At 63.9% G+C, this 56,198-nt stretch carries 61 protein-coding genes and 1 tRNA gene (2 of these 62 running past the window's edge); 36 read left to right on the top strand and 26 right to left on the bottom strand.

Features of this window, described 5'->3' with window-relative positions:
- The 3 genes in view from CH271_RS05125 to CH271_RS05115 are tightly spaced (at most 11 nt apart) and all read right to left on the bottom strand, a layout consistent with a single transcriptional unit that may run on beyond the window.
- Positions 1–312, bottom strand: the beginning of a protein-coding gene (locus CH271_RS05125) for an enoyl-CoA hydratase/isomerase family protein (RefSeq protein ID WP_094632897.1). 447 nt of this gene lie to the left of the window's left edge; only the first 312 of its 759 coding nucleotides appear in the window; its start codon is at positions 310–312; its stop codon lies beyond the left edge, outside the window.
- Positions 309–1,049, bottom strand: coding sequence for a 3-oxoacyl-ACP reductase FabG (fabG, locus tag CH271_RS05120; protein ID WP_094632896.1), 741 nt, complete (start codon positions 1,047–1,049; stop codon positions 309–311). The genes CH271_RS05125 and fabG overlap by 4 nt, the downstream gene beginning before the upstream one ends.
- Before the next feature lie 11 nt (positions 1,050–1,060).
- On the bottom strand, positions 1,061–1,513 hold the full coding sequence (locus tag CH271_RS05115) for a MaoC family dehydratase (RefSeq protein WP_094632895.1): 453 nt from the start codon (positions 1,511–1,513) through the stop codon (positions 1,061–1,063).
- Positions 1,514–1,605: 92 nt separating this feature from the next.
- Between CH271_RS05115 and CH271_RS05110 the strand changes: the two genes are divergently transcribed.
- The 8 genes from CH271_RS05110 (at position 1,606) to CH271_RS05075 (ending at position 10,147) form a co-directional block, all read left to right on the top strand.
- Positions 1,606–2,403 carry an SDR family NAD(P)-dependent oxidoreductase gene (locus CH271_RS05110; protein ID WP_094632894.1) on the top strand — a complete coding sequence of 266 codons (798 nt, stop codon included), beginning with the start codon at positions 1,606–1,608 and terminating at the stop codon, positions 2,401–2,403.
- A 7-nt stretch (positions 2,404–2,410) separates the two neighbouring features.
- Positions 2,411–3,085, top strand: coding sequence for a TetR/AcrR family transcriptional regulator (locus CH271_RS05105; protein WP_094632893.1), 675 nt, complete (start codon positions 2,411–2,413; stop codon positions 3,083–3,085).
- Between the two features lie 26 nt (positions 3,086–3,111).
- Positions 3,112–4,263 (top strand): acetyl-CoA C-acetyltransferase, encoded by a 1,152-nt coding sequence (locus tag CH271_RS05100; protein WP_094632892.1) that lies wholly within the window; start codon positions 3,112–3,114, stop codon positions 4,261–4,263.
- A gap of 1 nt (position 4,264) precedes the next feature.
- Entirely contained in the window at positions 4,265–5,413 is a 1,149-nt protein-coding gene (locus CH271_RS05095; protein WP_037194325.1) for an acyl-CoA dehydrogenase family protein, read from the top strand.
- A 104-nt stretch (positions 5,414–5,517) separates the two neighbouring features.
- Complete coding sequence (locus CH271_RS05090; protein WP_094633169.1) at positions 5,518–6,366, top strand: HpcH/HpaI aldolase/citrate lyase family protein; 849 nt, start codon at positions 5,518–5,520, stop codon at positions 6,364–6,366.
- The gene (locus CH271_RS05085; RefSeq protein WP_094632891.1) at positions 6,363–7,379 is read left to right on the top strand and encodes an acyl dehydratase; all 1,017 of its coding nucleotides are present in this window, start codon (positions 6,363–6,365) and stop codon (positions 7,377–7,379) included. The genes CH271_RS05090 and CH271_RS05085 overlap by 4 nt, the downstream gene beginning before the upstream one ends.
- A gap of 48 nt (positions 7,380–7,427) precedes the next feature.
- A complete protein-coding gene (locus CH271_RS05080; RefSeq protein ID WP_037194322.1) occupies positions 7,428–8,585 on the top strand; it encodes an acyl-CoA dehydrogenase family protein in 1,158 nt (385 codons plus the stop codon).
- A complete protein-coding gene (locus tag CH271_RS05075) occupies positions 8,585–10,147 on the top strand; it encodes an acyl-CoA carboxylase subunit beta (RefSeq protein ID WP_094632890.1) in 1,563 nt (520 codons plus the stop codon). The genes CH271_RS05080 and CH271_RS05075 overlap by 1 nt, the downstream gene beginning before the upstream one ends.
- 84 nt (positions 10,148–10,231) lie before the next feature.
- Here the strand turns inward: CH271_RS05075 and CH271_RS05070 are convergent, their stop codons facing one another.
- The 3 genes from CH271_RS05070 to CH271_RS05060 form a co-directional block, all read right to left on the bottom strand.
- Positions 10,232–11,554, bottom strand: coding sequence for a phytoene desaturase family protein (locus tag CH271_RS05070; RefSeq protein WP_037194320.1), 1,323 nt, complete (start codon positions 11,552–11,554; stop codon positions 10,232–10,234).
- Between the two features lie 70 nt (positions 11,555–11,624).
- Positions 11,625–12,785: an acyl-CoA dehydrogenase family protein gene (locus tag CH271_RS05065; RefSeq protein ID WP_032367203.1), complete on the bottom strand. Its 1,161-nt coding sequence runs from the start codon at positions 12,783–12,785 to the stop codon at positions 11,625–11,627.
- A gap of 122 nt (positions 12,786–12,907) precedes the next feature.
- The gene (locus CH271_RS05060; RefSeq protein WP_170945752.1) at positions 12,908–14,560 is read right to left on the bottom strand and encodes a class I adenylate-forming enzyme family protein; all 1,653 of its coding nucleotides are present in this window, start codon (positions 14,558–14,560) and stop codon (positions 12,908–12,910) included.
- Between the two features lie 130 nt (positions 14,561–14,690).
- On the opposite strand from CH271_RS05060, the gene CH271_RS05055 reads away from it, so the two are divergent.
- Complete coding sequence (locus tag CH271_RS05055) at positions 14,691–15,731, top strand: LLM class F420-dependent oxidoreductase (protein WP_094632889.1); 1,041 nt, start codon at positions 14,691–14,693, stop codon at positions 15,729–15,731.
- A gap of 78 nt (positions 15,732–15,809) precedes the next feature.
- On the opposite strand, the gene CH271_RS05050 is transcribed toward CH271_RS05055, so the two are convergent.
- Positions 15,810–16,244 carry an ester cyclase gene (locus CH271_RS05050; RefSeq protein WP_094632888.1) on the bottom strand — a complete coding sequence of 145 codons (435 nt, stop codon included), beginning with the start codon at positions 16,242–16,244 and terminating at the stop codon, positions 15,810–15,812.
- A gap of 94 nt (positions 16,245–16,338) precedes the next feature.
- Between CH271_RS05050 and CH271_RS05045 the strand changes: the two genes are divergently transcribed.
- A complete protein-coding gene (locus CH271_RS05045; protein ID WP_094632887.1) occupies positions 16,339–17,313 on the top strand; it encodes an NADPH:quinone oxidoreductase family protein in 975 nt (324 codons plus the stop codon).
- Positions 17,310–18,041 (top strand): nitroreductase, encoded by a 732-nt coding sequence (locus CH271_RS05040; protein ID WP_256986279.1) that lies wholly within the window; start codon positions 17,310–17,312, stop codon positions 18,039–18,041. Before CH271_RS05045 ends, CH271_RS05040 begins: the two co-directional genes overlap by 4 nt.
- A 13-nt stretch (positions 18,042–18,054) precedes the next feature.
- Here the strand turns inward: CH271_RS05040 and CH271_RS05035 are convergent, their stop codons facing one another.
- The 6 genes from CH271_RS05035 to CH271_RS29085 all read right to left on the bottom strand — a co-directional run bounded on the left by CH271_RS05035 (position 18,055) and on the right by CH271_RS29085 (position 21,453).
- Positions 18,055–18,336, bottom strand: coding sequence for a cytochrome C oxidase subunit IV family protein (locus CH271_RS05035; protein ID WP_094632886.1), 282 nt, complete (start codon positions 18,334–18,336; stop codon positions 18,055–18,057).
- On the bottom strand, positions 18,333–18,983 hold the full coding sequence (locus tag CH271_RS05030; protein WP_094632885.1) for a cytochrome c oxidase subunit 3: 651 nt from the start codon (positions 18,981–18,983) through the stop codon (positions 18,333–18,335). Before CH271_RS05030 ends, CH271_RS05035 begins: the two co-directional genes overlap by 4 nt.
- 16 nt (positions 18,984–18,999) lie before the next feature.
- A complete protein-coding gene (locus CH271_RS05025; RefSeq protein ID WP_256986278.1) occupies positions 19,000–19,728 on the bottom strand; it encodes a hypothetical protein in 729 nt (242 codons plus the stop codon).
- 95 nt (positions 19,729–19,823) lie between these two features.
- Entirely contained in the window at positions 19,824–20,102 is a 279-nt protein-coding gene (locus CH271_RS05020; protein ID WP_256986277.1) for a cytochrome C oxidase subunit IV family protein, read from the bottom strand.
- Entirely contained in the window at positions 20,099–20,680 is a 582-nt protein-coding gene (locus CH271_RS05015; protein ID WP_218828535.1) for a cytochrome c oxidase subunit 3, read from the bottom strand. The genes CH271_RS05020 and CH271_RS05015 overlap by 4 nt, the downstream gene beginning before the upstream one ends.
- Positions 20,677–21,453: a hypothetical protein gene (locus CH271_RS29085; RefSeq protein WP_218828536.1), complete on the bottom strand. Its 777-nt coding sequence runs from the start codon at positions 21,451–21,453 to the stop codon at positions 20,677–20,679. The genes CH271_RS05015 and CH271_RS29085 overlap by 4 nt, the downstream gene beginning before the upstream one ends.
- Positions 21,454–21,704: 251 nt before the next feature.
- On the opposite strand from CH271_RS29085, the gene CH271_RS05010 reads away from it, so the two are divergent.
- Entirely contained in the window at positions 21,705–22,553 is an 849-nt protein-coding gene (locus CH271_RS05010) for a PaaI family thioesterase (RefSeq protein ID WP_094632883.1), read from the top strand.
- A 20-nt stretch (positions 22,554–22,573) separates the two neighbouring features.
- Here CH271_RS05010 and CH271_RS05005 read toward each other — a convergent pair whose 3' ends face one another.
- Complete coding sequence (locus CH271_RS05005; RefSeq protein ID WP_256986276.1) at positions 22,574–24,391, bottom strand: AMP-dependent synthetase/ligase; 1,818 nt, start codon at positions 24,389–24,391, stop codon at positions 22,574–22,576.
- Complete coding sequence (locus tag CH271_RS05000) at positions 24,388–25,308, bottom strand: oxygenase MpaB family protein (RefSeq protein WP_179274813.1); 921 nt, start codon at positions 25,306–25,308, stop codon at positions 24,388–24,390. Before CH271_RS05000 ends, CH271_RS05005 begins: the two co-directional genes overlap by 4 nt.
- A 133-nt stretch (positions 25,309–25,441) precedes the next feature.
- Here CH271_RS05000 and CH271_RS04995 point away from each other — a divergent pair, with 133 nt between their 5' ends.
- Positions 25,442–25,681, top strand: coding sequence for a hypothetical protein (locus CH271_RS04995; protein ID WP_094632881.1), 240 nt, complete (start codon positions 25,442–25,444; stop codon positions 25,679–25,681).
- Positions 25,682–25,741: 60 nt separating this feature from the next.
- Here the strand turns inward: CH271_RS04995 and CH271_RS04990 are convergent, their stop codons facing one another.
- Complete coding sequence (locus CH271_RS04990) at positions 25,742–26,335, bottom strand: TetR/AcrR family transcriptional regulator (RefSeq protein WP_052047980.1); 594 nt, start codon at positions 26,333–26,335, stop codon at positions 25,742–25,744.
- A 229-nt stretch (positions 26,336–26,564) separates the two neighbouring features.
- On the opposite strand from CH271_RS04990, the gene CH271_RS04985 reads away from it, so the two are divergent.
- Positions 26,565–27,398 carry an SDR family oxidoreductase gene (locus CH271_RS04985; protein ID WP_094632880.1) on the top strand — a complete coding sequence of 278 codons (834 nt, stop codon included), beginning with the start codon at positions 26,565–26,567 and terminating at the stop codon, positions 27,396–27,398.
- 94 nt (positions 27,399–27,492) lie between these two features.
- Positions 27,493–28,338 carry an SGNH/GDSL hydrolase family protein gene (locus CH271_RS04980; RefSeq protein ID WP_143546009.1) on the top strand — a complete coding sequence of 282 codons (846 nt, stop codon included), beginning with the start codon at positions 27,493–27,495 and terminating at the stop codon, positions 28,336–28,338.
- A gap of 55 nt (positions 28,339–28,393) precedes the next feature.
- On the opposite strand, the gene cynS is transcribed toward CH271_RS04980, so the two are convergent.
- Positions 28,394–28,843 carry a cyanase gene (cynS, locus tag CH271_RS04975; protein ID WP_094632878.1) on the bottom strand — a complete coding sequence of 150 codons (450 nt, stop codon included), beginning with the start codon at positions 28,841–28,843 and terminating at the stop codon, positions 28,394–28,396.
- 237 nt (positions 28,844–29,080) lie between these two features.
- Between cynS and CH271_RS04970 the strand changes: the two genes are divergently transcribed.
- Positions 29,081–29,995 (top strand): aldo/keto reductase, encoded by a 915-nt coding sequence (locus CH271_RS04970; RefSeq protein WP_094632877.1) that lies wholly within the window; start codon positions 29,081–29,083, stop codon positions 29,993–29,995.
- A 58-nt stretch (positions 29,996–30,053) separates the two neighbouring features.
- Here CH271_RS04970 and CH271_RS04965 read toward each other — a convergent pair whose 3' ends face one another.
- Positions 30,054–30,917 carry a class I SAM-dependent methyltransferase gene (locus CH271_RS04965; RefSeq protein WP_179274814.1) on the bottom strand — a complete coding sequence of 288 codons (864 nt, stop codon included), beginning with the start codon at positions 30,915–30,917 and terminating at the stop codon, positions 30,054–30,056.
- Between the two features lie 60 nt (positions 30,918–30,977).
- Here CH271_RS04965 and CH271_RS04960 point away from each other — a divergent pair, with 60 nt between their 5' ends.
- On the top strand, positions 30,978–31,790 hold the full coding sequence (locus CH271_RS04960; RefSeq protein ID WP_179274815.1) for a class I SAM-dependent methyltransferase: 813 nt from the start codon (positions 30,978–30,980) through the stop codon (positions 31,788–31,790).
- Positions 31,781–32,755, top strand: a complete 975-nt coding sequence (locus tag CH271_RS04955) for a phytanoyl-CoA dioxygenase family protein (protein ID WP_094632875.1) — start codon at positions 31,781–31,783, stop codon at positions 32,753–32,755. Before CH271_RS04960 ends, CH271_RS04955 begins: the two co-directional genes overlap by 10 nt.
- Positions 32,756–32,760: 5 nt before the next feature.
- Here CH271_RS04955 and CH271_RS28695 read toward each other — a convergent pair whose 3' ends face one another.
- Positions 32,761–33,051 (bottom strand): hypothetical protein, encoded by a 291-nt coding sequence (locus tag CH271_RS28695; protein ID WP_170945757.1) that lies wholly within the window; start codon positions 33,049–33,051, stop codon positions 32,761–32,763.
- A 109-nt stretch (positions 33,052–33,160) separates the two neighbouring features.
- Here CH271_RS28695 and CH271_RS04950 point away from each other — a divergent pair, with 109 nt between their 5' ends.
- The 7 genes from CH271_RS04950 to CH271_RS04920 all read left to right on the top strand — a co-directional run bounded on the left by CH271_RS04950 (position 33,161) and on the right by CH271_RS04920 (position 39,025).
- Positions 33,161–34,459, top strand: coding sequence for an esterase/lipase family protein (locus CH271_RS04950; protein WP_170945758.1), 1,299 nt, complete (start codon positions 33,161–33,163; stop codon positions 34,457–34,459).
- A gap of 106 nt (positions 34,460–34,565) precedes the next feature.
- Positions 34,566–35,165, top strand: coding sequence for a TetR/AcrR family transcriptional regulator (locus CH271_RS04945; protein ID WP_094632873.1), 600 nt, complete (start codon positions 34,566–34,568; stop codon positions 35,163–35,165).
- A 154-nt stretch (positions 35,166–35,319) separates the two neighbouring features.
- A complete protein-coding gene (locus CH271_RS04940) occupies positions 35,320–36,486 on the top strand; it encodes a cytochrome P450 (protein WP_252341913.1) in 1,167 nt (388 codons plus the stop codon).
- Between the two features lie 82 nt (positions 36,487–36,568).
- A complete protein-coding gene (locus tag CH271_RS04935) occupies positions 36,569–36,994 on the top strand; it encodes a hypothetical protein (RefSeq protein WP_143546008.1) in 426 nt (141 codons plus the stop codon).
- Entirely contained in the window at positions 36,991–37,962 is a 972-nt protein-coding gene (locus tag CH271_RS04930; protein ID WP_094632871.1) for a fumarylacetoacetate hydrolase family protein, read from the top strand. The genes CH271_RS04935 and CH271_RS04930 overlap by 4 nt, the downstream gene beginning before the upstream one ends.
- A gap of 142 nt (positions 37,963–38,104) precedes the next feature.
- Entirely contained in the window at positions 38,105–38,530 is a 426-nt protein-coding gene (locus CH271_RS04925; protein WP_094633162.1) for a nuclear transport factor 2 family protein, read from the top strand.
- Positions 38,531–38,620: 90 nt separating this feature from the next.
- A complete protein-coding gene (locus tag CH271_RS04920; RefSeq protein WP_094632870.1) occupies positions 38,621–39,025 on the top strand; it encodes a nuclear transport factor 2 family protein in 405 nt (134 codons plus the stop codon).
- Between the two features lie 81 nt (positions 39,026–39,106).
- Here the strand turns inward: CH271_RS04920 and CH271_RS04915 are convergent, their stop codons facing one another.
- Together CH271_RS04915 and CH271_RS04910 are read right to left on the bottom strand one after the other, a co-directional pair.
- A complete protein-coding gene (locus tag CH271_RS04915; protein ID WP_252341914.1) occupies positions 39,107–39,301 on the bottom strand; it encodes a hypothetical protein in 195 nt (64 codons plus the stop codon).
- Positions 39,302–39,565: 264 nt separating this feature from the next.
- Entirely contained in the window at positions 39,566–40,255 is a 690-nt protein-coding gene (locus tag CH271_RS04910; RefSeq protein ID WP_094632869.1) for an SDR family NAD(P)-dependent oxidoreductase, read from the bottom strand.
- A 142-nt stretch (positions 40,256–40,397) separates the two neighbouring features.
- Here CH271_RS04910 and CH271_RS04905 point away from each other — a divergent pair, with 142 nt between their 5' ends.
- The 8 genes from CH271_RS04905 to CH271_RS04870 all read left to right on the top strand — a co-directional run bounded on the left by CH271_RS04905 (position 40,398) and on the right by CH271_RS04870 (position 50,162).
- The gene (locus CH271_RS04905) at positions 40,398–41,297 is read left to right on the top strand and encodes a LysR family transcriptional regulator (RefSeq protein WP_094632868.1); all 900 of its coding nucleotides are present in this window, start codon (positions 40,398–40,400) and stop codon (positions 41,295–41,297) included.
- Between the two features lie 164 nt (positions 41,298–41,461).
- Positions 41,462–42,829 carry an MFS transporter gene (locus CH271_RS04900; protein ID WP_094632867.1) on the top strand — a complete coding sequence of 456 codons (1,368 nt, stop codon included), beginning with the start codon at positions 41,462–41,464 and terminating at the stop codon, positions 42,827–42,829.
- A 52-nt stretch (positions 42,830–42,881) separates the two neighbouring features.
- Positions 42,882–43,751 carry a shikimate dehydrogenase gene (locus tag CH271_RS04895; protein ID WP_094632866.1) on the top strand — a complete coding sequence of 290 codons (870 nt, stop codon included), beginning with the start codon at positions 42,882–42,884 and terminating at the stop codon, positions 43,749–43,751.
- 11 nt (positions 43,752–43,762) lie between these two features.
- Positions 43,763–45,721, top strand: coding sequence for an oxidoreductase (locus CH271_RS04890; protein WP_094632865.1), 1,959 nt, complete (start codon positions 43,763–43,765; stop codon positions 45,719–45,721).
- Positions 45,718–46,551 carry an aldo/keto reductase gene (locus CH271_RS04885; protein WP_094632864.1) on the top strand — a complete coding sequence of 278 codons (834 nt, stop codon included), beginning with the start codon at positions 45,718–45,720 and terminating at the stop codon, positions 46,549–46,551. Before CH271_RS04890 ends, CH271_RS04885 begins: the two co-directional genes overlap by 4 nt.
- Complete coding sequence (locus tag CH271_RS04880) at positions 46,551–47,636, top strand: Gfo/Idh/MocA family protein (RefSeq protein ID WP_094632863.1); 1,086 nt, start codon at positions 46,551–46,553, stop codon at positions 47,634–47,636. Before CH271_RS04885 ends, CH271_RS04880 begins: the two co-directional genes overlap by 1 nt.
- A 1-nt stretch (position 47,637) precedes the next feature.
- Complete coding sequence (locus CH271_RS04875; RefSeq protein ID WP_094632862.1) at positions 47,638–49,356, top strand: FAD-dependent oxidoreductase; 1,719 nt, start codon at positions 47,638–47,640, stop codon at positions 49,354–49,356.
- Complete coding sequence (locus CH271_RS04870; RefSeq protein WP_094632861.1) at positions 49,353–50,162, top strand: sugar phosphate isomerase/epimerase family protein; 810 nt, start codon at positions 49,353–49,355, stop codon at positions 50,160–50,162. Before CH271_RS04875 ends, CH271_RS04870 begins: the two co-directional genes overlap by 4 nt.
- 188 nt (positions 50,163–50,350) lie before the next feature.
- Here the strand turns inward: CH271_RS04870 and CH271_RS04865 are convergent, their stop codons facing one another.
- Complete coding sequence (locus tag CH271_RS04865) at positions 50,351–51,169, bottom strand: hypothetical protein (protein ID WP_141216956.1); 819 nt, start codon at positions 51,167–51,169, stop codon at positions 50,351–50,353.
- Positions 51,170–51,236: 67 nt separating this feature from the next.
- Positions 51,237–51,518, bottom strand: coding sequence for a hypothetical protein (locus tag CH271_RS04860; protein WP_141216957.1), 282 nt, complete (start codon positions 51,516–51,518; stop codon positions 51,237–51,239).
- 627 nt (positions 51,519–52,145) lie between these two features.
- Between CH271_RS04860 and CH271_RS04855 the strand changes: the two genes are divergently transcribed.
- Positions 52,146–53,144 (top strand): DUF368 domain-containing protein, encoded by a 999-nt coding sequence (locus CH271_RS04855; protein ID WP_094632858.1) that lies wholly within the window; start codon positions 52,146–52,148, stop codon positions 53,142–53,144.
- A gap of 159 nt (positions 53,145–53,303) precedes the next feature.
- Here the strand turns inward: CH271_RS04855 and CH271_RS04850 are convergent.
- Positions 53,304–53,378: transfer RNA gene (locus CH271_RS04850), tRNA-Thr, on the bottom strand.
- 92 nt (positions 53,379–53,470) lie between these two features.
- On the opposite strand from CH271_RS04850, the gene CH271_RS04845 reads away from it, so the two are divergent.
- The gene (locus tag CH271_RS04845; protein WP_037194100.1) at positions 53,471–54,934 is read left to right on the top strand and encodes a threonine/serine ThrE exporter family protein; all 1,464 of its coding nucleotides are present in this window, start codon (positions 53,471–53,473) and stop codon (positions 54,932–54,934) included.
- A 10-nt stretch (positions 54,935–54,944) separates the two neighbouring features.
- On the opposite strand, the gene CH271_RS04840 is transcribed toward CH271_RS04845, so the two are convergent.
- Both CH271_RS04840 and CH271_RS04835 read right to left on the bottom strand, forming a co-directional pair.
- Positions 54,945–55,205 (bottom strand): MbtH family protein, encoded by a 261-nt coding sequence (locus tag CH271_RS04840; protein WP_008710007.1) that lies wholly within the window; start codon positions 55,203–55,205, stop codon positions 54,945–54,947.
- 90 nt (positions 55,206–55,295) lie between these two features.
- Positions 55,296–56,105, bottom strand: a complete 810-nt coding sequence (locus CH271_RS04835; protein ID WP_037194098.1) for an alpha/beta fold hydrolase — start codon at positions 56,103–56,105, stop codon at positions 55,296–55,298.
- Positions 56,106–56,196: 91 nt separating this feature from the next.
- Here CH271_RS04835 and CH271_RS04830 point away from each other — a divergent pair, with 91 nt between their 5' ends.
- A protein-coding gene (locus CH271_RS04830; protein ID WP_037194096.1) for a hypothetical protein crosses the window boundary here: on the top strand, positions 56,197–56,198 show a 2-nt sliver of it. 526 nt of this gene lie beyond the right edge of the window; only 2 of the gene's 528 nt are visible here; the start codon is cut by the window's right edge — 2 of its three bases fall inside, at positions 56,197–56,198; its stop codon lies beyond the right edge, outside the window.

Here is a 56,198-nt window from a genome sequence, read left to right as displayed (position 1 = left end):
GACGACGGCGACGACCGGCACCTCGACCTCCGAAATCGCGGCGCAGGCCGCGCCGAAGTTGTCGAACAAGGGTTGCAATGCCGCCGGGCCCGACTCCCGCAATCTCTCGACCTCGCCGAAGTCGCCACCGACGCAGAAGTTTCCGCCCCGGCCGCGAACAACGACGACGCAGACATCCGGCCGAGTTCCCAGGGTCCGGATCGCATCCTCCAACCGACGACCAAGCTCGATCGTGATGGCATTCATCTGTTCGGGCCGATTCAGAAAGACTCGGCCGACGCGGCCGTCCACGACGGTGTCGACGACGCTCACATCAATCGACCTCCGCCGACCTCGAGGACGCCGCCGGTCATGTAGCTCGACAACTCACTGGCGAGGAAGAGCACTGCATTGGCCACTTCCCGAGGCTCTCCCGCGCGCTTCATCGGGATCGCGGCCTCGCGCTCGGCGAACACCTCGGGCGGCATCGCCTCGGTCATCGCCGTTCGGATCAGCCCGGGCTGTACCGAATTCACCCGCACGTTGTGGTGTGCCAACTCCTTGGCCGCTGCCTTCGTCAGGCCGACGATGCCGGCCTTGGCGGCGCTGTAGTTCGTCTGGCCGGGATTGCCCGACTTCCCGGACAGGGACGAGATGTTGATGATCGACCCGGACTTCTGCTCGCGCATCACGGCCGACGCTGCCCGAACACCGAGCCAGGTACCACGCAGATGCACAGTGATCACAGCATCGAAATTGTCGACCGTCATCTTCTTCAGGGACGCGTCCCGCGTGATTCCTGCGTTGTTCACCATGATGTCGAGGCTGCCGAAATGCTCGACGGCCCTCGCCACCAGGGAGTCGACCGCGGCCTCGTCCGTGACGTCCGCACCGACTCCGATTGCACGGTCACCGAGGGCCACTGCAGCTGCAGTGGCCGCTGCGGCGTCGAGATCCGCCAGGACGACCGACGCACCACCTGCGTGCAGCACCCGAGCGATCTCGAGGCCTATCCCCTGGGCTGCACCGGTGACGATCGCCGTCCTACCCTGCACCAGGGCCACGTCCACTACGTGCCCGCTCATCCGATGTACCGCACGACGGACTCGATGACGCTCGCCGGCTTGGTGGCACCCTCGACGTTCATCGTCGTCACGAACACCGCCTGCACCGCACCCTCCAGGCTCTGCACACTGTCGATCCGGGCGGAGGCCGAGAGCCGGGCACCGACACGAACCGGGCTGGGAAAACGCACCTTGTTCATTCCGTAGTTCACAGCCATCGAAATGTTGTCGACCCGGTAGAGCTGGTTCAGGAACAGCGGCAGCAGCGACAGCGTGAGCAGGCCGTGGGCGATGGCGCCTCCGAACGGCCCGGACGCAGCTCGCTCGGGATCGACATGGATCCACTGGTGATCGCCGGTTGCATCGGCAAACAGATCGACCCGCTCCTGGTCGACGACCAGCCAGTCGGTGGTTCCGAGATCGCATCCGGCTGCGTCCTTCAGCTCGTGCAACCCCTCGAAGATCTTCATACAGCGCCCCATCTCGTAGGTATAGTATTTGAATTGAATCTAAATTAAAGTAAGCGTCCAGTCAATCGTCGGACGGCAGCGAAGGGGCAAGAATGGATCTCGGATTGGTCGGCGCGCGGGTGCTGGTGACCGGAGGCGCGTCCAACATCGGACGGGGCATCGTCCACGCCTTTGCGGAGGAAGGCTGCCGGATCGTCATCAGCGACATCGACGGCGAGCAGGCGGACAAGGTTGCCGCAGAAGCCCTCGCCCTGGGTGCGGAGTCCGCGCTGGTCTGCCCGGGCGACCTCACCGACCCGGACGCCGCCGACGCAGCCGTCGATACGGTCACGAGCAATTGGGGCGGCATCGATGTCCTGGTCAACAACGCGGGGTGGAGCGTGCCGGGGTTCCTGAGCGAGGACACCGATCGCGCACGCTGGCAACGGACCGTCGAGGTGAATTTCTACACCGCGGTAGCAACCACCCAGGCAGCCCTGAAGCCGATGACCGAGGCGGGGTGCGGCTCGATCGTCTTCATCGCCAGCGACGCGGCGTTCGGACAGATTCGCCAGGGGATCTACGGGGCCACCAAAGCGGCGGTGGTCGCGCTGGCCCGAACGACCGCAAAAGAGCAGGGCAGGCACGGAATTCGATCCAACATCGTCTGCCCCGGCCTGGTCATCCCGGACGGACCGGAGGCGGTGGGCAGCGGAAGCCTGTGGTCGGTCGGCCAGGACGCCGTCTTCGACGACAAGCAGATCGAGTATCTACAGAAGGACACTCCCCTACGCCGGCTGACGACCGCCGACGACGTCGCCAAGTCGGTTCTGTGGCTGTCCTCCGAATCCGCCGCCCGCCAGGTGACCGGTCAGATGTTCTCCGTCAGCGGCGGATACACGATGCCATGAGCACGCCGTGAAGCCGAGCAACACCAGAACCTCGTCGCTCACCCGCGATCGCGGCGATGCCACTCGCCAGCGAATATTGAGCGCTGCGGCCACGGTGTTGAGCACCAAAGGGTATGCAGCCACCCGATTGTCCGATATCGCCGCCGAGGCCGACGTACGAACTCCCGGCGTCTACTACTACTTCGCGTCTCGGGACGAATTGATCGCCGAGGTCATGCGAGTGGGTCAGCGTCGAGTGCGCGAGCACGTCGAGTCCGCCCTGGCCTCGGTTCCCGATGATGCCGGGCCTCGTGAACGAATCCGAGTTGCGGTCGAGGCGCACCTGCGGGTGGAACTCGAGTTGTCGGAGTTCGCCACGGCGGTCACCCGGAACACCAGCCAGCTGACGGAACAGGTCCGCGGCGCCCAGCAGGCGGAGAGCGACAGGTACCACCGGATGTGGCGCACGCTTCTCGAAACCGCACGCAGCGAGGGCCTGCTCCTACCGGACCTCGACCTCGGGATTGCGCGCATGCTCGTCATCGGGGCACTGAACTGGACGCCGGAGTGGTGGCGCACCTCGACCGACTCGATCGACGTGTTGGTCGCCACTGCGCAAAGCATCGTATGCGCCGGGCTTTTCGGGATCCCCGCAGACCCGGGCGACGGTGGTTCCACTTTTGATTCTATGTTAAATTCTTGAAATATCGCCAGCAACCAGGAGGACACATGCCCGAGGCCTATATCGTCGACGCCACCCGTACCGCTGTGGGACGCCGCAAAGGAGGTTTCGCACAGTCACATCCGGCCGACATGGCCGCACACGTCATCAAGACACTCGTCGAGCGCAATTCTTTCGATCCCGCCGCGATCGACGACGTGATCCTCGGTTGCCTGGACAACATCGGCTCGCAGGCAGGCGACATCGCCCGGACCGCAGCCCTCGCCGCCGGTCTGCCGGAAACGGTTCCCGGCGTCACGATCGACCGCCAGTGCGGATCCGCCCAGCAGGCAGTGCATTTCGCTGCGCAGGGCGTCATGAGCGGCACCACCGACCTGATCGTCGCCGGCGGCGTCCAGAAAATGAGCCAGTACCCGATTCTGAGCGCCTTCACCGCCGGCGAGCCCTTCGGCTCCACCGATCCATGGACCGGTTCCGACGGCTGGGCCGCTCGATACGGCAGCGAAGAGATCTCCCAGTTCCGCGGAGCCGAGATGATCGCCGAGCGCTGGAACATCAGCCGACAGGACAGCGAGGCGTTTGCGCTGCGCAGCCACCAACGCGCACTTGCTGCCATCGCCGCCGGGCACTTCGAGCGTGAGATCACCCCGTTCGCAGGGGTCTCGACGGATGAGGGCCCGCGCGCCGACACCTCTCTCGAGAAGATGGCCTCGCTGCAGACCCTCACCCCGGGCGGCACCCTGACTGCCGCTGCCGCAAGCCAGATCTCGGACGGCTCGGCCGCCCTGCTGATCGCCTCGGAGGACGCCGTCGCACAGTACGGCTTCACTCCGCGTGCCCGTATTCACCACATGTCGGTCCTCGGAGCAGACCCCGTGATGATGCTGAGCGCTCCCATTCCGGCAACACAGCACGCCCTCAAGAAGACGGGCATGTCCATCGACGACATCGACGTCGTCGAAATCAACGAGGCATTCGCGCCGGTCGTGCTCGCCTGGTTGGCCGACATCGGTGCCGACCCGGCGAAGGTCAATCCCAACGGCGGCGCGATCGCTCTCGGTCACCCGATCGGCTGCACCGGGGCACGGCTGATGGTCTCGATGCTGCACGAGCTGGAGCGCACCGGCGGACGCTACGGCCTGCAGACCATGTGCGAGGGCGGCGGCCAGGCCAACGTCACCATCATCGAAAGGCTCTGACATGGATCGTCAGCTCTACACCGAGGATCACGAGATCTATCGGGAATCGGTGCGCGACTTCCTCGCTCGCGAGGTCGAGCCGCACAAGGACAAGTGGGACGAGGCCCGGTGGATCGACCGCGAGGTCTTCGCGAAGGCCGCCTCGCAGGGCTTGTACGGAATCCAGATCCCCGAGCAGTACGGCGGTTCCGGCGAGACCGACTATCGATACCGCATGGTCGTGTGCGAAGAAGTCGCCCGCATCAACGCACTGTCGTTCGGCCTCACCGTCGCTCTGCAGGACGACCTGTTCCTGGCGTACCTGCTCGATCTGACGACCGACGATCAGAAGCAGCGGTGGCTGCCCTCGATCGCCTCCGGTGAGAAGATCGGCGCGCTGGCGATGACCGAGCCGGGAACCGGAAGCGATCTGCGTGGCATCAAGACCTCTGCCCGACGCGAGGGCGACGAGTACATCCTCAACGGCCAGAAGACGTTCATCTCCAGCGGAATCATGGCCGATCTGCTCGTCGTCGCTGTGCGTACCAACCCCGAGGGCGGCTCGCGTGGCTTCAGCCTCTTCGTCGTCGAACGGGACACACCGGGTTTCGAGCGGGGCCGCAAGCTCGACAAGATCGGCCTCCCCGGCCAGGACACCGCGGAACTGTTCTTCGAGGATGCGCGTGTTCCGGCGAGCAACCTTCTCGGTGAGGAGGGGCTCGGACTGCAGTATCTGATGGGCCACCTCCCGAGGGAGCGGCTCGGGGTCACCGCCATGGCGCTGGCCACCACCCGGGCGATCTTCGACATCACCGTGGCGTACTGCAAGGACCGCAAGGCATTCGGCAAGCCGATCTCGACCTTCCAGCACATTCAGTTCGAGCTGGCCGAGATGTCGACCGAGATCGACATCGCCGAGGCCTACGTCGATCGCTCTGTGCGCGCGTACAACGACGGCACCCTCAGTGACGTCGATGCAGCCAAGGGCAAGTGGTTCGTGAGCGAACTGCAGAAGCGGGTCATCGATCGGTGCCTGCAGTTGCACGGCGGGTACGGATTCATGAACGAATACGCCGTCGGAAAAGCGTACGTGGACACTCGCATCCAGACGATCTACGGCGGCACCACCGAAATCATGAAGCAGATCATCGGTCGCGACCTGATCGCATGAAAGACAACGGTGACGCTCGAGTGCACAGATCCTCGGGCGTCACCGTTCTCGACCACCTCGTCGGGTATCGAGCCGACGAGACCACGGACCTCGGACGGAGTGGAATGTCCCTCAGCGGCCATCGAAGGCGATCGGTGCTCATCGCACCGGCATCCGACGAACGCAAAGCGCTCAAAGCCCTGCACTCGGACGCCGACGAGGTCGTTCTCGATCTAGAGGATGCCGTGGTGCCGGCGCAGAAGCAGATGGCTCGCGATACGGCAGTGCGTCTGGCCGACGAGCATGCGGCCGGGCGCACCGTGTCGGTACGCATCAATGCGCCCGACTCTCCCTGGTACGCGGACGACGTGGCTGCTGTGTCGCAGTGTGCTCACCTCACCGGCATCGTCCTTCCGAAGGTCCACTCGCGCAGGGACATCGAGGATGTCGACCGGGCTCTCGAGCACAACTCAGGACTGCGGATTCAAGCCCTGTTGGAGACACCCGAGGGGATTCTGAACGCGCGCGAGATCTGCGGCGCTTCGGAGCGACTGAGTGCGGTGATCATCGGTTACGCGGACCTCGGCGCAGCGATCGGACGATCCCCCGCGGACATCCGACAGTGGATCTCCATCCAAGATCGGGTTCTGCTCGCGGCCCGCGCGGCAGGGGTGGCTGCCATCGACGGCCCGGCCCTCGGGATCGCCGACGACGAGAAGTTCCGGAGTGCGGTGACGTGGTCGGCCCAGCTGGGCTTCGACGGCAAATGGGTCATCCATCCGGCACAGATCGCCACGGTGACAACGGCGTTCACACCCACTGCCGAACAGGTGGAGCACGCTCGGCGCGTCGTCGAATCACTCGCGGTTGCCGAGGACGCGGGTGCGGGCGCGGCGTTGCTGGACGGACAGATGCTGGACGAGGCCGTTGCTGTCGCAGCCCGTCGCGTACTGGCGCAGGCCGGTCGGCGATGAGCGAGAACACCGTACGGTCCCCCGTCCTGGTCGGTGGCCCGTACTTCGACGAACTGTCGGTCGGCCACGTGTTCGACACGGCCCCGACGGTGACCTTCACCGACGGAATGGCCGCAGTTCATCAATCGATACTCGGGATTCGGCTCCGCCTACCACTCGATGCCGGTCTGTCTCGACGCGTCGCCGGCCACGGCGGAACCCTGGTGAACCCGGCGCTGGTCTGCGATGTCGCCATCGGCCAATCCACCACGGCCACACATCATGTGAAGGCAAACCTCTTCTATCGGGGTCTGCGCTTCCACACGCTCCCACGAATCGGCGATTCGCTCACCACGGTCACCACCGTCACCGGCCTACGCGAGAACTCACCGAAGCCAGGACGTCGATCGACCGGGCTGGCAGCGCTGCACATGAAGTCCACCGATCAGCGCGGGCGTACCGTCTTGGATTTCCATCGATGCGCCATGCTGCCGATCGGCGACGACCCCGACGAAGGACGAGTGCGTCACGACGACACTCTCGAGCCCACCGCACCTGCCGTTACCAAGGAGGGCGACGCCATCGTCGGCGGGCTCGACCTCCCGACGTTCCGGACAGGAGCGAAGGGACCGCACTTCTCGCCGGAGCTCGCGGGCGTGACATTCGAATGCAGCGCCGACGTCGTCACCAGCGCACCGGAACTGGCGCGTTTGAGTCTCAATATCGCAGCAACACACCATGATCAGCGCTCGGGCCCGCTCGGACGGCTGGTGTACGGAGGTCACACCATCGGCCTCGCGCTGGCTCAGGCCACGCGGGCACTGCCGAACATCGTCACCGTTCTGGGCTGGGAATCGTGCGATCACCTCGCACCCGTCCGCGAGAACGACACCCTGACCAGCACCGTATTCGTCGAACGCGCCGAACCGCTGAGCGAGGGCGGGATCCTGCACCTTCGCTCGGTCGTGCACTCGGTCGGCGACGGGGACTCCACCGACGTACTCGACTGGCGCTTCTCCGCCCTGATGGCCTGATCGCCCGCATTCCTGCCTTGCCTACCTGACAACGATCGAGAGGAAACCATGAGCGCCCTATCTCAAGACGAGGCAATGATCGTCGATGCCGTTCGAGCGTGGGTGGACAAAGAGGTGCTTCCTGTCGTCCACGTGCTCGAGCACTCGAACACGTACCCCGAAGCGCTCATCGAGCAGATGAAGGAAATGGGGATCTACGGACTCGCGATTCCCGAACCGTACGGTGAAGCGCCCGTCAGCATGCCCTGTTATGCCAGGGTCACCGAGGAACTGTCCCGAGGCTGGATGAGCCTCGCCGGCGCAATGGGCGGACACACCGTGGTCGCCAAACTGATCCTCGCGTTCGGGACCGAAGAACAGAAGAATCACTACCTGCCTCGGATGGCCACCGGCGAGATCAGAGCCACCATGGCGCTGACCGAACCGGGCGGTGGCTCCGACCTCCAGGCGATGACGACGGTGGCGCGCAAGGACGGCGACGACTTCGTGGTGAACGGATCCAAGACGTGGATCAGCAATGCCCGCCGCTCGCAGCTGATCGCGTTGCTGTGCAAGACCGATCCCACGGCCGAGCCGAAACATCGCGGTATCAGCATCCTGCTCGTCGAACACGGCCCAGGACTGACGGTCTCGCGTGATCTGCCCAAGCTCGGCTACAAGGGTGTCGAGAGCTGCGAGCTGACGTTCGAGGACTTCCGCGTACCGGTGTCCGCCGTACTCGGCGGGGCGGAGGGCAAAGGCTTCGCGCAGATGATGAAGGGCCTCGAGACCGGCCGAATCCAGGTCGCATCACGGGCTTTGGGCGTGGCCGGGGCTGCGCTCGAGTCGGCACTTCGCTACTCGCAGGACCGAGAGAGCTTCGGCAAGCCCATCTGGAAGCACCAGTCGATCGGCAACTACCTCGCGAACATGGCCACCAAGCTCACCGCTGCTCGCCAGCTGGTGCTCTACGCCGCCGAGAAGTTCGAGGCAGGCGAACGGTGCGACATGGAAGCCGGCATGGCCAAGCTGTACGCATCGGAGGTCGCCATGGAGATCGCCCTCGACGCTGTTCGCATCCACGGCGGCTACGGATATTCCACCGAGTACGACGTCGAGCGATACTTCCGCGACGCACCGCTGATGATCGTCGGCGAAGGCACCAACGAAATACAGCGAAACGTCATCGTCTCGCAGCTCGTGGCACGCGGTGGCCTGGACAGCTGATGAGTGACGACGCTGCGCGGCTGTGCCTGCACGAGGAAGTGAACAGTCGACACCGCGCTGGGACGGATGTCGCTCGGCCGGACGCCGTCGAACATCAGCACCGTCGCGGAAAGCTCACGGCGCGAGAACGAATCGACCTGCTGACCGGCGAGGGCGAGTTCTTCGAGTTCGGCGCGCTGGCCGGGCCGGGGCCGTCACAACCGGGCAGCCCCACCCTGGTGGCACCGGCCGACGCCATGGTGACCGGCATCGGCTATGTCGACGGCAGAGCAACGGCCATCGCCGCGTTCGACTTCACGGTTCTGGGCGGAAGCACCGGGGCCGTCGGCATGGCCAAGCTGTCGCGATGCGCCGAACGCGCATTGCTGGACCGCATTCCCCTGATAGTGCTGAGCGACAGCGGCGGGCACCGAATGCAGGAAGGTCTCGACTCCCGGCACGCGGCGCTCGGCTCACCGCTGTTTCAGCAGTTCGACGATCTGTCCGGATTGGTACCGATCGTCACCGTCATGATGGGCCCCGGCTTCGGAGTCGGAACGAATCTGGCGGCCCTGTGCGACTTCGTCGTGATGGTCAAAGGCATTTCGACCCTGGGAATGTCCTCGTCACCGTTCGTCGCGGCAGCCACCGGTGAGCACATGACCAACGAGGAGATCGGCGGTGCCGAGGTTCAGGCCGGCCGCGGAGTCGCCGACTTCGCTGCGGAGGACGAGCACGAGGCTATCGACGCAGTCCGCGCGTATCTGAGCTTCCTCCCGTCCAATTCGCTCGAGGCCCCGCCTCGGATCATGGGTGCCCGGTGGCCCGAGGACGTCGATCTGGACACTCTCGTTCCGCTGAGCGGACGCCAGGGTTACGACGTGCGGGATGCCGTTCGCGGCATCTGCGACGAGGATTCGATACTGGAGCTACGCGAAACGGCAGCCCCCAACGTGGTGACGGCCTTCGCTCGCGTCGACGGTCGCGCCGTCGGAGTGGTGGCCAATCAGCCCCTGCACCTCGGCGGCGCACTCGACAGTGCCGCCTGCGAGAAGGCGGCACACTTCATCGCGGTGTGCGATGCCTTCGGTCTACCGCTGTTGATCTTGATCGACCTGCCGGGATTCCTGATCGGATCGGCAGCCGAGACAACACAATTGGCCCGGCGCAGCGGCCGTCTGGTGTACGAGCTGGCCGAGGCCACCGTTCCGCGAATCAGCATCGTGGTGCGCAAGGCCTACGGAGCCGCGTACATCGCCATGGGCGGTGGGCGCGGGTACTCACCGGATCTGGCTCTGGCATGGCCCACCGCGCAGATCTGCGCGATGCCGGTGGACGGAGCCGTCGACATCGCCTATCGCCGTGACTGGCAATCCGCGGAGGATCCGGCTGCTCGACGGGCGGAGCTGATCGCCGGGTTCGAGAAGAACATCGACCCGTTCCATGCGGCCGACGGATTCGGGCTGGACGACGTCGTACTGCCGTCGCAGTCTCGCCGGTTGATAGCCGAGACACTCTCCCGCGTCGCTGCCCGTCGCCCACCGCGGGTGCCGCACAAACGCAGATCCATCTCCCCGATCTGAGCTCGGCCTCTTCGATCCCGGCTTCGAAACGACTCGGCCGGTGTCGATGCCTTCGTGGAGGCATCGGCACCGGCCGAGTTCGGTTCAGCTCTGGTGAACGAGAGGGAAGCTCTCGATCACACTGTCGGCCACGATCTTTGCCGTTTCAGCGCAGGCCGTGGTTCCGCCGTTGGCGAATTCCTTCACTCCGTCACCCACGTTCCACAGGCCCGTGATCGGTGTCGTGTTCGGTAGATCGAAGCCGGCCACTGCCCGCTGCGGTGGCCAGCCGTCACGAGTGACGTTGACCGAGATCACCCGTGCACGTGAGTCGAAGTTCTCGATCGCGTCACGCAGGTCCTCCATGACCAGTTCGACCTCGGTGTCGGAATCGAAATCGCCGACCGAGGGTTCGGGAATTGCACCACCCACGTACAGGTTCCACCCGTCCGGAGCCATTTCGGGGCAGGTCTCGGTGAAGTTGGCGATGTACGCGAGGCGACGCGATTTCGCGAAGCTCAGCATTCCGGGAACGTCGACGAGGCGCTCCTGGCTGGCGAAGTTCACCGCGATCATCGAGCACGGACGATCGGCCGCACGTACCTGGGCGGCGTAATCCGCACCCACGGCGTCGTCGCCGGTCAGCTTCAGCGTTGCGCTCGGACCGACGTCGCTGATCACCACGCGCGCCTCGACCGTCGTCTCGACTCCACCACGTGTTGCCACGATTCCGCGCACCACGCCGTCCTCGACGAGAATGCGGTCTGCGGACGTCGACAGCCACACCTGCCCGCCGTTGCCTTCGATGGACTCGACCAGCGACTGCCAGACACCGATGGTGCCCTGGGGGTGGAAGCCGAACTTCTTGAACGCACTCTTGCGCGTGAAGTAGGTCAGGAACACCTTCGCAGGGAGCTCGGTGGAGCTGACGGCGAACACCGACGCACACATGTTGCGGAAGATCCCGTGCACACCTTCGTTCTTCGTGTACTTCGAAACCCACTCCGCGGTGGACAGCTCGTCCTCGGGCATGCCGCTGTCGTTGCGGGCAGCACCGAGGCCGCTGACCAGTTTGGCACCCTGTCGGGTCAGTTTGGAGAGCAGGAAGCCCCACCCGCCACCGGTGACGTCGACGTTCTTGCCACCGATGCTGTACAGAATCGGAGGGGACGGCATCCGGATGTCGAATTTCGCCCCGACCTCCGCGAACGTCTCCTCGGTGATGCCACCCAACTCGATGACGATTGCGCCGTTGTTGACCTTGAATCCGTCGATCTCGTCGGTGGATGCGCGTCCGCCGACCTTGTCGAGGGATTCCACCACCAAAGTCCGATACCCTTTGTGCGCCAGCCGAGCTGCGGTGAACAGGCCACCTGCGCCCGCACCGACCACCACGACATCGAACTGCTGTGTTTCCGGTGTACTCATCGTTCTGTGCTCCTCGAGATCAGCTCACCGAAACCAGTTCGGCGCGTTGGCTTTGTGTCGGTACGGGGTGTCAGTACGAGCGCGGCAGCCCCATGGTGGTCTGCGCGACGAAGTTCAGGACCATCTCTTTGCTCACCGGTGCCGTACGCATCAAGCGAGTGACGAACCACAACTCCGCCAAGCCGTATTCGTGGGTGAGTCCGTTTCCACCGTGTGTCTGGATCGACTGGTCCAGCGCCTTCAGAGCGGCCTCGGAGGCCGCGTACTTGGCAATGTTCGCGGCCTCGCCCGACGGCTTGCCTGCATCGAACAACTCGGCACTCTTCGCCGTGGCGAGACGTCCGAGCTCGACGTCGATCTGCGCTGCCGCAAGCGGGTGGGCCACACCCTGATGCGACCCGATCGGAACCGACCAGACCTCCCTGGTCTTGGCGTAGTCGACGGCCTTGTCCAGCGCGTAACGACCGACCCCACCACAGATGGCACCGACCAGAATCCGCTCCGGATTGAGTCCGGCGAACACCTGCTTCAATCCCTGGCCGGCCGCACCGATCAGTGCGTCCGGTCCCACCCGCACGCCGTCGAGGAACACGGTGAACTGCTTGTCGGGCGAGACGATCGCGGTGTCGATCTTCTGCAGGGTCAGGCCGGGAGTATCGGTCGGAACGACGAAGAGCGACAGCGCCTTGCGCTCGCCCGTCGAATGCTCGACGTCCTTGGCCACCACGAGAAGCGCGTCGGCCTCGTCCACCGCCGAGATGTAGTACTTTCCGCCGTTGAGTACCCAGCCGTCGCCGTCGCGCGTCGCTGTCGTCTTCAGAGCATGACTGTTCGAGCCCGCATCGGGTTCGGTCAGTCCGAAGGACATCTTCTTCGATCCGTCGGCCAGCGCCGGCAGCCACTTCTGCTTCATCTCGGTCGACCCGTGCATGTTGACGATGGAGCCGCAGATGGCCGGTGAGATGACCCAGATCAGCAGCGGGAAACCGTGCGCAGCGAGTTCTTCGACGACAACCACGGCCTCGGCCATTCCGCCGCCACCGCCGCCGAATTCCTCGGGTAGATGCACTCCGAGAAGGCCGGATTCTCCCAGTTCCTTCCACAGCTCGTCGATGTTCCCGTTCGCCCGCGCGCGCTCGAGGAAGTACGCGGCACCGTATCGGTCCGCGATCTTGGCGACGCTCTCTCGGATCAGGCGGTGCTCGTCGTTGTCGTTGATCAGACCCTGCACGGCTGGACCGTCCCTTGTTCGTGTGGGTGGCCGGCGCGATCGCACCAGCTCGTTCATAATCTAATATAGATAAAAATATATCGGAGTCAACCGAGTCCTCGCTTCTGCCGCAGACGGCGAAGTCAGAGCAACTCGTGGAACTCGTCGTTCCGAATGCCCTCGACAACCCGGAACTTACGGATCTTGCCGGTCGGAGTCAGCGGTAATTCTTCGGCCAGGAACCACCGACTCGGCACCTTGTACGGCGAAAGGACCGCCCGAGCATGCCGCTCGAGCTGCTCGCGCAAGTCCGCGGCGGCCTCACCGCGAACTCGAACCACCACGGCCACCACCTCACCCAGCCGGGCGTCGGCAAGTCCGATCACGGTGGCGTCCAGAACAGAATCGACGGCCAGCAGCGCCGACTCGATCTCGAGCGGGGAAATGTTCTCCCCTCCCCTGATGATGAGATCCTTGAGCCGACCGGCCAGCGTCAGGTAGCCGCGCGAGTCCATCGAGCCCAGATCGCCGGTGCGCACGAAGCCGTCGCGGTCCAGCGCTCGCGCGGTCGCGTCGGGATCCTTCCAGTACTCCAGGAACTGCAGGTAACCGCGAGCGCAGATTTCACCGACCTCGCCGATCGGCAGCACGTCGCCCGTCACCGGGTCGATCACCTTGCAGTCCACCTGGGCCAACGGGTGTCCGACGGTCGTCAACTGGTCCCGCCGCGAATCGGTCCGCCGGGTCGCGGACAGCACCGGCGATAGTTCTGTCTGCCCGAACACATTCAACACCGCCGATCCGAACACTCTCTCGGCAGATTCGATCATCGCCGAGGGCACTGGTGCGGCCCCGCCGAACATCGTGGTCACGTGCGGTGCGTTGCCCTCCTCACCTCGAACGGATTCGAGGATGGCCCCGAGTACGGCCGGCACGTAGAACAACAGGTCCGCTGATTCACGCCGCGCGGTCTCGATCACCGGAGCCGGGGCGAACTGTTCGATCAGGACCACCGTGCCACCGACCCACACCGGCCCGAGCGTCGCGACCACACACGCTGCGGTGTGGAACATCGGCAGCGGATTGACCGCGACCGATCCCGACTCGATCCCGACGTACTCCATCGTGAGCTTGGCAACGTTGACCAGAGATCGGTGACAGAGCAGCACCCCCTTCGGCTTTCCCGTGGTCCCCGAGGTGTACTGCAGCATGACGGGCGCGAGAGGATCGTGGGGAACGTTGGACAACGTATCGGCGGCTACCTCGTCCGCCCGCCAGCGAGCGCGCTCGGACAGGCTGATCACGATCAAGTCCGATCGATCCCCCGCGATGCTCGACGCCACCTCGGCCATGTCGTAGTCGCGGCTCGAATCCGCATGGATCAGAACGCGTGCGCCGGAGTGTCCGAGTGCGTAGTCGAGTTCGCCGCGTCGAAGAACCGGGTTCAATGCAACCAGGACGACGCCTGCGAGGGCCGCACCGAACTGAATTATCGGCCACTCGACGTTGTTCGGTGCCCACAGGGCGACGAACTCCCCCGGCTCGGCCAGCTGCCGCAGAGCCGTCGCCACCTTCAGCGCCTCCTCGTACAGTTCGGCGTAGGTCAAGCGAAGCTCCGCACCGTCTCCGTGGCGAGTTCCGATCAGCGCGGTCACCGCGGAGTGAGTGACCGCGCGTTCGGCGAGTACGCCACCCACCGTGTGGTCGACCAGATCCGAGCTCGTGTCTCGTTCCCAGAACGACATGACGAGAGGATCGCGCTCTCGATCGGCCGGGCGAGTCTCCAGTGTTGTCATATGTCCTCCGTTTCGAGCACAGACCAGCGCGCGACTCCTGATCGCGTCCTTGCAGTTTTACATAATGTGGATTAAAAATTACGAGAATACGTCGGTGAAGTTCACCGCGAGAACACCGATCAGGAGAGCAATGCGAATCGGAACCATGATCGACTACTCGGGCGGTTTCCGAGAGTCCGCAGCCGAGGTGGCCGAGCTCGAGAAGGTCGGGCTCGACATCATCTTCGTCCCGGAAGCGTATTCCTTCGACGCCGTCAGCCAACTCGGCTACCTTGCTGCCACTACCTCGACGGTGCAGCTCGCGTCGGGCATCATCCAGATCTACACCCGCACACCGTCACTGACAGCAATGACTGCCGCAGGCCTCGACTACGTGTCGGACGGCAGATTCGTCCTCGGCCTGGGCGCGTCCGGTCCGCAGGTGGTCGAAGGCTTTCACGGGGTCACCTACGACGCTCCCCTCGCTCGTACCCGAGAAGTGGTGGACATCTGCCGACAGGTGTGGCGACGGGAGCGCGTTCAGCACCAGGGCAAGCACTACCAGATTCCGCTTCCGGCCGACAAGGGAACCGGACTCGGGAAGCCGCTCAAACTCATCAATCATCCAGTTCGAGAGAAGATCCCGATCCTCGTTGCGGCTATCGGGCCGAAGAACGTCGAGCTCACGGCCGAGATCGCCGAAGGCTGGCAACCGATCTTCTTCGCCCCGGAGAAGGCGCACTCGGTGTGGGGCGATGCGCTGGCCGCGGGCAAGGCCAGACGGGATCCGTCGCTGGGCGAGCTCGACATCTATGCCGGACCGACCTTGGCCATCGGTGACGACGCAGACAAATACCTCGCCGGTGTGAAACCGCATCTGGCGCTGTACATCGGCGGCATGGGAGCGAAGGGCAAGAACTTCTACAACGATCTGGCATGCCGATACGGCTACGCAGCCGAGGCGGCGACGATCCAGGACCTGTATCTCGCGGGGAGAAAGGGCGAGGCGGCCGCTGCGGTACCCGACGACCTGGCCCGAGCCGTCAACCTCATCGGACCCGCCGGTTACGTGAAGGAACGAATCGCCGCGTTCGCCGAGGCCGGCGTCACCACACTCAACGTCACCCCGGTCACGAAGGACTCGGCCGAGCGCATTGCCCAGATCGCATTGCTCCGCAACCTGATCGGATGATCTCGGCCCGGTGCCGCTACCGGTCGGCACCGGGCTCACCGATCACGACCGGCAGGCAAGCAGGGAAGTAACTCTCGGTCAGGCGATCGTGACGCCGACCTGGTCGAGGACGGTTGCCAGGTCCCAATAGTCCTCGTGGCTCGTCAGTCTTCCGTCGTCGCCGTACTCGCAAATCGCCACCCCGAACACCGTGAACTGCTTGCCCGACGCGTCGATCACCTTCCCGTTGCGTAACCGGAGGGGGCCGCCGTAGGTACCGGACCACCGCCACTTTCCGTAGAAGCGGCCATCTGCGGCTCGAATGTCCTCGAACTCGATGAACGAGTCGGGCGCGAACTTCAACATGTACCGATGGAATTTCGAGATTGCCTCACGGCCAACATACTTCGGCTCGAACGCCATGTCGCGGTAGTAGGCTTCGGGTGAAAAGAACTCCACCAAGGCATCGGGGTCGTCGGTCCACGCCTTCGAGAACGCCTGAGTGAACTCCGGGTCGGTAGGATGGGGCGTCATGATCTCTCCTCTGTAGTTGCAAATAATCTATCCTAGATTCGATTATTGTCACGGACTTCGTGACACCCGGTCGACATTTCCGGAAGGACTCGCCATGAAGGCCCTGCTCTGTGACGACGCAGACCTGAACGAGTTGCGCGTGCAGGAGGTCGCCGACCCGCTCCCCGGGCCGCGCCAGGTACTGCTCGACATACGCGCGGCCTCGGTCGACTTCGTCGATACCCTCGTCATGAGGGGGATCTATCAGATTCCCGTGCCTCGTCCGTTCGTTCCGGGGAACAACGTTGCCGGCGTCGTCGTCGAGGTAGGAGATGCGTGCACGCGATTCTCGGTGGGCGATCGCGTACACGGACTGGCATTCGTCGGAGGCTTCGCCGAGCGCATTGCGATATCCGAGGACAAGCTCCGCCCGACCCCCGATGCCCTCCCCTTCGACCTGGCCTGCTTGGCCGGTGTGCCGTACCGGACGGCATACGACGCGATCGTCTCGAAGGGCTCGCTGCGGGAAGGCGAGGACCTGGTGGTCCTGGGAGCCTCGGGTGGCGTGGGCAGCGCTGCCATCCTCATCGGAAAGGCGCTCGGTGCCAGAGTGATTGCCTGCGCGTCCACAGCGGACAAGCTGCAGTTCTGCCTTGATATCGGGGCCGACGAAGTGGTGTCGTATACCGAACCCGGGTTCAAGGACGCTCTCAAGGCCGTGTGCCCACAGGGCGCGGACGTAGTACTGGACATGGTCGGAGGAGACATCACCGAACCTGCGCTTCGGGCAACAGGTTACGGCGGTCGGTTCGTGATCGTGGGATTCGCCGCCGGCGGGCCGGCCCGGGTACCGATGAATCTGGTGCTGCTCAAGGGCTCGTCCATCATCGGATACGAGATCGCCGACTTCGAGAACCGCGGACCCGTTCAGGCCGCCCAGAACCGCGACGCACTGGAAGAACTGCTCGCCTCCGGCCGGATCACCCCGCCCATCACCGGACGCTTCACGCTCGACGACGCCGCCGACGCGGTACGTCTGGTCGCAGGACGCGACAAACTCGGCACCACCATCATCGAAGGAATCTCATGACGAACGACATCCGATCCGTGCTCGATACCCGCCGCTCGTCCGAGCTACCGGACGGCGCCGTCGACACCCTGAATCATCTGATGGCGGTGCGCACGAGTTGCCGCTCGTTCATGCCCGAACCCGTACCACGCCAGACGATTCGGTCGATTCTGGACACCGCTCAGCGGACGGCGTCCTGGTGCAACAGCCAGGCGTGGCAGCTCTCGATCACCAGCGGTGCGGGAACGGACAGGCTACGGAGCGCCCTGACCGCGGCCGCAACGGAGGGCCGCACGGATTCACCGGACATCCCCTTTCCCCGTGAGTACCGGGATGTGCACCGAACGCGTCGTCGCGAGAGCGGTCTGCAGCTCTACAACGCGCTCGGCATCGAACGCGGCGACCACCAGCGACAGATGGAGCAGTCGCTTCGCAACTTCTCGTTTTTCGACGCCCCGCACGTAGCGATCGTGCATTCCGACGAGGCGCTCGGTTCCTACGGAGCCGTCGACTGCGGCGGATACGTCAGCAGCTTCCTGCTTGCGGCGACGGCCCACGGGGTCGGTAGCATCGCACAGGCCGCGCTGGCCATGTACCCGAGCGTGATTCGCGCCGAACTCGGCCTCGCAACCGACCGTACGATCGTCTGCGGAATCTCGTTCGGATACGCCGACACGGACGACCCGACGAACAGCTTCCGAACCAGCCGGGCCGACATCGACGAGGTGGTCGACTGGATCGACTCCTGACAAGGAATCTTGCTCAGACGAGGTTCAGCACCACGATGGCACCACCGATCGTGGTGAACCAGATGCCGAAGGCAATCTTCAGCGCGCGGGGGGCGTGACGCACCTCCATGAAATCGGCGACGATGAAGTACACCTTGGCGAAGGCCAGCGCAATCACCAGCGCCGACGCAACCCGTGTGTCGGTGCTGCCGAACGGTTGGTGTGTGCCGAGCCAGAACGTCGAGATCGTCAACGCCACCAACAGCACCCATACGATCACCGCCCGCTGCGGGAAGGTCGCGGTCTCGTCGTTCATTCGGCACCCACCAAGTAGACGAGAGTGAAGATGACGATCCACAGCAGATCGACCATGTGCCAGTAGACTGCAGCCGATTCGACGAAGAGACGGTCACGGCTCCACGAGTTGTCGCGTCGCGCGACTCGCCACCATCCCCCGAGAAGCAACGCACCGACCAGCACATGAACCAGGTGAATACCGGTCAGCGCGAAGTAGAAGAGAAAGAACGTGTTCTCGGTCGGCGTATGGCCGGCCTGAATCTCGAGCGTGTACTCGACTGCCTTCAGTCCGGCGAAGGTGACGGCACACAGACCAGCACCACCGAGGTACCGAATTGCCGATGGCCGACGACCGACCCGATGTGCATGCAGCGCGAGTACGACCAGCAGCGAACTGACCAGAAGAACAAGGGTGTTGACCACGCCGATCGGTTGGTACAGGGCAGCCGATGAACTCACGAACAGACCCTCGTCGCGGCGGCGCTCCCACATGAACACGAGGAAGAACCATCCGAACACCGTCATGTCCCCGAGTACGAACAGCCACAGGCCCGTTTCCGCGGGCAGTCCCGGTGTCTGCGGGCGCGGCACACCTCGCTCGGCCACTACCGATCTACTGTCCAATTCTTCATCGTCCCAGAGGAATTCGGGCATACGCTCGCTCATGACGATCTCGGAGCCCTCATGAGGAGGACAGTACGGTCTCGTCCCGACGACGTGGGCGGTCCAGCGCGCTGCCGAGTGTTGCGTTGGCCCGCAGGCATGCCCACGTCATCGCACACAAGAAGATGCAGTAGGTCGTCAGTGCGAGCCAGAACACGAAGACGCCGTTCCATGCGAGGGGACCCGAGTGGAAGAAGAAGGCGAGCGGATCGGGAACGAACGACAGCGCGACGAAGAAGTTCAGATATCCGAGCCACCGCGGGAAGACCGAGCCGTCACTGGTGACGACCGCCAGTCCGATCGAGATGTTCTGCAGGCAGAACAACATGATGCCCGGGAAGAGGATGAGCCGTCCCATGTCGTGCAGAAGCAGCACGGTATCGGCGCTCCGGTCGGCCCGGAACGTCGCCAGTGCCCACAGCAGCATGGGCAGTCCGTTGATGAGCAATGTCGCCGTGCCGGTGGCCAACTGAGTGAAGGCCAGGACCGGCCTTCTACCCTCGATGCGCAGCATGTGCATGGTCGTGAGTGCGACCAGCGGCGCATAGAGCACGATCCCGAGCGAGGCGATGACGAAGCCCGTACCGGTTCTGACGCTGTTGTCGAGGTAGAAGCTCATGACCTCGGCCTGTGGAGCGCCCGGACCGATCGGCAGCGGCAGCACCCCCGCGATCGACCAACCGACGAGAGTGACGATCACCGCAGCCGGGCCGCCGAAAGCGCACACCGTGAGCACACGTGGGTTCATTCGATTTGTCTCCGATGGTCTTTCCGCACATGGAGGCCGGATTCGATTGTAGATTAGAAACGTAACGTAGGCCGCAGCGAGGAGTCAATGGCCCCTCAGCCCACCGGGGCGAGCACGTAGAAGCCGACGATCATCAGTGTCACCCCGAGGACCCAGACTTCGAGTATCACCCGTGGAATCCGACCGGCATCGCGTAATTCCATGAAGTACCGCATCACGAGCCGGACCTTCGAGCCCGCGATGAGCAGGACGACCACTGTGGCGACCTCCCCGCCGACAGCTCCGTCGGAGAGTACCCACGTGGTGAGGACGGTGGCGGTCATCAACAGCAGCCACACGCCGGTGACCGAGGAAACCGGACGTAGCGCTTTCACTTCAGAAGGTAGAGCATCGGGAACAGAAAGATCCACAACAGATCCACCATGTGCCAGTAGATCGCCATGCTCTCGAATCCTGCGGAAGCACCCGCGCGTGCAGCGCGTGTGTGGACGAGCGCGAAGACCGTCAAACCCAGAGTGCCACAGAGGACGTGCACCAGATGGATACCGGTCAGCGAGTAGTAGTACATCGAGAACTCGCTCGACGCAGGGGTGAATCCGTGCCGCATCTCCCGGGCGTACTCGAAGGCCTTCGAGACTGCGAACACGGCGCCGAGCGCTGCCCCTCCGCCGATCCAGCGCCGCCCCTCCCCGACCCTTCCCGCCCGCAGGGCACGGAGCGCCTGCACGACGAACCACGAACTCGTCAGCAGAACGAGGGTATTGAGCCCACCCCAGTCGGGAGAGAGGAATTGCCGTCCGGACTCGAACTCCGGAACCGCTGTCGTCCGTGCATGCATGAACGATCCGAACAGGAGCGTGAAGATGGCCAGGTCACCACAGATGAGCACCCACACGCCCTCGATACCGGGCAACCGCCCGGATTTCGCACGAGCATGTCCGACGTCGATCACACTCGTGAATCTTCCGCCTGCAGAACGCGCAATGCTCTGTACGCGTACGGACTCACCACGAAGATCATGATGAAGAACATGACGAACACGGCCCAGAAGTTGATCAGGCCATGCCATGCGAAGGGACCCGACTGGAAGAACGGGACCCCGACCAACGGCACGTAGGTCACTGCGGTGAGGAAGCACACCCACGCGACCCAGCTGGGGAACAGAGGCGTCGAGCGTCGATCCCGCAGGATTGCCACTCCCAACGCGACACTCTGCAACGACGAGCAGACGAAGGTCAGGTCGAAGAACAGCCAGCCGTAGTCGTAGAAGAGCGCAATCGTCTCGTCCGACCGAGCGTCGACGCGAAATGCGGCCGTCGCCCAGATGACTGCGGGGGTGAACGTGACGAGCCCGGTCAGCAGGCCGCCCAGTAGTTCGACGCTCGACAGCACGCCCATCGGACCCTCGATGCGGCTCACGATCTTGGAAAGCACTGCGCTCCAGACGAAGTAGAACGGCCCGCACATTGCCATCAACACCATCCCGATGCGGATGTGGACGCTGTTCTCGCGGAAGAAGCCTCCGATCTCCCGCGCCGTCACGCTCTCCGCAGGCGGCGGCCAGAATCCGGCGAACACCGCAAACCCCAGCAGGCCGAGCACCACGTAGGCGGCTCCGGAGTACACGCAGACGCGGAGAATTGTGTAGTCGATTCCGTGGCTCGCAGTGACGGCAGGTGATCGGTCGATCGGACTGACGCCCGGCGGGGTGGTCGGAGTTGCCACAGCATGAGCTCCTTCGAGGTTCGGAGAGGTGGGACACCGCCGATATTCTCAGATAATCGAATCTATATTCAATTCTGATGCCCTGATGTTTGCGCGGCTATGTCCTGAGTCACATGGAACTTAGCCGAGGCGACCGCCCCTGACAACACTCGACCGGTCGCACCCCAGCGAGAACGAGTGGTGGGCGAGAAATATAACGGTACGTAAATTTGAGCTACAGTCCCAGGAGAACGTCTACGAGGGGACAAGTCATGATGCAAGATTCGGCAACATCGGCGCTACTGAGTCGCGATGCGGCGGCCGCCGCCATGGGCGTGCGCTACGTGCGATCGGACCACGGTTCGGTGTCGTTCGCGCAGAACACGATTCCTTCCCTCGCCGACGACGTGGGCCGATTCGGACTCCCGATGTTCGGTGTGCTCTTGGATTGCACAGTCGGGTCCGCAGGGTATTGCGCAAGCGAGACACAACCGATTGCCGTGGTCGCCAGCATGTCGATCGCGCTGACCGGCGCGGCGTCCCACTCCGCGGAACTGGTCGCCGACGGTTGGCCAGTCCACGTAGACGACACGACGGGCACAGCGCTCGGCCGCGCAGAGGTTCGGACCGGCGACGGGGTGGTGCTGGCAACCGCGACCGCCCGCGCCGCGAAGGTGGAGCGGTCGATGATCGACGGCATACCGGCCCTGTCCCCCGCCGATCTACCTCTCGGTCCGACATCGACCACCGACAGCGGCGGCCCGGCCGATGTCTATGGCCTGACGGTCGTCGACAGGCCGGCAGGGACAACCACGGCGAGCGTCGAGCCGAAGTCCTGGATGCTCAATCCCTTCGGTTCGGTGCAGGGCGGTGTTCTCGTCGGCCTCATGGCTACTGCCACCGAAGTGGCCGCCCGGCCACTTGCCGAACGAGGACAGGGCTTCTATCTCGCCGACATCGGCGTCGATCTCATCCGCTCCCCCGCGCTGTCCATGGGCGAGTTGATCATCGAGACCACCCTGGTGCGACGGGGTCGCCGATTCTGCCTACTCGATTCGGAGCTGCGCACCGCGGACGGTAAGACCCTCGTACGATCCCACGGCACGATCCTGCTGACCTGACCCTGTTCGGAAGCCGGCTGTCAGCGCCCGCCCAGACTGTCCAGGGTGTGCACGGTGCCCGAGGAGTACAGCTCCTCGATCTCGGTTGCGTATTTCTCGGAGATCGGCTTGCGCCGCAGCTTGAGCGTCGGGGTCAGCTCGTCACCACCGGCGTCCCAGACCCCAACCAGTATGCGGTGACGTTTGATCTGCTCCACCCGCGAGAGGTTCTCGTTCGCCGCTGCGATCCCCTCGGCCACCACCGCCGCGATCCGTTCGTCCTGTGCCAGAGCTTCGCTCGGTATATCGCCGATTCCCAGCCTGGCGGCAAGTGCCGCGGCTGCGTCCGGGTCCAACGTCACCAGTGCCACGTTGAACGGTCTCGCATCGCCGATGACGGCGACGGTGGCGATCAGCGGACACGCGGCCTTCACTGCGTTCTCGATGTTCGCCGGCGACATGTTCTTACCGGCAGCGTTGATCAGAATTTCCTTCTTGCGATCGACGATGCGCACGTACCCGTCCGAATCGATGGTCGCGATGTCCCCGGTGCGCACCCATCCGTCACCGTCGATGGCCGCCACGGTCAGTTCCGGCGCATACCGGTAACGACCGAAACAGACCGGCCCTCGAACGAGCAGCTCTCCGTCCTCGGCCACCGAGATCTCGTTTCCGGGGAACACCCTTCCGACCGAACCGAGCCGAATAGCGTCCGGCGGGTTCATCGTTCCGATTCCGGTGGTCTCCGTCATGCCCCACACCTCGACGACGGTGATCCCGATGGCAAGGAAGAACTCGAGCGTCGCGGGTGAAATGGGTGCCGAGCCACAGATCGACGCACGCGCCTGATCCAGGCCGATGGCGGCGCGCAGCTGCGACAACACCCGAGCGTCCAACGTCCGCCACTCGGCGGCGTCCTCGGCGGACAAGTCGGGTCCGCCGAGCCGGGCGCGTGAACGCCGGCGCCCCAGTTCGATTGCTCGACGGGTGGTTTCCCGAGCGGAGTCGTCGGTCATGGAATTGACCTTCGCTTCGAGCGCTGCCCGAAATTTCTCCCACACCCGGGGAACCGCGAACCACACCGTGGGCCGCGTGTCGATCAACGCGGGGAGAATGGCCTTGGCGTCCTCGACGTAGGTCACTTGCATGCCGAGGATCGCCATCCAGTACAGACTCGAGACCCGGTCCGCTATGTGCGCGGCAGGCATGACCGAGGTGATTCGATCGCCGAATTCGATGGGGATCACCGCATTCAGGCCGAAGGCCGCAGCAAGGACGTTCGCGTGCGAGATCTCGACGGCCTTGGGATCGCCGGTGGTGCCCGAGGTGTAGACGAGCGTGACGATGTCGTCCGGTTTCGTTGCTTCCCAGCTACTTTCGAAATCGAGGGTAGTGGACTGCATCGTTTCCAGTTCCGCGAAGGTCAGGTCCGCACCCTCGACGGGGCCATCCATCGACACGAGGTGATCGAGCTCGGCTCCGCTGGCCACGACAGTGGAGACCATTCCGCTCTCGCACAGCATGATTCGGGCACCGGAATGACCGAGAACGTACGCTACCTGCGCTGCGGAGGACGTGTTGTACACCGACAGTGTCGTAGCACCCACATGCATTGCGGCAGTGTCCACGAGCGCAAAATCGGGACGATTGCGCATCATCAGGGCAACGACGTCGCCGCGGCGAACACCGAGAGCATGCAAACCGGAGGCCAATGCCCGCACCCGAGAGTCGTACTCGGCCCACGTCACCGTGACCGCGTCACCCGGGGTACGGAATGCGACGGCACCGGGATCGATCTTCCTGGTCCGCTGAAACGCCTCGCATACCGTCAGCGGCGAACCGATCCCTGTGCTGTTCAACGGCCTTCTCCTGCCGGACGGATCGCGCGCGCGACGGGCTTGCGGTGGCCGAGCGTCGGTATGTCCAGGGGTTTGGGATGCCGCGTTCCGAAGTGATCGGACCAGGATCGGTGGGGCCGATGCGGGCGAACGCCCTGAAATGCCAGGTAGGCACCGATTGCCGGCGGCACCACCCGCCGGTAGCCGGCCGACGGGTCGGGCAGCCGATGGAGTGCACGCAGGTCCTCGGTGAACACCGACAGCAGAATGCCGTCTGCGAAGCGCTTCGTGTGACCGGGGAACCACCGCTCCTGCCAATCGAGGAACAGTTGATCGACGATCTTGCGGGCCCCGTCGGTGTGCTCGTAGCCGGCCTCGTAGTCGAAGGTCCAGCGCAAGAACCCCTCCCGCGTCTGCGGAACGTCGAGTCCCATGTATTCGCCGACCTGGCGCCAGAAGTGGAAGCGCGCTTCACGCTCGTTGTCAGTGAAGACGTTCAACCCGAGGTGTTCGACGATGCGATCCGGCTCGAAAGCCAGCGATCCCAGTGTGTACAGCTTGTCGTCGTCGGTGATTCCGAATCGCGAGTGGATCTGCTCCATCCGGTCGATGACCGATCGGCCGTATTCGCTCGAATGCCCGTGATGGAGCATCTCTCCGAAGAAGAGCAACGTGTCGTCGTTGCGTCTGCGTACGTCATGCATCATGTCGCCGGTTCCGGTCCGGTACAGAATTCGCGCAATGGACGGAATCGCCACCTGACGGGCAAAGGCCACGGTGTATGCGGCGTGAGCGAAAACGGCGTCCCCATAACGCACTTCGAGGCTCAGATGAGTGGCTTCCTCATTGCCGACGACCGGGTCGAGTTCCTCGATCCGGCGGCCGACCGCCCGACCCGTCACCCATTTCCGAGACATCAGTGCTGCGCTCGACGCCATGACCGTTCCTCCGCATTCCGTCATCGGCACCAATCAGGAACGGCACCGTTCTCAGTTCACCATGCAACTAGGAACGCCTTCGTGTCAATATGTAATCGACGATCGGACGGATCGAACTAACCAGGAGCGAACGATGACACCCCTCGACTCGGTCGACCCATTGATGGCATTTGCGGTGGCATGGGAGCCGTACGGAGGCGCGTCGGCGGCAGATGTGTTCGTGGAGTTCGGGCTTCACATGGTCGAATATCGACGTCGGCTTGCCGAGCGGCTGAGAAACCCGAGCACGGAACACCTCGAACCGGCGCTCCGTGAACGCCTCCTGAACTACTCGACGCGACCTCCCCTGCGCTCACGCCGCATCGGCGAATGACAGGGGCTCAGATTTCCGTCGCGAGGTCTCGATCGTCGAGGAAGACGAACAGACCGACCATCAGCGGCAATCCGGTCCGAGCAGCCGGTCCAGCGCCAAGTCCTTCCACAATGCCAGATCCGGCTCGCTGCTCGGCCTCCGTCGGTCGAACGCGTACGTCAGCGCCACACCGCGCATGCTGGTGTTGAGCAGTTCACGCACCACCGGGTATGCCGGTGCGTCGATGAAGGGCACTCCGAACATCGCATCGGTCGCGGTGCGGACTCGCTTGTTCAACGCGCGTTCGACCGGGACCAGCGCACGGCGGAGTCCGTCGTTGTGCCGAGCCCCGATCCACAGTTCGGTCGCCGCCCAGAAATAGTCCTGCTGGTACGTCGACCACATCGCATCCACCACGGCACAGATCCGTGCGCCGGGTGCGGCGGGCCAATCGACCTGCGCGCCGGCGTCATCGACACGAGCCGACGCCAGATGCTGAACGGCCGCGACCAACAGCTCGTCCCGCGACGGATATTGGTGCAGCATGCGGCCTCGGCTCACGTCCGCCAGTTCCTGAATCTTCACCGTCGACGCGCCCGCATAGCCGAACTCGACCAGGGCCTGCACTGCGGCATTCAGAATGCGGTTCTGCGTGACGAGGCTGCGTGATTGCATACGTCGAGTGTTGCCGCTGAGTGCGCCCACAGCAAACGCACCACTCGCGAACGTGTCGCAATACTGCCGTGCGCGAGCGTGTCTGGACCATCGAGGCAAAAGCAGTCAGTCTTGACTGTGTGGTGAAATCGATGTTCAATCCAAAGGCACGCACGGCACTCTCCGCAGTCGCCGGCAGACGACCGCTCCTCTTCACGGCCCGCCAGTACTCGAACGAAAGCAGTCACCGATGACCGAACGAAGCTTCGAAGGACGAACCGCAGTGATGTCGGGAGGTAGTCGTGGGATCGGGTTGGCAATCGCCATCGCCATCGCCGAACGCGGCGGAAACGTCGTACTCCTCGCCAAGACGGACACCCCCGATCCCCGCCTTCCCGGCACCGTCCACACTGCGGTCGCCGACATCATCGCCGCCGGCGGCGACGCAGTTGCCGTGGTCGGCGACGTGCGCAAGGACGAGGACATCGCCAAGGCCGCTTCGACGGCAGTGGACCGATTCGGCGGAATCGATATCGTCGTCAACAACGCCAGCGTGCTCAATCTCGCTCCTACGCAGGAGCTTCCGCTCAAGCGGTTCGATCTCATGCAGCAAGTGAACGTCCGTGGCACGTTCGCGTTGACCCAGGCGTGCCTCCCTCACCTCGTCGAGTCACCGAACCCGCACATTCTCACGCTGTCGCCGCCGCTGAACATGTCGCAGAAGTGGCTCGGCGAACATCCGGGCTACATGCTCGCGAAATACGGCATGACGCTCGCGACACTCGGGTTCGCTGCAGAATTTGCACACCTTCCGATTTCGAGCAACTGCCTGTGGCCGCAGAGCACGATCGCCACGGCTGCAGTGGAGAACCTCCTCGGAGGCAAAGCCGGAGTGGCTCATTCGCGATCCCCTCGGATCATGGCCGACGCCGCGGTCGCCGTGCTCGATCGCAAACAGGGAGAGATCAACGGTCGAACCCTGATCGACGTCGACGTCCTCGCCGAATCCGGGATCACCGATCTCGGCCCCTACGGCGGGGAGGAACCCATCTCTCTCGACATCTTCGTCGATCCCACTGCGTGACATCCATTGACCCGTTGGTAATTCAGCTTCGGTGATCAAGAGCGTGTGCTCGAAGCGGCTGGACGCAGGCCGTGGCATCGGCCACAGTGGAGTGGTGGATACATCCCCTCGGATGCCGGGCACCCGCACGTACTCCGTCATGGTCGCATTGGGCAGCTCGTTCGCTGCCGGACCCGGAATCGAACCCGTAGTCGACGACAAGGCGATGCGGTCCGGGAGAAACTACGCACACCTCGTCGCAGAGGACCTGGGTGCCGCGCTCACGGATGCAACGGTGTCGGGTGCCACCACTGCCACGATCCTCGAGAAGAAGCAACGAGTCTCGACGACGCGGTTCGCGCCACAGATCGACGCAGTCCGAACCTCCACCGATCTCGTGACGATCACCGTCGGTGGAAACGATCTGGGCTATCTCGGCGCACTGCTCGGGTGCGCTGCGGCGAACCGGGTAGCGCACCGCTGGTACGGCCGTCCGGCGGGATGGTTGTTCCGAAAGGCGCTGTCCAAGAAAGACATCACCGACGGTCTCGTATCGGACACCACTGACTCCGTCGTCAGGATCATCGACGAGGTACGGCGGCGTGCACCACACGCGCGGGTTGTGATGGTCGACTACGTCCCGATCGTCGACGACACCACTGTTCCCAGCGACACCGTTCCTCTCACCGCCGAGGAGATTGCGTTCGCCCGCAACGTCTCGGCGACGTTGTCCGACATCTACCTCGCCGCCGGAGCGAAGACCGGGGCAGAGATCGTGTCCGCGTCGTCCTTCGAGTCCGGCCACGGTATCGGTACCGCACAACCCTGGGTTCACGGCTTCCGACCCAACGGACTTCTCGCCGGGTCGTTCCATCCGACAGCAGAGGGTATGCGCGCTGCAGCAGATCTGGTGTTGGAACTTCTCCGACGCAGCGACGGGACCGGGAACGGATCGAGCTAGGAATCAGAAAAGACGGGCCGAACGTCAGACGGCCGAGTTCCGAGACACGCCAGTTCTACTCGGTCCATCGATAGTCGAGGAACTTCCCGTCGAACGTCACCACGACACGATCTCCGTCCTCGTGCGGGCGGCGTTCGACGTTCATCGTGAAGTTGATGGCACTCATGATGCCGTCGCCGAACTCCTCGGCGATCAGTTCTTTGAGCGCCGGGCCGTACACCTCCAGCGCCTCGTGGAATCGGTAGACCGTGGGGTCCGAGGAGATGCCGAGCGACCCACGATAGGGGGCCAGGGTCAGCTCGAACAACGAGCCTTCGGGCATGTTCAACTTCTCTGCGAGCACATCGGCCTGAGCGACGCTCAGCGGATGCTGGCCGTACAGTGCCGACACCGTCCATGCCACCGGCATGTCGATGGCCTCGGCCAAGCCGGCCCAACTGAATCCGGCACGTGCGCGTGCAAGTCGAATCTCCTTGATCAAAGGCTTGTCTTCGAAACCGGTCACGAGCTCTCTCCTACGTAGTCGTTCTGCACGCTCGGCCTCTCGAGACCACGCGCCTGGCTGCCCGACGTCCCAGTCTCAGCCGAGAACTTCTGGCTCGCAACATGTGGTCTCGATATCGCGGGCGCTGCCCGATGTGTGTCGAGCCGCATCGAGACTCCGGTCGACATGCATGCTGGTATCCACATCCGTGGATCTTGTGCACCTTCACCGCTCGGACACAACGAAAGTACTGACGACATGACGCAACTCGGTCTCGGCCTTGCCGCACTCGGACGCCCCGAGTACCTGACGGTGGGGCACTCGGCTTCGATAGAGGGACGTTTCGATCCGGTCGCCCTCGAGCAGCTGTGCCACGCGGTACTGGACGCCGCATGGGACCGCGGAGTTCGACACTTCGACGTCGCGCGATCCTACGGTTTGGCCGAACGGTTCCTCGGCAGCTGGTTGTCTCGACAGCCGAATCGGCGAGCTGACCTCGTGATCGGCTCCAAGTGGGGATACGCCTACGTCGCCGATTTCCAGCAGGGAGCCGAGATTCATGAGGTGAAGGAACACTCGGTTGCCCGTTTGGCAGAGCAGTGGCCGCAGACCCTCCACGAACTCGGCGGTGCGCCCGACCATTACTTGATCCACAGCGTCACCCCGGACAGCCCGGCCCTGAGCGACGGTGCACTGCTCGACGACCTACGGGCCGTGGCAGACAGCGGTACCCGAATCGGCATCAGCACGAGCGGGCCACACCAAGCCGACGTCGTTCACGCAGCGCTCGAGACAGGGGTCTTCAGCTCGGTGCAGTCGACGTGGAACCCACTCGAGCCGTCTGCCGGTCCCGCACTGGCACGCGCACACGACGCCGGCTGGTTCGTCGTCGTCAAAGAAGCAATGGCCAATGGCCGACTCGTGGCCGAAGATTCAGCACTCGGCGGGGTCGCGGATTCGGCCGGGATCGGCCGCGATGCACTCGCGCTGGCGATCGCACTCGCGCAACCGTGGGCCGATGTGGTGCTGTCCGGCGCGGCCACCGCTACGCAACTCGAGCAGAATGTTGCGGCACTCTCCGTCGACCGCGAGCTGATCGTGGCGGCCGACCTGAACAGCGCAGAGAATCCAGAGCGCTACTGGAACAACCGCTCCCGCCTGCCGTGGACGTGACCGCCGATTCCACCAGGCTGTGTTGCCGGGCATGCTCGAGTCGATCTGGCGGGCCCTCTCATCGACGCGTCGCGGCGAACACGTCGACCGGATGTGGCACCCGAGGCCTGCCGTCGGAACCGGGCACCGAAACCGCATCCAGGTAGGCCCGTACCGGCCCGCGCAAATCTGGCGTCAGCCGGGCCTGTACGGAGAAGTCGAGCACCTCGTCGCTCGCGGAAGAGAGGTCGATCTGCGCGTCCAGAGCGACCACATCGTCGAGAAAGATCCCGGCGTCGACGAAGGCACCCTCGACGTCGGCACTGAACCACTGTCGGTGGTCCTGCAGCGGCGGGGCGAGAACGCCGACCAACGCGTTGAGCGCAGCCGTCGGCGCGATGGCCACCCAGAGCTTGCCGCCGGGTCGCAACAAGCGGAGCGCGGCACGCAGCGTCGCGCCCAAATCTGGCACGTAATACATCGAGTGCACGAACATCACGACATCGAAGGTTTCGGCCACCGCGGAGTCGCCGAACGACGCGACGTACGAGTCGAAGCTCAGCTCGTCCGCCTCGAGCGCGGACATCGTGGCGGAGAAGCGCTCCGCGCTTCCGACCCAGGGGTCGACGCCGACGTACCGCACCGGCCGGCCGGGTACGCCCTGTATCAGCCCCGCGGCGAGCCGGGCGTCCAGCGAGCCGTCACCGCAACCCACCGACAGCACCGAGACCGGTCCGTCCCCCATCGCTGCCAGCCGGTCGGCGAAGTGCTCGGCGATCAGGCCACGCTGGTCGGAGAGGCGCTCGAAGGCGGCATGCTCGCGTGCGTAGGACTCTGGCTCGAGGCCTGCCAAGGCCGGAGTACCACGCCGCGCCGCTCGCACACCGTCCAGTAGCACGGCCGCGATGTCGGTCGGCAGATTCGGAGCTATGTTGGACGTCACAGTGAGTCCATCATGACGCACCCACCCGGTGCTGTGCGGTCGGCTTCCAGAAGGAGTGGCATGAGCAGCGGAGATACAGCCGAACGCAGTCTCGAGCATTGGAGCGAAGCCGGTCGCACTGGCATGGAGGCGTTCTACGCCCTGGCCACCGAGGACTATCACCAGCTGGCACTGGCCGCCGACTGGCCCGCACTGCTCGCCGCCCACGCTCACGACGGCTGGTCGCTGCTCGACGTGGCCTGCGGCAGCGGCAAGTTCCCGACCGCGTTGCGCCGATACACCGATCTGTCCGCGGTGCCCGAGGTGGCCTACGACCTGCTCGACCCGTCTGCGTTCTCTGTCGCCGAGGCGCGTGGGGCGCTCGGTGCGCCGTTCGTGGCTCGACACGACCTGGTGATGACGCTGCAGGACCTGCCCGCCGACCACACCGGCTACGACGTCGTATGGGCCACCCACGCGCTCTACGCACTTCCTCCGGCCGAGCTGAACGCCGCCGCCGAGCGGTTCGTGGCCGCGCTGGCCCCCGGCGGTCTCGGCCTCGTCGCGCAAGCCACCGAAGCGTCCCACTACATCGCGTTCTACGACGCCTTCCGCGCAGGCGTCCGTGAAGCGACGCCGTACACAACGGCCGAGCAGGTGCGCGACGCGCTGATACGAGCCGGTGCGGACGTGCGCGACCAGCGCGTCACCTACACCACCTCGACATCCGATCGCCTTGTCGCCGAAGGCTTTCTGCAGCGCTGTGCCTTCGACGACTCCGTGTCGCTGGAGGAGATGGAGGCTGCACCGGTGCTGGGCGACTACCTCGCCTCCTGTCGCGACGAGTCGGGTTCCTACACCTTCTCCCACGAGGCAGCCCTGCTGTGGATCTGACGAACGAACGACTTCCCGAGCAGAACCGCGATGGCGGAATCGACCAGGACTGGGCCGGAAACGATCAGGACTGGTGGGATTGGTACGTCACGCTGGCTGCAAACGATCAGGCACCCACCGAGTTGGTCGACGGGCCGGGCCTGCCCGACATCGAGGCGGCTTCCGACGAGCAGATCGAGCGTGAGCTTGCCGAGCCGTACGCCCTCGACCCGGCCGCAGTCGAGTCCTTCGCTCGAGAAGCCTTCGTGCGGCTGCCCGCGGTGTTGTCTCCCGCAGTGATACGACGCCTCGCCGAACGCCTCGAGGAGCTACTGCGCGCCGAGCACGGCGACGACGTCGCAGGCCGATTCACCGCGTTGGAGCAGATGTGGTTGCACGACGACCTGATGCGCGCCGTGGCACTGTCGCCTCGGATCGGCGGCCTGGCCGCGGCATTGCTCGACGAACCTGCCGTTCGGCTCTATCACGACAACGCGCTGTCGAAGGAGCCCGGTTGCGGACGCACACCGTGGCACCACGACGCCGAGCATTTCCCGCTCCAAACCACGCAGGCGGTCACTGCGTGGATGCCGATGTCGGCGATCCCCGGCCGAATGGGTCCGCTGTCGTTCGCCCGCGGCCGAGAGGTGCTGAACGAGGTTGCCGACCTGGAGTTCGACAAGGTCGGCACCTCGTACGACGAGGCCGTCGCCCATCGCTTCGTCGAGTGCGGCGTTGCCGTGGAGTCCGAGCCGTTCTCGGTAGGAGACGTGTCGTTCCATTCCGCGCTGTGCTTCCACACTGCGGGGCCGAATCGGACGACGCAGCCGCGCCGAGCGCTGGCCACCACCTACTTCGCCGACGGGGCTCGTGTAGTGGAGTCGCCGACGCTGATCAGCGGCACCTGGCGCGAATTCTTACCAGGCGTGGAGCCCGGTGGCCTCGCGGCCTCGGAACTGAACCCGGTGGTGGGTCACCGAGACTGAACCGGTCACGGGCAGATGAACCCATCGTCCACCATCAGACACCGCTTGGGGTTGGTGGGGATTCTGCCCTCGAACGCTTCGCCGATACTGAGTGCACCGTCACCGTTGCTGTCGAGCCCCGGAGACAGGGACGCTGGCAACAGCGGTGCATCGAGCACTTCACCGACGGTGACCGCACCGTCGTTGTTCGGATCGAAGGCAGGAGCGGCCGACGCTACCCCCGGCACGACGAACAGCCCTGCAACCGTCAATGCCGCGATCGTTGCCACTTTCAGCGGAAGTCGTCCAACCGTCATCGGCTCTCTCCTGTTCGAGGGGAAATACCGGACAATAGTGGCACGGCGGCCGGGTGGTGTCCTAGAAAACCGACGACCCATTCGAGTGAACATACGTACACTAAAAACGGTGGGGACGAGAACTCAGCGCACGCAGGAGTGGGGCGAACTCGGCGAGCTCGCCTTTCGAGAATTGGCGTCGGCCGCGGGTGGTGTTCGCGCAGTTCACTCGGCAATCGCGCGACGCACATTCGCTGCCGTGAAACTCGGCGTCGGACCGGCCGTCCTGCCGACACAGCTGATGCACGACGCTATCGCCGCCGGCACCTATGCGAGCATCGCGGCCGCCTGCACCGGCGCAGCCAAGGCCGTCGGCGCGCTGACCGGAGGCGACGCCGCGATCGAGGACGATCCCCGGCCGTCGCCGTCGCACACTGCCCTCGGGGCACAGACCATCGCGGTCCTACACGGTCTCATCGGCGACGACATGGAAAAGACCGCCCGAGTGCTCGCCTACCCGATGTCGATTCGCGTCGACGGTCGCCCGGTACTTCCGAAGTACCGCGCCCTCGCCGCGGCGTTCCCCGACGCGGGAGCCCACCTCGTGTTGTTCCTGCACGGGCTCGTCGAGACAGAATCGGCATGGGGACTCGGCGGGCGGCCCACCTACGGGGAACGGCTGGACTCCGAAGCCGACACCACCTCGATCTTCCTGCGCTACAACACCGGACGTCGAATCGGGACGAACGGTGCCGACCTGTCGGACCTAGTGGAACAGCTCGTGACGGCCTGGCCCGTCAGGGTTCACCGGATCACGTTGGTCGGGCACTCCATGGGCGGCTTGGTCTCACGCAGCGCCGCTCATCACGCGGCCGAGAGCGGCCGACGGTGGGTGGACCTGTTGACGGACGTATTCACACTCGGGACACCGCATCTGGGTGCACCGCTCGCGCACGGCGTCCATGTCGCTGTGGCGGCGCTGGCACTCGCGCCCGAAACCCGGCCGTTCGCACACCTGTTGGCGCGTCGAAGCGCCGGAATCCGCGACCTGGTCCATGGATCGATCACCGAAACAGAGGGACATGCCAGCTACGCCGACGGATTCGACGTCGGAACGGCCGCGGACATCACGGTCCCGGAAGGGGTTCGGCATCATCACGCCTCCGCGGTCGTCACCGGAAACCCTCGACATCCGGTCGGGACCTTCGTCGGCGACGGCCTGGTCCGCACCGACAGCGCCGGTGGTCGAAACAAGCTCCGCGACATAGGACTTCGTCCGGACGACGGTTTGGCGATCAACAGCGCACATCACTTCACCTTGCTCAACGACGAGAGGGTGTACTGCTGGATGCGACGCGCATTGGTCGGTGACGACACAACTGATGCCTCGGATCTCGGCTTCGTCATCGAATCGGCCCCTCGGCTCTGAATTCCGGCCTCCGATCGGCGTCGGATGTCCGAAGCCTCCCGAGAAGTCCACTTTCTTGGCGGATAGAGCGTTGACGTACGCAATTCACTGAGAGTAGTCTCAGCGAATGAGAGAAACGTCTTCCAAAGAGGGGTCCGCACATGCACGCATGCGGCGGGATACTCACGCCCGCCTCATTCAAGCGGGTGGTCGCGCATTGGCTCAGGGAGGCTTGGACGGTGTCAAGACAGCCTCCGTCGCACGAGACGCGGGTGTTGCCAACGGAACTTTCTACCTTCATTTCGACGACAGAGACGCTCTGGTAGCAGCCGTCGTCGGCCAGGCAGTGGAAGAGCTTGCGCGAGCGCTATGGGAAGTCAGACAGGATGATTCGTCGTTGTCGGCCACAGATCGTCGAGCCGTCGACGCCATCGTGTCGTGTGCCGAGCAGAACCGCGATCTGTTCGTCGGCGCGATGCGCGCATCCTCGCTACTCGCGGGTGCCGACCCGTTCGACGCCCTGCTGGAACAGCGACGACTCGAACTCGTCGCCGCTCGAACATCGACCACGAGCACGGTCGATCCTGACCAACGAGTCACCGTTCGGGCAGAGTTCGCGATGCTCACCGGCACCCTCTCGTGGTGGCTGACGGAAGACACCGGAGTCAGTCGCGACGCTCTGATCGACACGCTGGTCGCGATCATCGGTGCCGTCGGTGGCGCGTGACGTGAAACCGCACATTCACAGCGAGGGAAGGAACCAGGAAGTAGCTATGTACGAACACCCCACTTGCCCTCGAACCGAGCATGCTGACGCGGACCCAGCCACTCGCCGTGAGCGATACCGTTCATCGTCGTCGAATTCGGTTCCGACTTACGACGTGGATCTGTACTCGGCGCATGCCATCGCCGATCCCTATACCCACTACCGCGCACTGCGGCAACTCGGGCCGGTCGTGTGGCTTTCGAAACATGACATGTACGCCGTCTCCAGGTATTCCGAGGTTCATGACGTCCTGGCCGACGATTCGACGTTCCGGTCCGGAGATGCGATCGCACTCAACAAGTTGGCGCGCTTCTTCGGAAGCAAGACCGCTCTCGTCAGCGACGCCGATGTGCACGCTGCTCGCCGAAAGCTCGTAACCAGCCGACTGACTCCGAAAGCTTTGCGGCCCTTGCGGGCCGAAGTCGCCGACCTGGCACAGGGGCTTGTGCAGACCGCCGTGTCCCGTGGCGATATCGACGGCGTGGCGGACCTGGCTCTCGCCCTGCCGCTGACGGTCGTTCCCAACTTGATCGGGTGGCCCGAGTACGGGCGCGCGAAGCTGTTGGACTGGGGCATTGCGGGATTCGACTTCGCCGGACCCACGAACCGCCTCTTTTTCAAGTCGCTGCCCCGTGTCATCGCTATGCGCATGTTCGTCGGAAAAGTCGTTCGCCGTCGGGATTTCGCACCCGATAGTGCCGGAGAGGAACTCCTGGCAGCGGTAGACGACGGCACTCTTTCCAAGTCCGAGTGCGCGTCCCTGCTGATCGACCTGTTGGCACCGTCGATCGACACGACAGCGAGCATCATTGCCGCCGCACTGCAGTTGTTCGCCGACAATCCTGATCAGTGGAACGCACTGCGCAACGACCGATCGCTCATGCCCAAGGCAATCAACGAGGTCGTCCGACTCGCGTCTCCTCTGAGAGCGTTCCAGCGTCGCGTGAACAACGACACGGTCGTCGCGGGCACGAATCTGGCCGCCGGCTCACGACTTCTCATGCTCTTCGCCTCTGCCAACCGCGACGACCGAGTCTGGGACGACGCCGACGCATTCGACATCACGAGGGATCTGGTAGGTCACGTGGGCTTCGGCTACGGCGTACATTCCTGCGCCGGACAAGGTCTCGGCCGGTTGGAGACCAGTTCGATCCTCGAGGCGTTGCTCGACCACGTCGAGTCCATCGAACGTCGCGGACCTGGCAAGAGAGCGTCCAACAACGTCATCTACCGCTGGGAGGAACTTCCGCTTCGACTGGTGCCGCTGAGCGGTGAGAAGTGAGAGCCCACGCGCCCGGATACCGCATCGATCGCTCGATTACTATTTCTGGAGGTGAGCCATGCTGTTTGCGATCCAATCGCTTGTGACCATCAGCATTCTCGCGTACGCCGCCGTAGCCGCAGCGGCCGACCTCAACAGCACCCACGCCACCAACCCCCTGTGGGGCGGCCATGCCCGATTTCATGTGGTGTGGCAGGTATTCACTCACATCGGGGTGGGAGTTGTTGCGCTGGTGCTGGTCTGGGTACCGCTCGGATCCATCGAACTACGCCTTGTGACGGCCATGTCCCTCACATTCGTCGTCCTCTTGGGATTCTTCGTCTCCGCCCTCGCGATGCCGCTCTACGACGGCCGACTCGCGGATCCGAACGGCTACCCGCAGTTGGCGATACCGATCGGTCGACGTAGGTACGGCCTCGACTTGAACGTCCTGCTGTTCGGCACCGCGATGATTGTTCTCGCAACGGCAGCTGTGCTCACCGTGACCAACGGAGGTTTCCCATCATGAAGCTCGCTACCGGTCGCATCGGCGACCGCGATACTGTGCTGTCCCAGAACACCGACGGCCATCTCGTCGATGTCGGGTTCGTTGCGAGACAACCAAAATTGAGCATGCGCGAGCTCATCGAGTTGGACCCGACCAGCCGAGGGCATCTCCTGGATCGAGTACGCCACGCCACACACGAGGCAGTGGTGAGCATCGACGAGATCACCTGGCGACCACCGATACTCACCCCATCGAAGATCGTCGGTGTGGCCCTGAACAACGACGTGTTCAACTATCTCGCGTCGCGGAAGATGAACGCCCCGATGTACTTTCTGAGCCCGTCGACGGCCATGACCGGGCACCGCGGCGCCATTCGCATCGATCCTGCATGGGGACTGGTACATCCTGAGCCCGAACTCGCAGCAGTGATCGGTACCGAGATGAAGAACGTGGCACCAGAGAAGGTGCTGGACGCGATATTCGGGTACACCATCATCAACGATGTCACGTCTCCTGGTTTGAAAGCGGACGACAGCGTCGAACTCGTCATGCCCGAGGGCTTCGATGTGAACGAACCGTGGCGCACCATGCGTGGCCCCCAGGACACGTCGCTCTACCTCACGTATCACGCTCGCTCGAAAGGTACCGATACATTCGCGCCCATCGGACCATGGATCACCTTGGCGCACTCGGTACCCGACCCCAATGCGCTCGGTGTTCGGGGATACCTCGACGACGAACTGGTACTGGAGGATTCGACCGCGAACTTGACCTTCTCCATCGAGACAGTATTGGCGCACCTGTCCCAATCCATGACACTCCTGCCCGGAGACATCGTGCACTTCGGCACGGCAGCTCGGCCCACTCGACCGGATCGGTTCCCGACCATCAGATCGATCGATCTGTCACAGTTCGGCGGAACCGTGTCGATCGAAATCGATACTCTCGGTCGTCTGGACAACTCGATCTGCAGATCGAGCAATCCCTGAGTGCCACCCCGCGGTACTGCTCCTTTCGAGGCGCGAATCAGTATGTAGCTCAGTGGAATCGGTCAGGCTCGCACCCGCGGGGGTGATGGCCGGTGCCGTCGAGTCCGCTCCCCGAACACGCTCGAACAGAAAGTTGAAGGCAATGCCCATCGCTCTGGAGCATCGTTCCGCCATTCACGACTTGGTCGCCGAATTCGCTTGGCGCGTAGACCACAACGACGGCGTGGGGGTCGAGAACCTCTTCACCGAACACGGCGTATACGACATCGCCGGCTGGATGATCAGCGGGCGAGAGGACATCAAGCACTTCTACGACGACCGTCGGGCTCGCGGCTCACGAACGTCGCGACATCTGTTCACCGGACTTCGATTGACAGCCAACGACGATGCCATCACGGGAATCAGCGTGCTGACCTTGCACGCCGAGCAGGGTGCGCCTCCCCTTCGACTCGATCCGGTGCTCGTGGCCGACTACTCCGACACCTACGTCAGAGATGAAGACGGCCGCTGGCTGTTCGACAACAGGGCGGTGACGCCCTTGTTTCTCAGGGACGTTCCGAATCCGTAGCCGAGAAAGCGTTGCGACGTCAACGTGGTTCGCGAGTAACATCCGGATCGTGGGCCGTCCAGGTCCTGGCCTCACTGAAGGAGATGACGCGTGCAGCTGTTCCGAAAAGCCGTCGAGGCGAACGACCACGACGCCATGGCCTCCACCCTTGCTGACGACGTCGTCTTCAGCTCCCCCGTCGCCTTCAAGCCGTACCACGGCAAGCAGACGACCGCGGCGATCCTGCGCGCCGTCACACGCGTGTTCCGCGACTTCCACTACGTCCGAACCGTCGACGACGTCGGCGGCCGCGACCACGTCATGTTCTTCGAGGCCCGCATCGACGACGTGACCGTCCACGGTTGCGACATCCTGCACCTCGATTCCGATGGCCTGATCGACGACTTCACCGTGATGGTCCGTCCGCTGTCGGCGGCGCAGGCACTCTCCCGCGCTATGGCTACGGAATTCGCCGCCGAGATTGCCCCGGTCGCTCCCACTGACAAGTCCGGCTGACGCAGGCCCAGGTCGCGTCCCCGAAATTCACGTTCGGCAGTCCGGATCTGTGCGCTGCTGTGATCTACTTTTCGGCGAGACCTAGTGCCGCTGAGAGATATAAGCCTTTTTGCCGGGGTAACCAGCCTTGACCTTCGAGCGCAACCGCAAAACCGCATCGACCGCGTCATCGACGGCAGACGACTGCTCATCGGAGCCCGATTCGGCAGCAGAGACTCGCGCAATCTCAGCCTCCAGTCCAGTAAGCAAAGTGGCGAGGTACTCGAGATCGCTCATCAACTCACGATGTCTCATTCGTCGGCCACCCCAGCGGATCAGCTCCTCCGTTCGGGATATCTGACTTCGATCGGCGTCGGGGATGCCAAACCGGGGAGCTGATTCGCCACGGGAATGGGAAGAGAAACGGCAGGCGGAGCTCAGGCTGCCTACCGAATCCCCAGTGGTCGAGAGGTAGTTACTTTTCGACCAACCTTTGCGTGAACATCGATCCCAGGCATGCTCGCAGCGAGGATGGATTTGGCCGGCAGACCCTTCGTACCGTCAGTAGGACGCACGTCCACCGCTGATGTCGAAGACAGCGCCGGTCGAGAAGCTGAGTTCCTCGGATGCCAACCACGCAACGAGTTCGGCAATCTCCGCGGGTAGTCCCATGCGAGCCATAGGGGTCAGGCTTTGCGACCGCGCGAGAATCGCTGGGTCGGTGCCCGCGTTCATCGGACTCGATACCGCCGCAGGCGCAACCACATTGGCGAGCACGCCGGTGGTGGCTATCTCCTTGCCCAAGGATTTCGTCAGTGCGATCACAGCGGCCTTCGACGCGGAGTAGGCGCTTTGGAGCGGGTTCCCGTCCTTGGCTGCGATGCTGGCGAGGTTGACGATCCGGCCCCATCCGTTGTCCACCATGGCCGGAACGAACGCCTTGCACATCAGGAAGGTGCCGTCGACATTGATTCGGAATGTCCGACGCCACTCGTCCAGTTCCACATCGACGAGAGGGGCCGACGGCCCCACGACACCTGCACTGTTGATCAAGATGTCCACTTGTCCGATCTTGCTTCGCAGGTCATCCACCGCGCGTGCGTCGGACACATCGAGGAATTCGTCACCGCCGAAAATATCGGCAGTAATTACCCGTACCCCCGAGTCCCTCAATCGTGTCGCGCAGGCTGCCCCGATTCCGCTGGCACCGCCCGTGATCAGCGCAGTGGCGTCGGCGGGGTAGCTAGTCATGGCGTGAGCTCCTTCGATCGAGTGGCAGCACCACATTCTCTATGTACATATGGCACATAAAATGTGATTCACTGTATTCTCAACGGACTATATGACGTGGGGCACAGTAGTCAACCTCCACCCTGACGACCGGAGAAATCTCGTGGAAATTCGCTGGCTCGAATCATTCGTAGCCGTTGCCGAAGAACTTCATTTCGGCCGTGCCGCGCAACGACTAAGAATGGCTCAATCTCCGCTGAGTCAGACAATCCGCAAACTCGAGAAAGATCTCGGGACAACCCTGTTCGACAGAAGCACACGAAGTGTGGAGCTGACTGCGGCCGGCCATGCGTTTCTCCCGCACGCACACCGAGTCCTCGAAGGTATCGAAACCGCTCGGCACGCGACCCGTGCATCCGAGGGAGGTGTGTACGGAAGAATCAGGATCGGCTTCACCGGCGTTCTCAACCATCGCGCGCTACCGCCGCTCACCCGAACGCTTCGCCAGCGCCATCCAGATATCGAACTGACCCTCGTCGGGCGGATCATGACTCGTGATGCAGTGAACCAGATCGAAAGTGGAGCCCTCGACCTGGCCTTCGTCGGCTTGCCCGTGACGTCGCCGTCGGTTACCACTCGACTCATCCGACGCGAACCGTTCGGCGCAGTACTGCCGTCCGATCACCGGCTGGCCGGCGAGGCGAAGATCGATCTGCGCGACCTGTCCGACGACGGGTTCGTCACCACACCGATCTCCGCAGGATCTTCACTGCAGGAAATTGCCATGCGGGCCTGCCTGGACGCCGGGTTCCGTCCGCAGATCGTTCAGGAGATCACCGACCCGTACATGATCTTGATGCTGGTGGCCGCTGGAGTGGGCGTCGCTCTGATGTCGGACGGCATTGCGGAGATTCTTCCCCCAGGCACTGTGTTCGTCCCGCTGACCGGTGAGCCGGTGTACATGCCACACGCGATTGCGTGGTCCAGCGCACCGCCGAGTCCCGCCATGGCGGTCGCGCTCCGGATCGCAGAGGAAATCTTGCCTACCCCGGTTCAAGACTGATCCAGTCTTTATCTCAGATTTTTTTAGTGTTGGACGCGGCATAGTCGGGCGTGACACTCTCGTTTTCTGTAGCCCGTTGTGAAGCACGTCATACCAACGACGTCCCAGCGAGCCCCGACCGTCACCGTCGCCGCCACGTGCAGCGCGAGAGAGAAGGAACTGTCATGGCAAGCAAATCCGCTTCTGCCACCGCCCATCCGAACAGGAATGCGCGGCGCGCGGCGGCCTCAGGCTTCCTCGGAAGTGCACTCGAGTACTACGACTTCTTCATCTACGGCTCCGCCGCCGCGCTCGTGTTCCCCGCCATCTTCTTCACCGGCGGCGGACCGACCGCCACCCTGCTGTCGATCGGAACCCTCGGTGTCGCCTACATCGCACGGCCCCTCGGAGCGGTTCTGTGGGGCCACCTCGGTGATCGCTACGGCCGAAAGAACGCGTTGCTGGGCTGTCTGCTCATGATGGGCATCGCTACGGTTCTGGTCGGCTGCCTCCCCACATACGACACCATCGGAATCGCTGCACCGATCATCCTCGTCATTCTGCGACTGCTGCAGGGCCTGTCCGCCGGCGGCGAGTCACCGGGGTCCTCTGCATTGACGCTCGAACACGCACCAGCGCACCGTCGCGCATTCTTCACCTCGTTCACGATGAGCGGCATCATGTTCGGCATCGTCATCTCGAGCCTGGTGTTCATCCCCGTCGCAGCGCTACCCGACGAAGACCTCTATTCCTGGGGATGGCGTATACCGTTCCTGCTCAGCATCATCGTCACAGCCGTCGCGATCTGGCTGCGACGCAGCCTCGACGAGCCCGAAGTTTTCGAGGAACTCAAAGAGCAGGACGAGACCGCGGGTGTTCCCGTCGTCGAGATGTTCCGATCCCATTGGCGCACGGTCATCCGCATCAGCCTCAGCGCCAGCTTCGCGATGATCAACACGATCGTCAACGTCTTCGCTCTCGCCTACGCGGTGAACGTCGTCGGTTTCGAGCGCACCACGATGCTGCTCGCCATCGCGTCCGCAAATTTTGTCGCCGTCCTCACCCAGCCGCTCTACGGCATCCTTGCCGACCGCATCGGACGCAAACCGGTCTTCGTCGTCGGCGTCCTCGGCGCAGGTGCCATGGTGTTCGCATTCTTCCATGCCATCGGCACCGGCAGCGTACCAATGGTTTTCGCTGCGGGCATCGTTCTGATCGGCGTCTTCTACGCCATGCCCAACGGCATCTACCCGGCATACTTTCCCGAGCAGTTTCCCGCCAAGGTTCGCTACACCGGTATGGCGGTGAGCCTCATGCTCGGCCTTCTCGCCGCCGGCTTCACCCCCGCCATCGCTCAGTCGATCACCTCCGGCGACACCAGCAACTGGGGACCGGTCGCCTGGATGTGCATGGGCTTCGCCGCTCTGGCTGCTGTCGCGGTTCTGACCGGACCCGAAACCTTCCGCACTCCCACCGAGGAACTCGGCGAGAAAGCCACTGAGCAGGCGCAGGCCGGAAAGCCTGCCAAGCTGCTTGCGGACAACTCCGCCTGACCCGGAATTCCTCTCGCGCAGTTTCGGATTCGACACAATCGAAGGGCTCACCGTGTCCACGAACACGCACCATCACATCGGACTGATCGGCAGCGCGATTTCGACATCGCTCTCGCCCGACCTGCACAACCGCGAGGCCTCCCGTCTCGGCCTCGATGACTACTGCTACGAACTGATCGAACTCGACATGCAGTCGGATCCGGGCCGCCCTCTGCACGAGGCGATCTCGGCCGGCTACACCGGATTCAACGTCACCCACCCGTTCAAGCAAACGATCATCGATTCGTTGGACGAGTTGTCCGACGATGCCCGGATGCTCGGTGCCGTCAACACCATTGCCGTGCGTGACGGCAAATCCATCGGATTCAACACGGACCACACAGGATTCATGTCCGCGCTACGCACCGGACTCCCCGGAGCCGAGCTGGGCCGCGTGGCACTGATCGGAGCAGGCGGGGCCGGCTCTGCCGTCGCATTCGCTCTTGCGGCCGCAGGAGTGACGGACCTCCGTATCTGTGATGTCGACCGCAACCGCTCGCAGGAGTTGAGCACACGTCTCTCGCAGTCCATACCGACAGCGACGGCAACACCGTTCACACCCGACGCGATCGAATCGATTCTCGCGACATCGCACGGAGTGGTCAACGCCTCTCCGATCGGAATGACCGGCCATCCCGGCACCCCGTTCGACACGGCGGCTTTGCGCGCGTCCATGTGGGTGGCGGACATCGTCTACCGACCGATGCAGACCGAGCTCATCTCCGCCGCACGCGTCGCCGGATCCCCAGTGCTCGATGGCGGACGAATGCTCGTCGCCCAGGCCGCAGACACGTTCGCCCTCCTCACCGGGGCGGCCCCCGATCGAGAAAGAATGCGTCAACATCTCACCGAACTCGTTGCTGCGCAATCGATCGCAGCGTGAGAGGAACAACAGTGAGTACACTTCCCTCGTTCGCCCAGCCGCTTCGAATCGGCACACTCACCCTCCGAAACCGATTCGTCTCCGCACCGATGGAGCGCAACTATTGCGAGATCGACGGCACCATGACCGATCGCTACATCGCCTACCTCGAACGCCGAGCCGCAGGCGGAGCGGCCCTGATCTTCACCGAAGCCAGCTACGTCCGCGCCGACGGTAAGGGACGCATCCGACAGATGGGCGTCGACGTCGACGAACGGATCCCCGGAATCAGAAAGATGGCCGATGCGCTTCATGCCCACGGAGCACTTGTCGGCGTCGAACTCAACCACGGCGGCCGGACTGCCCAAGGAAGTGTCAGCGGATTCACCCCCGTCGCCCCGTCGCCCGTTCCCTGCGCGGTCGTCGGCGGCGAGATGCCCGAACAGCTCGAGGAGGACGATATCGAGCACATCATCGAATGCTTCGGTGAAGCTGCCCGTCGATGCCGTCAAGCAGGAGTCGATGTCATCTCCCTGCACGGGGGACACGGCTACCTGATCCACCAATTCCTCTCCCCCGCTTACAATCTCCGTGACGACAAATGGGCCGAGCCCACACTGTTCGTCAACCGCGTCATCGACGCCGTACGCGCAGCAGCTCCGGACGTGGCTCTCGGAATTCGGTTCTCTGCGTTCGAGGGGATCGACAACGGTCTCGACGCCGAGACCACCCGCGCCAGAATCGACGCCATCGACACCGACCGCCTGGACTTCCTCGACGTCTCGGCAGGAAACTACGAAGCTGGCCAATGGATCATCCAGCCCGGCGAGTGGAAGCGCGGACTTCTCGCGCCGTATGCGGAGCAATACACCCGTGACTTCGAGATCCCCGTCGGTGTCGCAGGACGAATCAGCAGCCCCGAGGCCGCCGACGCGGTGATCTCCTCCGGCCAAGCAGATTTCGTGAGCATGGCACGAACCCTGCACGCTGATCCTGACTTCCCGAACCGCGTCCTCGCCGGCGAGCGGTACCGCCCGTGCATAGCGTGCAACTACTGCATCGACTCCCTTGCCGCGGGGCCGATTCCGTGCTCGGTCAACCCATGGGTCGGCCGGGAGATCGACCAACCGAGCCTGCGTGTGTCCGACGCGTTCGCTGCAGCGGTCGTCGGCGGTGGCCCCGCCGGCATGGCGGTGGCGCGTGAACTCGCTCTCACAGGCCATCGAGTGGACCTGTTCGACGAGAGGCCTACTCTCGGAGGTGATTTCGCGCTCGCATCGAGCCTGCACGAGTACCCGGAGTACCGGCAGATCGTGCAGTGGTATCTCGACGAACTGGCCGATCTGAACGTCACCACCCACCTCGGCGAGACCGTCGAGGGGCGAGCGCTGGCCGAGGGGAACTTCGATACGATCGTCCTCGCCACCGGAGGGCGCGGACCTACGATCGACCTTCCGGGTTCACATACCCGCCGCGTGCGAGACGTCCGAGAGTTCCTACTCGCAGCGGAATCACCACCGCCCGCGATCACCATCTTCGGTGCCGACCGCGAAGCAGCAGCAGTCGCCGACGACCTGTTGCAACGCGGAACGCGTGTAGTGATGGTGGGGCCACAGCAGCAGATCGCCCATGACGTAGGGCGGCGCGGCAAGATCGTGCTCCTTCCTCGCCTCGCAGCGGCTGCCGGTCTGACCACGTACCTGTCGTCGATCGTCACCGCCGTCGACCATGGCCGAGTCGAGATCCGCACCGACGGACAGACCCGCTGGGTCGACGCACCCGGCGAGTTGCTCATATCCCACGGCATCGAGCCCCGTACGGATTTGCTGGACATCGCGAGATCCCTCGAGCCGCGTTTGGGAGTTCATACCGTCGGTGATGCAAGCGGCGACGGTGGTTCCATCCACGCTGCACTCGTCACTGCCGCCGACGTGGCTGCCCGCATCACCGTCGACGCGGCTGCAGTCTCGAAGGAACAGGTCGACGCATGACGCTGCCCCGCTCCCGGCCCACCATCGATATCCGCGAGGCCATCCCCGCCATCGGGCTGGGCACGTGGCCACTGACCGGTGGACCCGCCACCGATGCCGTCCTGACCGCAATCGAATCCGGATACCGGTCCATCGACACCGCAGCGGTGTACGAGAACGAGGAGGCAGTGGGAAGAGCATTGTCCGAGTGCATGGTTCCCCGAGGCGAGCTGTTCGTCTGCACCAAACTCCGCGGTACCGACCACGTCTCCGGTGATGTTCGCGGTGCGATCGAACGCAGTATCGACCGACTCGGCCTGGACTACCTGGATCTGTTCCTGATTCATTGGCCACTTCCCAAGCACAACAGGTACGTAGCGGCCTTCGAAGCACTGCTCGACTGCCGTGACGCCGGGCTCGTGCGATACGTGGGAGTATCCAACTTCACCGAGAAACATCTTCGGCGGACAACTGCTGCAACCGGAGAAGCACCGGCTGTCAACCAAATTCAGATGGATCCGACACTGGCACGCCGCCCGATCCGTCGGGTACACGACGAACTCGGCGTCGTGACCCAGTCGTGGAGCCCCTTGGGTCGCGGAGAGGTCGTCGCCTCCGATGTCGTCGCCGCCATCGCAACGCGCCTCGGGTGCACGCCTGCACAGGTCGCGCTGGCCTGGCACCTGCACAACGGGGTGGTTCCGATCGTGAGATCCGCGAACCCGGCCAGACAAGCAGAGAACCTGGCAGCACGCGGGATACAGCTCGCCGACGACGATATCGCCGCACTCGCTGATCTGGACCGGGGCGAATCGGCCGCACGAAATCCAGAGAAAGAGGAGCACTACTGATGGCACTGCGTATCGGCATCGTCGGATGCGGACGGATCGCGCGCAATCACGCCCGAGCCCTGCGGCTGATCGACAGCGTCGAGGTGGTCGGATGCTGCGACACCGATCTCGATCGCGCTCGAAAGTTTCCCGTCGACAACGGCATTGCTTTCGGAGTGCGCAGTGTCGAGGAGTTGATCGCACATGGGCTCGATGCGGTAACCGTCTGCACCCCGCATCCAGTACACGAGCAGGTCGTACTCACCGCAGCCGCTGCGGGTCTACATGTGTTGTGCGAGAAGCCGATAGCAGTGGACCTGGCCGCGGCCGACCGAATGATCGACGCGACCGACCGCGCGGGGGTCACCTTCGGCGTACTTTTCCAGCGACGATTCTGGCCAGCTTCCCAGCGAATCAGAGCTGCCATCGACGACGGACGACTCGGAGTTCCGATGCTCGGGGAAGCCTCGGTCGTTCTGCATCGGCCCTCGGCGTACTACTCGGCGGACGCATGGCGCGGCCGTTGGGACACCGACGGAGGAGGCGTACTCATGACCCAAGCGATCCACCAGATCGACATGCTGCAATGGTTCATGGGCGAGGCCGTGTCCGTCGCCGGTTTCATCCGCACCCACACTCACGGTGACCATATGGAGACCGAAGACTCCGCCTCCGCAGTCATCTCCTTCGCTTCCGGCGGGACGGCGACTGTCACTGCCACCACCGGTGCCAACCTCAACCTCGGCAACCGGGTGACCGTCGTCGGCAGTACCGGTGCCATAGCCAGCGTTCTCGAATTTCCGGAGGGCAGCGAAGGCGTGAACGAGCTGTGGACCGTTCCCGGTGAGGTATCGCTCGGCACCGTGTTCTCCGCGGATACCGATGCCAACCTCGATGTCGACGAGGTCAACGCTGGACTCGCCGACTTTCACACTCTTCAGGTTCAGGACTTCGCCGAGGCGATCCTCACCGGGAGTCGCCCAGCCGTGACCGGACGCGACGCCCGGGCCTCGCTCGCGATAGTGGCCGGAATCTACGAGTCCTCACGGACCGGCCGCGTCGTCGACCTCACTCCTACAACGACACTCGTCTCGGAAGGATCTTGACATGACACCCACCGACAATATCTACGACGTCGTCGTCATCGGGTCCGGTGCGGGTGGTCTGTCGACCGCAATCGCGGCCGCTCGAGGTGGTGCCTCGGTTCTCGTCGTCGAGAAAGCCGATGTCTGCGGAGGTGCCACCGCATGGTCCGGCGGATGGATGTGGACACCGCGCACCAGGTTCGCCCACGCCGCCGGGCTCCATGAAGACCGCGAAACCCCGCGCACCTACCTCGAACACAGACTCGGCGAGAACTTCGACGCCGCCAAAGTCGACGCCCTACTCGACGGTGCACCGGAAATGGTCGAATTCTTCGAGAAGAACACCGCGCTGCAGTTCGTCCCCGGTACACACGTCGCCGACATCCACGGCGACACCCCCGGAGCCGGCACCGGCAATCGCTCAGTGGCTCCGAAACCGGTCGACCTCCGCACGCTCGGACCCGACGTTGCAGTCCTCCTGCGGCGGCAACTCTACGAAACCTCCTTCCTCGGAATGGGAATCATGGCCGGACCCGATCTGCAGGGATTCCTGCACGGCACCAGATCGGTGTCGGCATTCGCGCATTGCGCCCGACGCGTCACCCGACACATGTTCGATCTCGCGACAAAGCGGCGAGGACAGCATCTCGTCAACGGCACAGCACTGGTCGGTCGCTTGCTCCGGTCCGCGCTCGACTCCGATGTCGATATCCGAGTTCGCACCGCAGCGACAGCTCTGATCACCGATGAGAGCGGCCGCGTCGTGGGCGTTCGTCTCACCGGGCCTGATGGTGCCTACAGCGTGCACGCACGCAGCGGTGTCGTCCTGGCGACCGGCGGATTCACCCATGATCTCGATCGTTGTCGAGAGTTGTTCCCGCGCAGCCCATCCGTCACCGAACATCGCACATTGACTCCGGAAACGACCACGGGAGAGGGGATCTCGCTCGGCGAATCGGTGGGTGGACGACTGGATACGTCACTCGCCTCGCCCGTCGCCTACTGCCCGGTTTCGATCATCAAGTATCGCAACGGAAAAGAAGGCGTATTCCCACACATCCTCGATCGCGGTAAACCTGGGGTGATCGGCGTCCTCGCCGACGGGCGACGATTCGTCAACGAGGCGCTGGGATACCACGATTACACCCTGGCGATGATGGACACGGTTCCCGATGGCGAGGAAGTCTGTTCGTGGCTGATCGCGGACCAGCAGTACATTCGCTACCTCCCTCTCGGAATGGCGAAGCCTTTTCCGATCCCCACCTTGCCGTACCTGCGGTCCGGCTACTTGCAGCGCGGAAAGACCGTGCGAGAACTTGCCGAGAAGATCGGAGTGGATCCCGACGGCCTCGACAAAACCGTTGCTGCGTTCAACGAGGGGGCACGAGACGGCGTCGATCTCGAGTTCGATAGGGGAACAACCGCATTCAATCGAGCATCCGGGGATGCGTCGAACCCGTGGCCGAATCCTTCACTGGCTCCCCTCGAGAAGGGACCGTTCTACGCAGTGAAGGTCATCCCGGGCAGCTTCGGCACGTTCGCGGGATTGATCACCGACGCATCGTCTCGGGTCCTCGATGCCGGCGACGAGCCGATTGCCGGTCTTTCCGCAGTGGGCGTCGATCAAGCCAGTGTGATGGGTGGGCACTACCCCTCCGGCGGAATAAACCTCGGACCCGCAATGACATTCGGCTACCTCACCGGCCGTCGCCTCGCCACACAGACAGGAACACCATCATGACGCCAGCTCTGGGGCTCGCCGCGCTCACTGTGCTCGACAGTGCACCACTCGAGCAAGTGGCGCTGGCCGAGAAGCACGGCTTCGACACCATCGGCGTCCGACTGCTGCCCGCTTCCCCAGGGACCACGGCCTATCCGCTGCACGAGAACCAAGCGGATCTCGACGAGCTGGCCCGACGCCTGGCGGACTCCTCGGTCACGGTCTTCGACCTCGAAATCGTCCGTCTGGGAGAGGATTTCCGGTCGTCCGAGTACGAACGCTTCGTGGCTGCCGGTGCACGTCTCGGAGCCAAAGCCGTATTGGTCGGCGGCGATGACCACGACCGCTCTCGGCTCACCGACTCCTACGCGCAATTCGCGGCGCTGTGCGCTGACTACTCGATGGTTGCCAGCCTCGAATTCATGCCCTGGACAGCGGTACCCGATGCCCGCGCTGCACTCGACGTCGTCTCGCAGGCCGACGGTCCCGGCCGGAGCATCCTCATCGACGCACTGCACGTGGACCGTTCGGCGACAACGCTGGCAGAACTGGCCGAGATCCCACGGGACTGGCTGCACTACGCACAGCTGTGCGATGGAAGTGTCCCAGCGCCGACCGAGACGGCCGAACTCATTCGTCACGCCCGCGAAGAGAGACTCGTCCCGGGCAGCGGCGGCATCGACCTCGATGGAATCTGGGCGACGCTACCTGGCGACCTCCCCGTGAGCATCGAGCTTCCCAACGAGCCACTGCGCCAGGAGGTCGGCACCGACGCCTGGCTCGATTCCCTCGTGTCGGCTGCACGGGAGTTGCTGGCACGCAAATGACCATCGCTGCGGAGCGAAGATCGACAACGACAGCACCCACCCACTGAACATCCACGCCGAACTCGCAAACACGACACCCCATCACCGAGCACCGGAAGGTCCAAGAAGGACGTCCGCACTGGGTTTCTGAACTATTTGCGAAGCAGCGTCGTCGACAGGCAAGATCTGCGGCCGGCCTGGTCGATCATCTACGTAGTCGGCGATTTCCGGTGCCAGGGCGGCATCCCGCGAAGCCGCAGAACAGGCGGGTGCGCGTGATGCTGTCCGGACGCGGTTCGGCATGCGGGTGTCGGATCACTCCGACCGGCGACGTGCCCCGAGAAACGCACTCGCAGCGCGCGCCGTCGATCGGCGATCTCGAGCAGCCTGTCCTGGGACTGTGGGCGCGACAACTCCATGATCGACTCACACAGCCACGGCTCGAAATACCGCAGCGCCTCATCCGCACGCACCGATCCCGACTCGTCGGTGAGCACCTGCAACTGGTTTTCGCGCAGCAGGTTCAGCAATTCGTTTTGGTCGATCGGCTCCGGCCCACCCGGTACCGACGGATCGGGATCGATATCGCTCCACCGCTGCAACTCCAGTTCGCAACGACGTGCGTTCGTCTCGATCACCGCAGCGACAGCGTCGGAACTCACACCGTCGGGCAATGCCGCAATCACTTGCGCCGCAGCCGCTTCGAAGCGAGCCCACCCCTGACGATCACCGGTTCGGTGCCACCACGTCATCGCGGCAGCGTGGTCCCACACCCGCACCAACTCCTGCTCCCGTTTGGGTAGAGACCGCATTGCCTCGCCGATCGCGAACCACCGATGCTGGCAATACCTGCGCGCTACATCTGCGGCATGCCGATCATCGGCGCTGCCGGTAATCTGCGCAGTACGCGCCAGCTTCTGATGATGCAGAAACGCTTTTCGTGCTCGGGACACCACCGCCGCGGTCTGCACTCGCGCAGTTCTACGCCTCCCGGGCAACCACGACTCCCAGAACTTCATCACATTCATCGTGTGTCGGACCTTTTCCGCTTCACGGCGGCCGCACCCACGACACAGAGACCGATCTCCCATCCGGTCATCGTTTTCGTGGGGCATCATCGGTATCCCCCTCGTCGAGATCTGCGTCGTCGAGATCCGCGTCGTCGAGATCTGCATCGTCGACGAAGACGAGCACACCGGTCTCGAGCGCGACCGCCCATCGCCGCGGTTGCGCCCAGTCTCGACCGAGGTCGTTCGAGGCCGACAACACATCGACGAAATCCTCGACGATGGTCCCGGCGCAGACCCCGCTCTCAGGTCGAACTACATCGACGACATCACCGATAGCGCGCGAATTATTTGTGTTACCTCCCGACACAGGCATATCGATATCTAAACACTTCGTCGCAAATTTCGCACGGGCGACGGTCCGATCCAGCAACTTTTCAGGCATCAACATCTTCACCCGTGCCCGCGGCTGACACCCGCTCACTTACGATACCTCGCACGGGAACGCAATCACGAAACCGGAACGGCTGAACAGCTCGAAGTACATCGAAAGCCGGCTTCGATCCAGTACTTACGGCAAATTGTGTCGAATCCCGATCCGGATGTCACCGTTGACCAGCACCGCCTCATCTACCGGGTTTTCCTACCTGACATGTTCGAGGCACCGTCACCCCTCGAACTGCGTCGGCAGACTGGTTAACCTTCAGCAAGCACGCAGGGGGCGGGTAACGTACGCCCCCGAATCGGCTCCTCCGTTTCGGATTCCCGACTCCGATCGGCGTCGGATTTCCGAAAGCGAGGAGCTGATCCAACGCGGGGCGCGAACGAAAGAACTCCGACCCCCGGGATCGGGATCGGAGCAGTGGAACCTCCTGACAGGATCGAACCGTTGACCTGCAGTACATAACCGGGTTCAGGAACCAGGCACCGTCGCCGAACGATCGGCGCTGATCGAGCCGGTGTCAGGTGACATAGCGGCATTTGGGACGATTCGGGCATGACGACGAACCGGCAGACGCCCTCCGACTATGGGGACAACGAGCAGAGTCGACCCAGCCTGGATCAGCGCCCCGGACTCGATGAAGTTCCCAGGGGACGGCCGCCGGCGACGGAATTGGCGGCGAACGTCGTTCGCGGCGGTCTGATCGGTCTGGCGGAAACGGTTCCCGGGGTCTCCGGCGGCACGGTCGCCCTGGTCACCGGCATCTACACCAGGGCCATCGCGTCGGCGAAGCATCTGACGGACATCCCCAAGGCCGTGGCGACGAGGTCCGACGTGCGCGCCGAGGTCCGTCAGGTCGATTGGTGGCTGCTCGTCACGGTCGGTGTCGGCATGCTGTTGATGGTGTTCTCGGTGGCGGGAATCATGGCGTCGTTCGTCACGGATCAGCCCGTCCACTCCAAGGCATTGTTCATGGGCATGATCGCGATGTCGGTGGCGATCCCGTTCATGGAGATCACGCGTGGCGCTTTCTGCACCACCCGGTCTCGACTGTCTGCCGTACTTCTGTTCGTCGTTCTCGCTGCCGGAGTCGTTGTTCTCACGTCGTTACCCGGGGTCGAGCCGTCGAGCCCGTCGTTGATTCTGGTGTTCTTCGCCGCGACGATCGCCATATGTGCGCTCGTGCTGCCAGGCGTGTCGGGGTCGTTCTTTCTCCTGGTCATCGGCCTGTATGCGCCGACGCTCACGGCCGTCGACGAGCGGAACCTGACGTACCTGGCCGTCTTCGCGTTGGGCGCTCTGGTGGGGTTGGTCAGCTTCGTTCGAGTGCTCGAGTGGTTGCTGGCGAACTACCACGATCTCGCGATGGTCGCCGCTGCCGGCCTGCTGTTGGGGTCGTTGCGCGCGCTGTGGCCGTGGCAGGGCGAGAACAGAGAGCTGCTGGCCGTCGGCAACGAATGGCCCGCTGCCTTGGGATTGTTCGCCGTCGGAGTTGCGATCGTGGCTGTGGTTGCCATCGCTCAGCGGCGACTGGCAATTACGCGTACGTCCTGACCGAAACGGCAGGCGTAGCCGGCCATCCACGCCCCTCGTCGGAATCCGCACCGCCTGCAGGCGCCGTGAATTCCCGCTAGGGGCGTATGTGCGCGCGAACCCTCCACACCGGCCCCCACAGACACAAAAACCCCGACCCCAGCAGCGGGATCGGAGCAGTGGAGCCTCCTAACGGGATTGAACCGTTGACCGCTCGCTTACAAGGCGAGTGCTCTACCGCTGAGCTAAGGAGGCAGTGAAGCGAGGCAATCATATCCGTTCATCGGACGCTCAGTGTCAACAGGTACCTTGTCGGTGGATCACCCCAGCAACGTGTAAAGACGGTCATGACTTTCCTGCAAGACCTGACGGCTTCGCTGAGCCGTCTCACCGGTGAGCGTCGGGCCACCATCGATACGCCGACCGCTGCACCGTCACCTCTTCGTCCGATCGATCTGACCGACGATGCGTCGGTTGCGGAGGTCTTGGACCTCGCGGTTCGCGTCGGCGAAGTACTACTGGCCTCGGGCACGGCGGCCATGGATACGGCGACCCAGGTGCAGTTCATCGCCGCGACGTACGGCCTCGCACGCTGCGATGTGGACGTCACGTACAACTCGATCACCCTCAGTGCGCACCGCGGCCCGACGCGTCCTCCGGCGTCGACGATGCGCATCGTGCATTACCGCTCGATGGACTTCACACGTCTGGCCGAGGTCGACCGTCTCATTCGTGCCGTGCGCGTCAAGATGGTTCCGCCGAGTGCAGCGCTCGAGCGGCTCGACGAGATCACCAAGGCTCCGCACCCGTACAACCGGTGGATCGCCACCCTCGCGTGGTCCGGCATGGCCGCGGCCATCAGTGTGCTGCTCGGCGGTGGCGCGCTGGTGGCTGTGGTCAGCTTCCTGACAACGATGGTGATCGACCGCATCGGACGCGTCCTCAACCGCGCGGGTCTGCCGTTCTTCTTCCAGCAGGTTGTCGGCGGCTTCGTGGCGGCGACACCGGCGATCACGCTCTACAACTTCCAGGACCAGCTGAACATCAGCATCTCGCCGTCTCAGATCATCGCGGCCGGGGTGATCGTGCTGCTCTCGGGCCTGTCCCTCGTCGGCTCGGTGCAGGACGCGATCACCGGGGCCCCGATCACCGCGGTATCGAGATTCTTCGAGGTACTGATGATGACCGGCGGCATCATCGCCGGCGTCGCGACATCTCTGCGGTTGGCCGCGCTGATCGGCAGCGATCTGCCGCAGATCAGCAACCTGGCGCCACCGGACATCCTGCAGGTCCCCACCAAGGTGATCGCCGGCGCAGCAGCGTCACTGTTCTATGCACTGGCCTGCTACGCCGAGCGTCGTGCCCTGACGGCTGCCTTCATGGGCGGCTTCGCGGGCTCGCTGGTGTACCTGCTCTCGCAGACGCTCAACGTGGGACCGATCATCGCCTCGGCCATCGCTGCCACCGTCGTCGGATTCGCGGGTGGTCTGCTGGCTCGTCGTGCGCTGATTCCGCCCTTGATCGTCGCCGTCGCGGGCATCACTCCTCTGCTCCCCGGCCTGGCGCTGTACCGCGGTCTGTACGCGATCCTCAACGACCAGCTGCTACTCGGCATCAGCTCGTTGTTCGCGGCGTTCGGCGTCGGCTGCGGCCTGGCTGCCGGAGTGACACTGGGCGAGTGGGGTGCCCGCACCTTGCGTCGACCACGCATCATCGCGCGCACCGAGGAACTACTGCGCCCGACGCTTCGCCGCACAGAAGAACCGCGCCGACCGACTGTTCGTCGGCGGCGCGGTACGAGCCCTTCGTAGAAGGCGGAACTCAGGCCTCTGTGCTGGGGGTTCCCTCAGCGGATGCGCGTGCAGCAGCGTCGGCCTCCATGGCCTCACGCAGGCTGCGCGGACGCATGTCGGTCCAGTTCTTCTCGACGTACTCCAAGCACGCGGCGCGGGTGTCTTCACCGAAGACGACACGCCATCCCTGGGGGACCTCGGAGAACGTCGGCCACAGCGAATGCTGGTCTTCGTCGTTGACCAGCACGAAGAAGCGTCCGTCTTCGTCATCGAACGGGTTGGTACTCATCTCGCCTCACTCGTCGCGAACGTTTGATTGGTAAGTCTGCACCGTGAGGTGCCACACGACCCTAGCAACGCAGGTCGGGCCTTGGTGGCGTCAGGCCTCGAGAAAGCCGAGCAGTTCCGCATTGACGGCCTCGGGACGCTCGAGATATCCGTAGTGCCCGGCGTCCGCTATCTCCACGTACCGGGCACCGGGAATGGCGTCGGCCAACTCCTTGCCCAAGTACGGCGGGATCATTCGATCGTCGGCGAACCCGACCGACAGGCACGGCACCGCCACGCCGCGGTAGGCCGCAGTTCGATCGAAATCGTCCTCCATGCCGAGCTGAGCGCGCACTCCGGCGGACGGCGAGGAGGCAGAGAACTCGAACAGGTCCAGCCAGTCGCGTGCCCCGCGCGCGTCACGCAACGTTGCAGGCGACAGGTTCATCACCGCAGTCACCGCAGCCGAGTAGGTGCCGGGAAGCTCGACGCGCTTGTCGTACAGCGCTCGTTCGCCGTGGGCGAGAGTCTTCTGGAACTCGTCGACGCGGGCGTGGCCTGCGAGGAACACTGCTTTACGCACGAGGTCGGGTCTGCTCAGCGCAAGCTCCTGCGCGACGCGTGAGCCCATCGACGTTCCGACGACGTAGGCCTTCTCGTCGCCGTTGCGGACGAGCTCGATCAGGCCGGCGGTGTCGGCGACCATGTCTTCCATGGTGATGCCGTGCGTGCTCTCCGACGACGGAGCGATGCCGCGATTGTCGAACGTGCACACCCGGTAACCCGCTGCTGTGAGAGCGGGCACCTGATGCAGCTCCCACACGCGACCGGGGCTGCCGGTGCCCATGATCAGAACTACCAGGTCTCCACTGCCCTTGACCTGGTAGTTCACGTCGATGCCGTTGATCTTGGCGATAGGCATACGTCTCCTCACTCCTGATGCGTTCGTCGGGGATCGTATCGTTCGGGCCGGGCGCGGGGTTACTCGAACAGCCAGTGGGTACCTGGGTTACAT

Origin of the sequence: Rhodococcus sp. 05-340-2 (assembly GCF_002258915.1) — a bacterium.
Taxonomy (GTDB): domain Bacteria; phylum Actinomycetota; class Actinomycetes; order Mycobacteriales; family Mycobacteriaceae; genus Rhodococcoides.
Note: the sequence above shows the minus strand (reverse complement) of the source record. Positions and strands in the feature narration are given on the sequence as shown.

What these genes read in the sequence shown, in the direction of transcription:
- CH271_RS05115 (WP_094632895.1), bottom strand. Translation starts at nt 1,513, where the DNA reads ATGAAGATCTTCGAGGGGTTGCACGAGCTGAAGGACGCAGCCGGATGC.
- CH271_RS05110 (WP_094632894.1), top strand. Translation starts at nt 1,606, where the DNA reads ATGGATCTCGGATTGGTCGGCGCGCGGGTGCTGGTGACCGGAGGCGCG.
- CH271_RS05100 (WP_094632892.1), top strand. Translation starts at nt 3,112, where the DNA reads ATGCCCGAGGCCTATATCGTCGACGCCACCCGTACCGCTGTGGGACGC.
- CH271_RS05095 (WP_037194325.1), top strand. Translation starts at nt 4,265, where the DNA reads ATGGATCGTCAGCTCTACACCGAGGATCACGAGATCTATCGGGAATCG.
- CH271_RS05090 (WP_094633169.1), top strand. Translation starts at nt 5,518, where the DNA reads ATGTCCCTCAGCGGCCATCGAAGGCGATCGGTGCTCATCGCACCGGCA.
- CH271_RS05085 (WP_094632891.1), top strand. Translation starts at nt 6,363, where the DNA reads ATGAGCGAGAACACCGTACGGTCCCCCGTCCTGGTCGGTGGCCCGTAC.
- CH271_RS05080 (WP_037194322.1), top strand. Translation starts at nt 7,428, where the DNA reads ATGAGCGCCCTATCTCAAGACGAGGCAATGATCGTCGATGCCGTTCGA.
- CH271_RS05075 (WP_094632890.1), top strand. Translation starts at nt 8,585, where the DNA reads ATGAGTGACGACGCTGCGCGGCTGTGCCTGCACGAGGAAGTGAACAGT.
- CH271_RS05070 (WP_037194320.1), bottom strand. Translation starts at nt 11,554, where the DNA reads ATGAGTACACCGGAAACACAGCAGTTCGATGTCGTGGTGGTCGGTGCG.
- CH271_RS05060 (WP_170945752.1), bottom strand. Translation starts at nt 14,560, where the DNA reads ATGACAACACTGGAGACTCGCCCGGCCGATCGAGAGCGCGATCCTCTC.
- CH271_RS05055 (WP_094632889.1), top strand. Translation starts at nt 14,691, where the DNA reads ATGCGAATCGGAACCATGATCGACTACTCGGGCGGTTTCCGAGAGTCC.
- CH271_RS05050 (WP_094632888.1), bottom strand. Translation starts at nt 16,244, where the DNA reads ATGACGCCCCATCCTACCGACCCGGAGTTCACTCAGGCGTTCTCGAAG.
- CH271_RS05045 (WP_094632887.1), top strand. Translation starts at nt 16,339, where the DNA reads ATGAAGGCCCTGCTCTGTGACGACGCAGACCTGAACGAGTTGCGCGTG.
- CH271_RS05040 (WP_256986279.1), top strand. Translation starts at nt 17,310, where the DNA reads ATGACGAACGACATCCGATCCGTGCTCGATACCCGCCGCTCGTCCGAG.
- CH271_RS05035 (WP_094632886.1), bottom strand. Translation starts at nt 18,336, where the DNA reads ATGAACGACGAGACCGCGACCTTCCCGCAGCGGGCGGTGATCGTATGG.
- CH271_RS05030 (WP_094632885.1), bottom strand. Translation starts at nt 18,983, where the DNA reads ATGAGCGAGCGTATGCCCGAATTCCTCTGGGACGATGAAGAATTGGAC.
- CH271_RS05025 (WP_256986278.1), bottom strand. Translation starts at nt 19,728, where the DNA reads ATGAACCCACGTGTGCTCACGGTGTGCGCTTTCGGCGGCCCGGCTGCG.
- CH271_RS05010 (WP_094632883.1), top strand. Translation starts at nt 21,705, where the DNA reads ATGATGCAAGATTCGGCAACATCGGCGCTACTGAGTCGCGATGCGGCG.
- CH271_RS05000 (WP_179274813.1), bottom strand. Translation starts at nt 25,308, where the DNA reads ATGGCGTCGAGCGCAGCACTGATGTCTCGGAAATGGGTGACGGGTCGG.
- CH271_RS04995 (WP_094632881.1), top strand. Translation starts at nt 25,442, where the DNA reads ATGACACCCCTCGACTCGGTCGACCCATTGATGGCATTTGCGGTGGCA.
- CH271_RS04990 (WP_052047980.1), bottom strand. Translation starts at nt 26,335, where the DNA reads ATGCAATCACGCAGCCTCGTCACGCAGAACCGCATTCTGAATGCCGCA.
- CH271_RS04985 (WP_094632880.1), top strand. Translation starts at nt 26,565, where the DNA reads ATGACCGAACGAAGCTTCGAAGGACGAACCGCAGTGATGTCGGGAGGT.
- CH271_RS04970 (WP_094632877.1), top strand. Translation starts at nt 29,081, where the DNA reads ATGACGCAACTCGGTCTCGGCCTTGCCGCACTCGGACGCCCCGAGTAC.
- CH271_RS04960 (WP_179274815.1), top strand. Translation starts at nt 30,978, where the DNA reads ATGAGCAGCGGAGATACAGCCGAACGCAGTCTCGAGCATTGGAGCGAA.
- CH271_RS28695 (WP_170945757.1), bottom strand. Translation starts at nt 33,051, where the DNA reads ATGACGGTTGGACGACTTCCGCTGAAAGTGGCAACGATCGCGGCATTG.
- CH271_RS04945 (WP_094632873.1), top strand. Translation starts at nt 34,566, where the DNA reads ATGAGAGAAACGTCTTCCAAAGAGGGGTCCGCACATGCACGCATGCGG.
- CH271_RS04930 (WP_094632871.1), top strand. Translation starts at nt 36,991, where the DNA reads ATGAAGCTCGCTACCGGTCGCATCGGCGACCGCGATACTGTGCTGTCC.
- CH271_RS04925 (WP_094633162.1), top strand. Translation starts at nt 38,105, where the DNA reads ATGCCCATCGCTCTGGAGCATCGTTCCGCCATTCACGACTTGGTCGCC.
- CH271_RS04915 (WP_252341914.1), bottom strand. Translation starts at nt 39,301, where the DNA reads ATGAGCGATCTCGAGTACCTCGCCACTTTGCTTACTGGACTGGAGGCT.
- CH271_RS04910 (WP_094632869.1), bottom strand. Translation starts at nt 40,255, where the DNA reads ATGACTAGCTACCCCGCCGACGCCACTGCGCTGATCACGGGCGGTGCC.
- CH271_RS04900 (WP_094632867.1), top strand. Translation starts at nt 41,462, where the DNA reads ATGGCAAGCAAATCCGCTTCTGCCACCGCCCATCCGAACAGGAATGCG.
- CH271_RS04885 (WP_094632864.1), top strand. Translation starts at nt 45,718, where the DNA reads ATGACGCTGCCCCGCTCCCGGCCCACCATCGATATCCGCGAGGCCATC.
- CH271_RS04880 (WP_094632863.1), top strand. Translation starts at nt 46,551, where the DNA reads ATGGCACTGCGTATCGGCATCGTCGGATGCGGACGGATCGCGCGCAAT.
- CH271_RS04875 (WP_094632862.1), top strand. Translation starts at nt 47,638, where the DNA reads ATGACACCCACCGACAATATCTACGACGTCGTCGTCATCGGGTCCGGT.
- CH271_RS04870 (WP_094632861.1), top strand. Translation starts at nt 49,353, where the DNA reads ATGACGCCAGCTCTGGGGCTCGCCGCGCTCACTGTGCTCGACAGTGCA.
- CH271_RS04865 (WP_141216956.1), bottom strand. Translation starts at nt 51,169, where the DNA reads ATGAATGTGATGAAGTTCTGGGAGTCGTGGTTGCCCGGGAGGCGTAGA.
- CH271_RS04855 (WP_094632858.1), top strand. Translation starts at nt 52,146, where the DNA reads ATGACGACGAACCGGCAGACGCCCTCCGACTATGGGGACAACGAGCAG.
- CH271_RS04845 (WP_037194100.1), top strand. Translation starts at nt 53,471, where the DNA reads ATGACTTTCCTGCAAGACCTGACGGCTTCGCTGAGCCGTCTCACCGGT.
- CH271_RS04840 (WP_008710007.1), bottom strand. Translation starts at nt 55,205, where the DNA reads ATGAGTACCAACCCGTTCGATGACGAAGACGGACGCTTCTTCGTGCTG.
- CH271_RS04835 (WP_037194098.1), bottom strand. Translation starts at nt 56,105, where the DNA reads ATGCCTATCGCCAAGATCAACGGCATCGACGTGAACTACCAGGTCAAG.